Source organism: Caulobacter sp. GW821-FHT09A05 (genome assembly GCF_059418465.1).
The window spans coordinates 54,999-112,669 of the sequence record NZ_JBWKPX010000008.1; the positions used below are offsets into that span (position 1 = coordinate 54,999).

A 57,671-nucleotide genomic window follows, 5' to 3' on the forward strand; every position below is an offset into this window, starting at 1 on the left:
TAGGTCCGGGGCGCGGCAACCCTTGCCGCGCGATGAGCGTTATCTGCCGATGCTGAAGCTGGCCGGAATCCTGCTGGTCCTGATGATCGTGTTCGGCGTGCTGGGCTTTGTCGTCGACGTGGCCGGCGGCCTGGCCAAGATCGCGTTCTTCGTCTGCCTGATCGGCCTGGCCCTCTCGCTGGTCGGCAAGGCGGTCCGACGCGGCTGAGCGTCATTGTTGGTATCAATCCTGTTGACGCTGCCCAGCCGCATCTCTAGCCATGCGCTCCAAGAGATAGCGGTAACATTTCCAGGGAAGAAGCAATGGATCGGCTAAACAAGGGCGCGCGCCGCTGGTCGGCGGGACTGGTCTCCGGCCTGGCCCTGACCCTGGCCGTTGGCGTCGCGGGCAACCTGGCCGCGCCAGTGGCCGCCGCCCAGGCCGCGCCGATGGCGGTGGTCGACCGCAACGGCTCCTACGTCTCGGTCGAGACCTACGCCCCCAACATCGTGCGGGTGACGATCAGCCAGGACAAGGATCTGGCCGCCGCCGCGCCGGGTTACGGTTTCCTGGCTGACAGCGATGTCAAGGGCTGGCGTCACGACCAGAAGGCCGGGGCCGACCTCTTCACCTCGGGCGCCCTGTCGCTGGAGGTGGTCGCCCAGCCCTGGCCGGGCGCGCCCTCGCAGATGGACCGCTATTTCGCGCCGTCCCTGCCGCCGGTCTCGGTCAAGATCCGCAAGGCCGACGGCTCGGACCTGGTGGCGATGAACGGCTGGGAGATGGCCCCGCACGTGGTCAACGGCGAGCGGACCTACCAGGCCGGCGCCAGCTTTTCGACCAGCGCCGACGAGCACTTCTACGGCCTGGGCCAGAACCAGGAGGGGATCCTGGACCTGCGCGGCCGGTCGATTACCTGCAAGCACGACTACGACGCCCCGCACGGCGAGACCGTCTGCGTGCCGTTCCTGGTCTCGAGCAAGGGCTACGGGATCCTCTGGGACAACCCGTCGGAGACCAAGGTCTATCCGGCCGTCAACGGCCGCACCCTGTGGCAGTCCAAGGTCGGCGAGCGGGTGTCGTTCTTCGTGATCACCGGCAGCTATGACGAGATCTACGCCGGCTACCGCAAGCTGACCGGCGTGACCCCGCTGCCGCCCAAGGCCGCGTTCGGCTACATCCAGTCCAAGGCCCGCTATGACAGCCAGGACAAGTTCCTCGGCGTGGCCAAGGGCTACCGCGACCGCGGCTATCCGCTGGATATCATGGTGCTGGACTGGTTCTACTGGACCCGGATGGGCCAGATGGACATCGATCCGGCCCAGTTTCCCGATCCCGTCGCCATGAACAAGGAACTGCACGACAACGGCGTGCACACGATCATCAGCGTCTGGCCGCGCTACGAGAAGGAAGGCCGCTACTTCAACTATCTGGCCGACAAGGGCTGGCTGCTGAAGGACAAGGACGGCAAGGTCGTCGACGGTCTGCCGTTCCGCAGCGACCGCACCGGCGGCCTGATCGACAGCACCAACCCCCAGGCCCGCGAATGGTTCTGGGGCAAGATCCGCGACAACATCGCCTCGCAGGGCTTCGACTGGTTCTGGCTGGACGAGACCGAGCCGGACCTGGTGCCGGAGGGCTATGCCTGGAGCATCGGTTCGGGCGACCGCTACCGCAACGTCTTCCCGCTGGTCCACACCCAGGGCGTGGCCGAGGGCTCGCGCCGCGACCGGCCCGACAAGCGCAACCTGATCCTGGCCCGCGCGGCCTATATCGGCGCCCAGCGCAACGGGGCCCTGTTCTGGTCGTCCGACATCCAGCCCACCTGGGAGGCTCTCAAGCGCCAGGTGCCCACCGGCCTGAACTTCACCGCCTCGGGCCTGGCCTACTGGGGCAACGACATCGGCGGCTGGCAATGGCTGCCCCAGACCACCACGGCGACCAAGCCGCCGCTGCTGGATCCCTCCGACGCCCGCGACGTGGTGGGCCAGAACAACGACTATCCCGAGCTGTTCGCCCGCTGGTTCCAGTACGGGACCTTCACCCCGACCCTGCGCGTGCACGGCATGCGCAAGGACACCGAGGTGTGGTCGTTCGGCAAGGGCGCCGAGGCCGTGGTCGTCAAGTACCTGAAGCTGCGCTACGCCCTGATGCCGTACCTCTATTCGATGGGCCACGCGACCTACCAGACCGGCGCGCCGTTCATGCGCGGCCTGTTCATGGACTTCCCGAACGACCCCAAGGTGGCCAACCTGGGCGACCAGTACATGTTCGGCCCGGCCTTCCTGGTGGCCCCGATCACCGACCAGGGCGTGGAGGATCGCGACGTCTACCTGCCGGCCGGGGCCGACTGGTACGACTACTGGACCGGCAAGAAGTTCGCCGGCGGCCAGACGATCCGCGTCCACGCGCCGATCGACACCATCCCGCTGTTCGTCCGCGCCGGCTCGATCATCCCGATGGGCGCGCCGATCCAGAACACCTCCCAGCCCCAGGCGATCAACGCCGTCAAGGTCTATCCGGGCCGCGACGCCGACTTCACCCTCTATGACGACGACGGGGTGACCAACGCCTACGAGAAGGGTGTCGGCAAGACCGTCAAACTGCACTGGGACGACAAGGCCGGCAAGCTGACGGCGGCGGGCGACAAGGGGCTGAGCGCCCAGGCGCTGGCCGCGGTGCAGATCGTCCGCTGATTTTCGAGCCTCCCGACTTGTGTCGGGCGGAGGAGAAATGACATGCGCGGTCCGGTTCCTCCGGGCCGCGCATTCTTTTGTGGATAAACCCCCTTCCCAACCCCGGCGGGTTGTCCTATATCCGCCGGCTCACGAAGACATTCGGCGGAGCGTGCTTGCGCGTGTCCGCATGATACGCCCCGAGGCGCGGTCAGCCGCCCTCCGACCAGCGCGAAGGGGCGCCCGTCAGGCTTCCGGTCCCGGTTGTCCTGACAGGGGAATTCCAGCGTCCGCAGTTCTCCCCGAGGGGGAACGGCGAGGGTGGACGCTAGGTGCATTCGAATTCACGCGCGGAGTCCGTCCGCGCCCAGGGAAAAAACATGGCGCAATCCTTCACCGGCAAGAAGCGGATCCGGAAATCTTTCGGCCGCATCCCCGAAGCTGTGCAGATGCCGAACCTGATCGAGGTTCAGCGCTCCTCCTACGAGCAGTTCCTTCAGCGCGAGGTCCGTCCGGGCCAGCGCCGCGACGAAGGCATCGAGGCGGTGTTCAAGTCGGTGTTCCCGATCAAGGACTTCAACGAGCGCGCGGTGCTCGAATACGTCTCGTACGAATTCGAAGAGCCCAAGTACGACGTTGAAGAGTGCATCCAGCGCGACATGACCTTCGCGGCGCCGCTGAAGGTCAAGCTGCGCCTGATCGTGTTCGAAACGGAAGAAGAAACCGGCGCCCGGTCCGTCAAGGACATCAAGGAGCAGGACGTCTACATGGGCGACATCCCGCTCATGACCGACAAGGGCACCTTCATCGTCAACGGCACCGAGCGGGTCATCGTCTCGCAGATGCACCGTTCGCCCGGCGTGTTCTTCGACCACGACAAGGGCAAGACCCACGCCTCGGGCAAGCTGCTGTTCGCCGCCCGGGTGATCCCGTACCGCGGTTCGTGGCTGGACTTCGAGTTCGACGCCAAGGACGTGGTCTATGTCCGCATCGACCGTCGCCGCAAGCTGCCGGCCACCACCTTCCTCTATGCCCTGGGCATGGACGGCGAAGAGATCCTGACGACCTTCTATGACGTCGTCCCGTTCGAGAAGCGCACCGCGGCCGGCGCCGAAGGCTGGGCCACCCCGTACAAGCCCGAGCGCTGGCGTGGCGTGAAGCCGGAATTCGCCCTGATCGACGCCGACACCGGCGAGGAAGTGGCCCCGGCCGGCACCAAGATCACCGCCCGCCAGGCCAAGAAGCTGGCCGACAACGGCCTGAAGACCCTGCTGCTGGCCCCCGAGGCCCTGACGGGCCGCTACCTGGCCCGCGACGCGGTCAACTTCGAGAACGGCGAGATCTACGCCGAGGCCGGCGACGAGCTGGACGTCACCTCGATCCAGGCCCTGGCCGACCAGGGCTTCAGCACCATCGACGTGCTGGACATCGACCACGTCACGGTCGGCGCCTACATGCGCAACACCCTGCGCGTGGACAAGAACGCCGTCCGCGAGGACGCGCTGTTCGACATCTACCGCGTGATGCGTCCGGGCGAGCCGCCGACCGTCGAAGCCGCCGAGGCGATGTTCAAGTCGCTGTTCTTCGACGCCGAGCGCTACGACCTGTCGGCCGTCGGCCGCGTGAAGATGAACATGCGCCTGGAGCTGGACGCTTCGGACGAGATGCGCGTGCTGCGCAAGGAAGACGTGCTGGCGGTGCTGAAGCTGCTGGTCGGCCTGCGCGATGGCCGCGGCGAAATCGACGACATCGACAACCTGGGCAACCGCCGGGTGCGTTCGGTGGGCGAGCTGCTGGAAAACCAGTACCGCGTCGGCCTGCTGCGCATGGAACGGGCCATCAAGGAACGCATGTCGTCGGTCGACATCGACACCGTGATGCCGCACGACCTGATCAACGCCAAGCCGGCCGCGGCCTCGGTGCGTGAATTCTTCGGCAGCTCGCAGCTGTCGCAGTTCATGGACCAGACCAACCCGCTGTCGGAGATCACCCACAAGCGCCGCCTGTCGGCGCTCGGCCCGGGCGGCCTGACCCGCGAGCGCGCCGGCTTCGAGGTCCGCGACGTTCACCCGACCCACTACGGCCGGATCTGCCCGATCGAAACGCCGGAAGGCCCGAACATCGGCCTGATCAACTCGCTGGCTACCCACGCCCGCGTGAACAAGTACGGCTTCATCGAGAGCCCCTACCGTCGCGTCGCCGACGGCAAGCCGCTCGACGAGGTCGTCTACATGTCGGCCATGGAAGAGTCCAAGCACGTCATCGCCCAGTCCAACATCAAGGTGTTGAACGGCGAGATCGTCGACGACCTGGTCCCCGGCCGGATCAACGGCGAACCGACCCTGCTCCAGAAGGAACAGGTCGACCTGATGGACGTGTCGCCGCGTCAGGTGGTTTCGGTGGCCGCGGCCCTGATCCCCTTCCTGGAAAACGACGACGCCAACCGCGCCCTGATGGGCTCGAACATGCAGCGTCAGGCCGTGCCGCTGGTGCAGTCCGACGCCCCGCTGGTCGGCACGGGCATGGAAGCCGTGGTCGCCCGTGACTCCGGCGCCGTGGTCATCGCCAAGCGCACCGGCGTGGTCGAACAGATCGACGGCACCCGCATCGTCGTGCGCGCCACGGAAGAGACCGACAGCGCCCGTTCGGGCGTCGACATCTACCGTCTGAGCAAGTTCCAGCGCTCGAACCAGTCGACCTGCATCAACCAGCGCCCGCTGGTGAAGGTGGGCGACCGGATCAGCGCCGGCGACATCATCGCCGACGGCCCGTCGACCGAGCTGGGCGAACTGGCCCTGGGCCGCAACGCGCTCGTCGCGTTCATGCCCTGGAACGGCTACAACTTCGAAGACTCGATCCTGATCTCCGAGCGCATCGTCCGCGACGACGTCTTCACCTCGATCCACATCGAGGAATTCGAAGTCATGGCCCGCGACACCAAGCTGGGTCCGGAAGAAATCACCCGCGACATCCCCAACGTCGGCGAGGAAGCCCTGCGCAACCTCGACGAAGCGGGCATCGTGGCGATCGGCGCCGAGGTCCAGCCGGGCGACATCCTGGTCGGCAAGGTCACGCCGAAGGGCGAAAGCCCGATGACGCCGGAAGAAAAGCTGCTGCGCGCCATCTTCGGCGAAAAGGCCTCGGACGTCCGCGACACCAGCCTGCGCCTGCCTCCGGGCGTCGCCGGCACGATCGTCGACGTGCGCGTGTTCAACCGTCACGGCGTCGACAAGGACGAACGCGCCCTGGCCATCGAGCGCGCCGAGATCGACCGCCTGGGCAAGGACCGCGACGACGAGTTCGCGATCCTGAACCGCAACATCTCGGGCCGCCTGCGCGAACTGCTGATCGGCAATGTCGCCCTGTCGGGTCCCAAGGGCCTGTCGCGAGGTCCGATCACCGCCGAGGGTCTGGCTGAAGTCCAGCCGGGCCTGTGGTGGCAGATCGCCCTCGAGGACGAGAAGGCGATGGGCGAACTGGAAAGCCTGCGCCGCCTGTTCGACGAGAACCGCAAGCGCCTGGACCGTCGCTTCGAGGACAAGGTCGACAAGCTGCAACGCGGCGACGAACTGCCCCCGGGCGTGATGAAGATGGTCAAGGTCTTCGTGGCCGTGAAGCGCAAGCTTCAGCCCGGCGACAAGATGGCCGGCCGCCACGGCAACAAGGGCGTCATCTCGCGCATCCTGCCGATCGAGGACATGCCGTTCCTCGCCGACGGGACGCACGTCGACGTCGTCCTGAACCCGCTGGGCGTGCCCTCGCGCATGAACGTCGGCCAGATCTTCGAAACCCACCTGGGCTGGGCCTGCGCCAACCTCGGCAAGCAGATCACCAACCTGCTGGAAGACTGGCAGGCCGGCGGCCAGAAGGAAGCCCTGGTCCAGCGCCTGGGCGAGATCTACGGCCCGGACGAGGAACTGCCGGAAACCGAGGAGGAGCTGGTCGAACTGGCCCGCAACCTCGGCAAGGGCGTTCCGATCGCCACGCCGGTGTTCGACGGCGCGCGGATCGGCGACATCGAGGAGCACCTGGTCATGGCGGGCGTCAATCCGTCGGGCCAGTCGATCCTGTTCGACGGCCAGACGGGCGACCAGTTCAAGCGTCCGGTCACGGTCGGCTACATCTACATGCTGAAGCTGCACCACCTGGTCGACGACAAGATCCACGCCCGTTCGATCGGTCCGTACTCGCTGGTCACCCAGCAGCCGCTGGGCGGCAAGGCCCAGTTCGGCGGTCAGCGCTTCGGCGAAATGGAAGTGTGGGCTCTGGAAGCCTACGGCGCGGCCTACACCCTGCAGGAAATGCTGACGGTGAAGTCCGACGACGTGGCCGGCCGGACCAAGGTCTACGAGTCGATCGTCCGTGGCGACGACACGTTCGAAGCGGGCATCCCCGAAAGCTTCAACGTGCTGGTCAAGGAAATGCGCTCGCTCGGCCTGAACGTCGAGCTGGAGAACAGCTGATCCGGATCTCCCTCTCCCGCCTGATGGCGGGGGAGGGACCCTGTCAGCCCGCTCTCCGACTTTGAATTTTCGCGGGTAGTCCCGCAGAAGGAACCAAGATGAACCAGGAAGTCCTGAACATCTTCAATCCGGTCCAGGCCGCTCCGACCTTCGACCAGATCCGCATCTCGCTGGCCTCGCCGGAAAAGATCCGCTCGTGGTCGTTCGGCGAGATCAAGAAGCCCGAGACCATCAACTACCGCACGTTCAAGCCCGAGCGTGACGGCCTGTTCTGCGCCCGTATCTTTGGCCCGACCAAGGACTACGAATGCCTGTGCGGCAAGTACAAGCGCATGAAGTACAAGGGCATCATCTGCGAGAAGTGCGGCGTCGAGGTCACCCTGGCCCGCGTCCGTCGCGAGCGCATGGGCCACATCGAGCTGGCCTCGCCGGTCGCCCACATCTGGTTCCTGAAGTCGCTGCCCTCGCGCATCGCCATGATGCTGGACATGCCGCTGAAGGACATCGAGCGCGTCCTGTACTTCGAATACTACATCGTCACCGAGCCGGGCCTGACCCCGCTGAAGCAGCACCAGCTGCTCAGCGAGGACGACTTCATGCGCGCCCAGGACGAATACGGCGACGACAGCTTCACCGCCGAGATCGGCGCCGAGGCCGTCCAGAACCTGCTCAAGGCCATCGACCTTGAGAAGGAAGCCGAGAAGCTGCGCGAAGAGCTGGCGGGCAATCCGTCGGACATGAAGCAGAAGAAGTTCAGCAAGCGCCTGAAGATCCTGGAAGCCTTCCAGGAGTCGGGCAACCGTCCGGAATGGATGGTGCTGACGGTCGTGCCGGTGATCCCGCCGGAACTGCGTCCGCTGGTGCCGCTGGACGGCGGCCGCTTCGCGACCTCGGACCTGAACGACCTGTATCGCCGGGTCATCAACCGGAACAACCGCCTCAAGCGCCTGATCGAGCTGCGCGCCCCCGACATCATCATCCGCAACGAGAAGCGGATGCTGCAGGAGTCGGTCGACGCCCTGTTCGACAACGGCCGTCGCGGCCGCGTCATCACCGGCGCCAACAAGCGGCCCCTGAAATCGCTGGCCGACATGCTGAAGGGCAAGCAAGGCCGCTTCCGCCAGAACCTGCTGGGCAAGCGCGTCGACTATTCGGGCCGTTCGGTCATCGTCGTGGGTCCGGACCTGAAGCTGCACGAGTGCGGCCTGCCCAAGAAGATGGCCCTGGAGCTGTTCAAGCCGTTCATCTATGCGCGCCTGGACGCCAAGGGCCTGTCGGGCACCGTCAAGCAGTCCAAGCGCATGGTCGAGCGCGAACAGCCCCAGGTGTGGGACATCCTCGAAGAGGTGATCCGCGAGCACCCGGTCCTGCTGAACCGCGCCCCGACCCTGCACCGTCTGGGCATCCAGGCGTTCGAGCCCAAGCTGATCGAGGGCAAGGCCATCCAGCTGCACCCGCTGGTCTGCGCCGCCTTCAACGCCGACTTCGACGGCGACCAGATGGCCGTGCACGTCCCGCTGAGCCTCGAGGCCCAGCTGGAAGCGCGCGTCCTGATGATGTCGACCAACAACATCCTGTCGCCCGCCAACGGTCGCCCGATCATCGTGCCGTCGCAGGACATCGTCCTGGGCCTGTACTACCTGTCGGTCGCCCGCGACGGCGAGCCGGGTGAAGGCAAGATCTTCGCCGACCTGGGCGAGATCGAAGCCGCCATGGACGCCGGCGTCGTGTCGCTGCACGCCAAGATCAAGTCGCGCTTCACGGAAGTGGACGCCGATGGCGTGGCGCGTCGCCGCGTGATCGACACCACCCCGGGCCGCATGAAGATCGCCGCCCTGCTGCCGCGCCACCCGGCGATCGGTCACCGGCTGATCGAGAAGGCCCTGACCAAGAAGGAAATCGGCAATCTGATCGACGTGGTCTATCGCCACTGCGGCCAGAAGGCGACGGTGATCTTCGCCGACCAGGTCATGGGCCTGGGCTTCAAGGAAGCGGCCAAGGCCGGCATCTCCTTCGGCAAGGACGACATCATCATCCCCAAGCGGAAGGAGGCGATCGTCGCCGAGACCCGCACCCTGGCCGAAGAGTACGAGCAACAGTACGCCGACGGCCTGATCACCAAGGGCGAGAAGTACAACAAGGTCGTCGACGCCTGGGCCAAGGCCACCGACCGCGTCGCCGACGAGATGATGGCCGAGCTTCAGATGAAGCATAAGGACGAGAACGGCCGCGAGAAGGAAATCAACGCCATCTACATGATGGCCCACTCCGGCGCCCGGGGCTCGCAAGCCCAGATGAAGCAGCTGGGCGGCATGCGCGGCCTGATGGCCAAGCCCTCCGGCGAGATCATCGAGACCCCGATCGTCTCGAACTTCAAGGAAGGCCTGACCGTTCAGGAGTACTTCAACTCGACCCACGGCGCCCGCAAGGGCCTGGCGGACACCGCGCTGAAGACCGCCAACTCCGGCTACCTGACCCGTCGTCTGGTCGACGTCGCGCAGGACTGCATCATCGTCGAGGAAGACTGCGGCACCACCAAGGGCATCACCCTGCGGGCCGTGGTCGAGGGCGGCGACGTGCTGGTCTCGCTGGGCGCCCGCGTCCTGGGCCGCTTCTCGGCCGAGGACATCAAGGACCCGGCGACCGGCGAGATCGTGGTTCCGGCCGACACCTATCTCGACGAGAACATGGCCGACGCCATCGAGGCCGCCGCCGTGCAGTCGGTGAAGGTGCGTTCGGTCCTGACCTGCGAAGCCAAGATCGGCGTCTGCGGCGCCTGCTACGGCCGCGACCTGGCCCGCGGCACGCCGGTGAACATCGGTGAAGCGGTCGGCGTCATCGCCGCCCAGTCCATCGGCGAGCCCGGCACCCAGCTGACGATGCGGACCTTCCACATCGGCGGCACCGCCCAGGTGGCCGAGCAGTCGTTCTTCGAAAGCAGCAACGACGGTACGGTCCGCGTCACCGGCGCCACCGTGACCGGTTCGGACGGCGCCCTGGTCGTCATGAGCCGCAACACGGCCGTGAGCGTCCTGGTCGACGGCAAGGAACGCGAGAACTACAAGCCGCCGTATGGCGCCCGCCTGAAGATCAAGGACGGCGACAAGGTCAAGCGCGGCCAGCGCCTGGCCGATTGGGACCCCTACACCACCCCGATCATCACCGAAGTCGCGGGCCGCATCCGCGCCGAAGACCTGGTGGACGGCTTCTCCGTCCGCGAGGAAACCGACGAAGCCACCGGCATCGCGCAACGCGTGATCGCCGACTGGCGGACCTCGGCCCGCGCCTCGGACCTGCGTCCGGCCATGGGCGTGCTCGGTGAAGACGGCGCTTACGTCCGCCTGGCGAACGGCGGCGAGGCTCGCTACCTGATGTCGGTCGGCGCCATTCTGTCCGTCGCCGACGGGGACATGGTCAAGCCGGGCGAGGTCATCGCGCGGATCCCGACCGAAGGCGCCAAGACCCGGGACATCACCGGCGGTCTGCCGCGCGTCGCCGAACTCTTCGAAGCCCGCCGTCCGAAGGACTGCGCGGTCATCGCGGAAATGGATGGCCGTGTCGAATTCGGCAAGGATTACAAGAACAAGCGCCGGATCAAGATCACGCCGGACATCGACGCCGACGGCAACCAGCCCGAAGCGGTCGAGTTCCTGATCCCGAAGGGCAAGCACATCGCGGTGCATGATGGCGATTACATCACGCGCGGCGAGTACATCATCGACGGCAACCCGGATCCGCACGACATCCTGCGCATCCTGGGCGTCGAGGCCCTGGCCAACTTCCTCGTGGACGAAATCCAGGAGGTCTACCGACTGCAGGGCGTGCCGATCAACGACAAGCACATCGAGACGATCGTTCGTCAGATGCTGCAGAAGGTCGAGATCGTCGAGCCGGGCGATACGGGTCTGATCAAGGGCGATCACCTCGACAAGCCCGAGTTCTACGTCGAGCAGGACAAGGCCGTCGCCCGCGGCGGTCGTCCGGCCACGACGCAGCCCGTGCTGCTCGGCATCACCAAGGCCTCGCTGCAGACCAAGAGCTTCATCTCGGCCGCGTCGTTCCAGGAAACGACCCGCGTCCTGACCGAAGCCTCGGTGCACGGCAAGACCGACACCCTGGAAGGCCTGAAGGAAAACGTCATCGTGGGTCGCCTGATCCCCGCCGGCACGGGTTCCTACCTGCGCAGCCTGCAGCGCGTCGCCGCCAAGCGCGACGAGCAACTGGCCCAGCAGCGCGAAGACGCGATGGAGCCGCTGCCCGCGGTCATCGCCGAAGAGGCGTAAGCTTCCTTCGAGACCTGAAACGGAACGGCCCGGGAGCGATCCCGGGCCGTTTCTTTTTTGATCCTCGCCCTCTGGGGGAGGTGTCGGCGAAGCCGACGGAGGGGGCGTCTTCGGCGCTACCCCTCCCGCAGCACCGCCAGCCGCTCAAGCCTCGGTCCCGCGAAGTCGAGAAACGCCCGCGCCAGCGGCGGCATGAACCGGCCGCCCAAGGTGACCAGTTGCACCGGCAGGGGCGGAGGCTCGAAGTCGGGCAGCAGGCGCACCAGCCGTCCGGCCGCCAGGTCCTGCGCCACCTGGTAGGACAGCGCCCGGCCGATCCCGCGCCCCGCGACCATCGCCGCCAGGGCCGCCTCGACATTGTTGACCCGCAGGCGGGGCTCCAGCCGCACGGCCCGCGCCTTGCCCTGCTTCTCGAACCGCCACTCCGGCGAGGCCGAGACCACGGTGGTCAGGATCACCTCGTGCCCGGCCAGGTCGGCGGGCTCCAGCGGCGTCCCGCGCCGGGCCAGGTAGTCGGGGGCGGCCACCACCAGCCGGCGCACCTGGCCCAGCTTGCGGACCACCAGGCTGGAATCGGCCAACGGCCCGATCCGCAGGGCCACGTGCAGCTCGCCCTCGATCAGGTCGAGGTTGCGGTCGTGCAGGGTCAGGTCGGCCTGGACGCCCGGATGCTGGGCCAGGAAGTCGGCCACGACGGGGGTCAGGTGACGGCCGCCGAACACGGTCGGGCCGGTGATCCGCAGCGTGCCGCGCACCGCGTCGGGGGCGGGGGCCTGGAGGGCGATCTCGTAGTCGGCCAGCAGCCGCCGGGCCCGTTCGGCCAGGTCGCGGCCGGCCTCGGTCGGGGCCAGGCGGCGGGTGGTCCGCTCGATCAGCCGCGCGCCCATCCGCTCTTCCAGCGCCGCCAGGGCCCGGGTCATGGCGGCGGGCGAGCGCCGCTGCCTGCGCCCGGCGGCGGCCAGCGACCCGGTGTCGATGATCGCCACCAGCAGGGCCAGTTCGTCGAGCCGATCCATTCCGACATCCGCAATTATATCTTGCCGATTTGCTCAATTCATTTCGTTCGGCGCAATGGCGAATATGCCACTCCGCACTTAAGGGGAGAGCTTCGATGTCCGACGCCGCCATCGTCCTGCACGGTATGCCCTTGTCAGGCCACACCCACCGGGTGGGCCTGATGCTGAACGCCCTGGGCCTGGCCTGGCGTTTCGCCGAAGCGCCCAAGGACGTCCGCGCCTCGCCCGCCTTCCTGGCGCTCAATCCGCTGGGCCAGATCCCGGTGCTGCAGGACGACGACCTGACCCTGGCCGACAGCAACGCCATCCTGGTCTACCTGGCCCGCCGCTACGCGCCCGACGCCGGATGGCTGCCACAGGAGCCGGTCGCCGCCGCCCGCGTCCAGCGCTGGCTGTCGATCGCCGCCGGCGAGGTCATGCACGGCCCGGCCATCGCCCGGATGATCGCCCTGTTCGACTTCCCCGACGATCCCGCCCGCGCCGCGCGCATCGCCGCCCGGATGCTGGCCTTCATGGACGGCCACATGGTCGGCCGCGCCTATCTCGCCGCCGAGCACGTCACCGTCGCCGACCTGGCCTGCTATTCCTACATCGCTCACGCCCCGGACGGCGGCGTCGACCTTGCGCCCTATCCGGCCGTGCGCGCCTGGCTGGCGCGGGTCGAGGCCCAGCCCTGGTTCCGGCCGATGCCCGACTTCGCGGCGGCGTGAGATGGACGGCCCCTTCCACGCCGGCGAGCTGGCCGCCCAGGCGCTGGCGGGCGTCGGAACGCCCGGAGCGACCGGCATCCGGCCGTTCATGCCCGACCAGCACCGCGACTTCTTCGCCCTGCTGCCCTACCTGTTCATCGCCACCACCGACATCGACGGCTGGCCCGTGGCCACGGTGCTGACCGGACCTCCCGGTTTCGTCAGGAGCCCGGATCCCGCGACCCTGACCGTCGCGGCCCGGCCCCGGACGGGAGAACCGGGCGCCGACCTGTTCGCCGCCGGCCGGCCGTTCGGCGCCCTGGGCCTGGACTTCGCGACCCGTCGTCGCAACCGCGCCAACGGTCGGATCAGCGCGGCGGGCGATGGCGGTCTGACCCTTCAGGTGCTGCAGAGCTTCGGCAACTGCCCGCAATACATCCAGACCCGCGCGGTGGAGACCGGGCCGGCCGCGACCCGGCCGGCCGAGGTGATCGCCTTCCCGACGCCCGAGGCCCTGGCCCAGATCGCCCGGGCGGACACGATGTTCGTGGCCACCAACGCCGGGGGCGACAGTGATGGCGACAACGGCGGCGTCGACATCTCGCACCGGGGCGGCCTGCCGGGATTCGTCAAGGCGGCGGGCGAGGTGCTGGCCATTCCCGATTTCCGGGGCAACCGGTTCTTCAACACCCTGGGCAATCTGGTGCTCGACCCGCGCGCGGCCCTGCTGTTCGTCGATTTCGAGACCGGCGACCTGCTGCACCTGCAGGGCCGGGTGGAGATCGACTGGGCGCCGCCGGCCGGCGGCTGGCCTGAAGGCGTCCAGCGCCAGTGGCGGTTCACGGTCGAGCGCGCCTGGCGCCGCCCCGCCGCCCTGCCGCTGCGCTGGGCGTTCGGCGACTATTCGCCGACGACCCTGGCCACGGCCGCCTGGAACGCCGGGCCGACCCCGGTCGCCTGATCGCTTGGCGGGTGCGGCGCAACGTCGCGGTTTCGTCAGAGCGATCAATCGGCCGCAAGGTTAAGCCTTACTTGAGATGTTGCGGTGCAAACTCGGGATCGGTTTCCCCAGACATTGGCGCCCCATGCGTTCGGACATCTCCACCAAGGTCAGCCTGACCGTCGTCGCGGCCTTCATGACCCTGCTGCTGGCCCTGCTGGCCATCGTCGGCAAGAACTCGCTGGACTTCGCCAAGTCGCAGGCGGTCGCCCAGCAGGAGGCCAGCATGCGCGTGGCCTGGGACGCGGTGGGCGGCCAGGACGCGGTCTTCGCGCGCGAGGGCGACACGCTGACGGTGGGCGGCAAGACGCTGAACGGCGACACGGCCGTGGTCGATCACGTCAAGGACCTGGTCGGCGGCGTGGCCACGGTGTTCATGGGCGACACGCGGGTCACCACCAATGTGCAGAAGGCCGACGGAAGCCGCGCGGTCGGCACGTCCCTGGCCAAGGGCCCGGTCCATGACGCGGTGCTCGGCCGCGGCGAGCCCTATCGGGGCGAGACCAAGATCCTCGGCAAGCCCTATTTCGTCGCCTACGACCCGATCAAGAATGCGTCGGGCGAGGTGATCGGCATCCTGTTCGTCGGCGTGGCCAAGGCCGACTACTTCCAGCCGGTCTACCGCCAGCTGATCTGGCTGGCGATCGCCGGCGTGGTGCTGGCCGGGGCCGGCGTGGCCGTTTCCGTGGCCATGGTCCGCCGCCAGCTGTCGCCCCTGCGCGACCTGCGCGACGCGATGAAGCGAGTGATGGGCGGCGACCTGTCCGTCGCCCTGCCGTTCGCCGGCCGGCGCGACGACATCGGCCTGATGGCCGACGCGGTCCACGCCTTCCGCGACGAGGCCCGCGAGAAGGGCCGCATCGAGGCGCAGGCGCAGGCCCATCGTGAAGCCGCCGAGGCCGAGCGCCGCCTGTCGGCCGACCGCGACAGCCAGCAGGCCGAACAGCAGGCCCAGGTCGTGTCGCGCCTGGCCCACGGCCTGGACCGGCTGTCGGCCGGCGACCTGACCGTCCGCCTGACCGAGGCCTTCGCGCCCGACTACGAGCGCCTGCGCGCCGACTTCAACCAGGCCGTCGAGCGCCTGGAACGGGCGATGGGCGCGGTGATCTCGGCCGTGGGCGGCCTGACCTCGGGCGCCAACGGCATCGCCGGCGCGGCCGGCGACCTGTCGGCCCGCAGCGAACAGCAGGCCGCCAGCCTGGAAGAGGCCGCCGCCGCCCTGACCGAGATCACCAACGCCGTCCGCGTGGCCGCCGACGGCGCCCGTGGCGCTCGTGAGGCGGTGAGCCAGGCCCAGGCCGAGGCCGGCCGTTCGCGCACCGTGGTCGAAGAGACCATCCAGGCGATCGGCGGCATCGAGGCCTCCTCGCACCAGGTGGCCCAGATCATCGGCGTCATTGACGAGATCGCCTTCCAGACCAACCTGCTGGCCCTGAACGCCGGGGTCGAGGCTGCGCGCGCGGGCGACGCCGGCCGCGGCTTCGCGGTCGTCGCGCAAGAAGTGCGGGCCCTGGCCCAGCGCTCGGCCGACGCCGCCAAGGAGATCAAGGTCCACATCGCCGACTCCGCCCGCCAGGTCGAGGCCGGCGTCGTGCTGGTGGGCCGCACGGGCGAGGCCCTGCAGAAGATCGCCGGCCAGGTCGGCGCCATCGACGGCGTCATCGGCCAGATCGCCGCCTCGGCCGCCGAGCAGGCCTCGGGCCTGTCGGAGGTCAATATCGCCGTCAGCCACATGGACCAGGCCACCCAGAAGAACGCCGCCATGGTCAACCGCTCGGCCGCCGACAGCCTGACCCTGGTGCGCGAGGTCGAGGGCCTGGCCGCCCTGGTCGGCCACTTCAGGGTCGGGGCGGTCAGCGCTGATCGTTCTGGCGCTCGGCCCTCTTCCGACGCGCATCGGCCTTCCGCGCATCGTCCAGCCGCCTGAGCGCCTGCTGCTCGGTCGAGAGCGACCGGCCCAGCCCGTCCTGCTCGGCGCCCAGCACCCAGGGGATGTCCTTGCCCTTGCCCGGATTGTCGCGATTGCGGTGATCCACCCCGACGCTCGGGGCGTCGCGATAGGCGCGGTCGGCCTGCTGCTTCAGCGCCTGGGCGTCGAAGCCCCGCCGCTTGGCCGCGTCCATCGGCGCGTCATAGACCGGCGCGTTGCGGACCTTGGCCCCGAACGTCTCGTCGCAATGCTCCTGCTCACGCCGGTTGAGGCCGACGGCCTGCGCGTTGGCGCAGCCGGCGCTGCTGCCGCGCAGGGCGGTGCGCAGGTCGCCCCGCGGCCCTTCGGGCAGGGGCGCGGGATGGACGCCCGTGGCGCGGTTGGCCGGCGCGGGCGGGCCGGGAACGGGGGCGACGCCCAGCGGCTGGATCCAGGAGGGTGCGACCTGGCGCGGCGCGCGCGGCTGGACCGGCGAGGCCGCCGCGGCCCGTTCGGGGCTGGCCCGCGTCTCCGGCGTCGGCCGGCGCGGGACGCGGTCGCGTTGCAGGGTGACGCTGATGGCGTCCTCGTCGTTCGACCGGTCCTGGAACCGTGTCGCCGCCGGCCAGCCCAGGACGGCCAGGACCACGGCGTGCAGCACCAGCGACCCGCAGAGGACGGCGCCGTTTCTCACCCGGGTTTTGCGCGCCGTCGACGGGGACAAGAACAAGCTCGACAGGAACAGGGAGCCGCGAGGCTTGCCACCTCGAGTGGCGAAACCATGGCGGCTGAACGTTAGATGGGATGACCGACCGCCCGCGCCAGTGGGGTTTCGGGACGGCGAAAGCGTGACCGTTAGGGAGCCATTAACCGACGCAAACCCGCGATTTGACTCGGCATTGACGTCGGATGCGTTCGCGAGTAGTTTCCGCGCTCTTTTCGAGGCGGACCCTGTCCGTCCTGATGAGCGCCCGTCCCTTACCCGACGGTCCAGCCCGCCGGAACGCTGCCCGCGTCCCGGCGAGTTTCGTGTTTATCAGGTCCTCACCCGAGGCCGAGACAAGCCGGAATAAAAACGACAAGGACCCTGAAGCGCCTCGGCCGAAAGGCACACGCTTCCATCAGAGCAGAGACTTAATGCCTACCGTCAACCAGCTCATCCGCAAACCGCGCCAGCCTAAGCCGGTCCGGAACAAGGTGCCCGCCCTGAAGGGCTGCCCCCAACGTCGCGGCGTTTGCACGCGCGTCTACACGACGACCCCGAAGAAGCCGAACTCGGCTCTGCGTAAGGTCGCCAAGGTCCGTCTGACCACCGGCATCGAAGCCGTTTGCTACATCCCGGGCGAAGGCCACAACCTGCAGGAGCACTCGGTGGTGCTTATCCGCGGCGGCCGCGTCAAGGATTTGCCCGGCGTCCGCTATCACATCCTGCGCGGCGTCCTCGACACCCAAGGTGTCAAGGATCGTAAGCAGCGTCGTTCGCTCTACGGCGCCAAGCGTCCGAAGTAAGGAAGAAGAAGTATGTCCCGCCGCCGTCGCGCCGAGAAACGTCAAGTCCTGCCGGATCCCAAGTTTGGAGATCTGATCGTCACGAAGTTCATGAACTACGTGATGTACGAGGGCAAAAAAGCCGTCGCCGAAAACATCATCTACGGTGCTTTCGACATCCTGGAAAACAAGCGCAAGGACCAAGGTCCGCTTGAGACCTTCCACTCCGCCCTGGACAACGTCGCCCCGGCGATCGAAGTCCGGTCGCGCCGCGTCGGCGGCGCCACCTACCAGGTGCCGGTGGAAGTCCGTCCGGACCGTCGCCGCGCCCTCGCCATCCGCTGGCTGGTGACCGCCGCCCGCAAGCGTGGCGAAAACACCATGACTGAAAAGCTGGCCGGTGAGCTGCTCGACGCCTCCAACAACCGCGGCACCGCGGTGAAGAAGCGCGAAGACACCCACAAGATGGCTGAAGCCAACCGGGCGTTCTCGCACTACCGCTGGTAAGCTTTCTTACCAGCACTCTTTCAGGCGCGGGCGGTTTGAGATAAACCGCCCGCGCCGCACGTTTAAATGTCCCTGCCCCAGCTTGGGGTCGGGCTGTCACGCAGAGCTAGATCCATGGCCCGCCAGCATAAAATCGAAGACTACCGCAACTTCGGCATCATGGCGCACATCGACGCCGGAAAGACGACGACGACCGAGCGGATCCTGTATTACACGGGTAAGTCGCACAAGATCGGCGAAGTCCACGACGGCGCCGCCACCATGGACTGGATGGACCAGGAACAAGAGCGCGGCATCACCATCACGTCGGCCGCGACGACCGCTTTCTGGAAAGACAAGCGCCTCAACATCATCGACACCCCCGGACACGTCGACTTCACGATCGAAGTCGAGCGCAGCTTGCGCGTCCTCGACGGCGCCGTGACGGTCCTGGACGGCAACGCCGGCGTCGAGCCGCAGACGGAAACCGTCTGGCGCCAGGCCGACAAGTACAAGGTTCCGCGGATCGTCTTCGTCAACAAGATGGACAAGATCGGCGCCGACTTCGACAAGTCGGTCGAGTCGATCCGTGACCGCCTGGGCGCCAAGGCCGTTCCGATCCAGTTCCCGATCGGTTCGGAATCCTCGCTGAGCGGCCTGGTCGACCTGGTCCGCATGAAGGCCGTCATCTGGGACAACGACGCCCTGGGCGCCAACTTCCGCGACGAAGAGATCCCGGCCGACCTGCTGGACAAGGCCAAGGAAGCCCACGCCTACCTGGTGGAAGCGGCCGTCGAACTCGACGACGAAGCCATGGAAGCCTATCTGGGCGGCGAAGAGCCCTCGGAAGCCGTGCTGAAGAAGTGCATCCGCAAGGCCGTGCTGACCGGCGCCTTCTATCCGATCCTCTGCGGCTCGGCCTTCAAGAACAAGGGCGTGCAGACGCTCCTGGACGCCGTCGTCGACTACCTGCCCTCGCCGGTGGACATCCCGCCGACCAAGGGCATCGACTTCAAGACCGAAGAAGAAGTCGTGCGTCACGCTTCGGACGAAGAGCCCCTGTCGGTCCTGGCGTTCAAGATCATGGACGACCCCTTCGTCGGTTCGTTGACCTTCTGCCGCATCTATTCGGGCAAGCTGGAAACCGGCATGAGCCTGCTGAACGCCACGCGCGACAAGCGCGAGCGCGTCGGCCGCATGCTGCTCATGCACTCCAACAACCGCGAAGACATCAAGGAAGCCTATGCCGGCGACATCGTCGCCCTGGCCGGCCTCAAGGAAACCCGCACCGGCGACACCCTGTGTGATCCGCTGAAGTCGCCGGTGATCCTGGAGCGCATGGAATTCCCGGCGCCCGTCATCGAGATCGCCGTCGAGCCCAAGTCCAAGGCCGACCAGGAAAAGCTGGGCGTCGCCCTGGCCAAGCTGGCCGCCGAGGATCCGTCCTTCACCGTCTCGACCGACTTCGAGAGCGGCCAGACGATCCTGAAGGGCATGGGCGAACTGCACCTGGACATCAAGATCGACATCCTGAAGCGGACCTACAAGGTCGAAGCCAACATCGGCGCGCCGCAGGTGGCCTATCGCGAGTCCCTCGGCAAGCGCGCCGAGATCGACTACACCCACAAGAAGCAGACCGGTGGTACGGGCCAGTTCGCCCGCGTCATGATCACCTTCGAACCGGGCGAGCCGGGTTCGGGCTTCGTGTTCGAAAACTCGATCGTCGGCGGCGCGGTGCCGAAGGAATACATCCCCGGCGTCCAGAAGGGCCTGGAGTCCGTCAAGGACAACGGCCTGCTGGCCGGCTTCCCGCTGATCGACTTCAAGGCGACCCTGACGGACGGCAAGTACCACGACGTCGACTCCAGCGTGCTGGCGTTCGAAATCGCGTCGCGCGCCGCCTTCAAGGAACTGCGTGAAAAGGGCGCGCCCAAGCTGCTCGAGCCGATCATGGCCGTCGAGGTCGTGACCCCGGAAGAGTACCTGGGTTCGGTCATCGGCGACCTGAATGCTCGCCGTGGCATGATCCAGGGCCAGGACATGCGCGGCAACGCCACGGTGGTGAACGCCTTCGTGCCGCTGGCCAACATGTTCGGCTACGTGAACACCCTGCGCGGCATGAGCCAAGGCCGCGCCCAGTTCACCATGCAGTACGACCACTACGAGCCGGTGCCGCAACACGTCGCCGACGAAGTGATCAAGAAGTACGCGTAAGCTTTTTCCTCGGAAAAAGCGTACACGAAGACTGGAGGGGGCTCCGCCAGGAGCCCTCTCGCCTAACCCCAGAAATCCCTTTTAATTGCAGGCCCCTCTGGGGTCCGGAGCTAGAGAAAAATGGCCAAGGAAAAGTTCGAACGTAACAAGCCGCACTGCAACATCGGCACCATCGGTCACGTTGACCATGGCAAGACGACGTTGACGGCCGCGATCACCATCATTCTGGCCAAGACCGGTGGTGCGACCGCGAAGAACTACGCCGACATCGACGCCGCGCCGGAAGAAAAGGCCCGCGGCATCACCATCAACACCGCGCACGTGGAATATGAGACGGCCAACCGTCACTACGCCCACGTCGACTGCCCCGGCCACGCCGACTATGTGAAGAACATGATCACCGGCGCGGCCCAGATGGACGGCGCGATCCTGGTGGTGTCGGCCGCCGACGGTCCGATGCCGCAGACCCGCGAGCACATCCTGCTGGCCCGTCAGGTCGGCGTGCCGGCCCTGGTCGTCTACATGAACAAGGTCGACCTGGTCGACGACGCCGAGCTGCTGGAACTGGTCGAGATGGAAGTGCGCGAGCTGCTTTCGTCGTACGACTTCCCGGGCGACGACATCCCGATCACCAAGGGCTCGGCCAAGGTGGCCATCGACGGCGGCGACCCGGTGATCGGCGAGCAGTCGATCCTGGAACTGATGACCACGGTCGACACCTACATCCCGCAGCCGGACCGTCCGGTCGACCTGCCGTTCCTGATGCCGGTCGAAGACGTGTTCTCGATCTCGGGCCGCGGCACGGTGGTGACCGGCCGCGTCGAGCGCGGCATCGTCAAGGTCGGCGAGGAAGTCGAGATCGTCGGCATCCGTCCGGTCCAGAAGACGACCTGCACGGGCGTGGAAATGTTCCGCAAGCTGCTGGACCAGGGCCAGGCGGGCGACAACGTCGGCGTGCTGCTGCGCGGCACCAAGCGCGAAGACGTCGAGCGCGGCCAGGTGCTGTGCAAGCCGGGTTCGATCACCCCGCACACCAAGTTCGTGGCCGAGGCCTACATCCTGACCAAGGAAGAAGGCGGCCGTCACACCCCGTTCTTCACCAACTACCGCCCGCAGTTCTACTTCCGTACGACGGACGTCACGGGGATCATCAAGCTGCGCGAAGGCGTGGAAATGATCATGCCGGGCGACAACGCCGAGCTGGACGTCGAGCTGATCACCCCGATCGCCATGGAAGAGAAGCTGCGCTTCGCCATCCGTGAAGGCGGCCGCACCGTCGGCGCCGGCGTCGTCGCGAAAATCGTCGAGTAGTTCTCGACCTTCTAGCTTCGGCTAAGACTGCGAAGGCCCCGGAGGAAACTCCGGGGCCTTTTGCTTTGGAGGCGGTGAAGGCCCCCTCAGTCGGCTTCGCCGACAGCTCCCCCAGAGGGGGAGCAGCTCGCACGGCGCAAGATCCTCTCCCTCTGGGGGAGGTGGCCCGAAGGGCCGGAGGGGGAGCGCCGCCGCATTACCAGACCTTAAGATGACCCGCGGTCCGCCGCGTCCTAGCCTGGTCAGGGTCTCGGCAGGAGGCTCTCGGCCGGGGGCCTTCATGCTGCATCGACGCGATCTCCTGCTGGCCGGCGCCGGCCTGGCCCTGGCGCCCGGCGCGGCTTTCGCCGCCAGGCCGCTGGGCGCCGACAACCCCGTCGTCGACGCCTTCGTCAAGGCCCAGGGCTTCAACGGCGTGGTCATGCTGGGCAAGGCCGGCAAGCCGACCTACGCCCGCGCCTTCGGCCTGGCCGACATCGAGGCGGGCAGGCCGGCGACCATCGACACGCTCTATGGTATCGCCTCGATCTCCAAATGGCTGACCACCGTGACGGTGCTCAAGCTGATCGAAGCCGGCAAGCTGTCGCTGGACGCGCCGATCACCGCCTGGCTGCCCGACTACCGCGCCGACACCGGCGCCAAGATCACCCTGCGGCGGCTGATGTCCAACGCCAGCGGCGTGCCCAACCTGTTCAACCCGGCGGCCAAGCTCGACCCGACCCTCACCAAGACGCCGCTCAGCACCGCCCAGGCCCTGAAACGGTTCTGCCAGGGCGACCTGAGCTTCGAGCCCGGCGCGCGGTTCGACTACGCCTTCACCAACTGGGTCATCGTGCTGGCCGTCGTCGAGGCGGTGACCGGCCAGCCTTTCCAGGCGGCGATGCGACGGATCACGCTCGCCCCGCTGGGCCTGGCCCAGACCGACGCCAGCGACCAGATCGCGACCGGCCTCCGGACCGCCGCGGGCTACACCGCCGCCTCGCCGCCCGTGCGCCGCCCCAATGACCGCCAGCCCTACATGGTCGCCGCCGGCGGCTATTTCAGCACGGCGTCGGATCTGCTGAAGGCCGCGCACCGGATCTTCGACACCGACTTCCTGTCGGCCGCCTCCCAACGCCAGCTGCGGACCATCGAGGTGGCCAGCGACAGCTACGCCCTGGGCGGTCGGGTCCGCACCCTGATGATCGACGGCAAGCCCTATCCCGCCGGCTGGGAGACGGGCAACACCGCCGGCTACCGCTCGGTGCTGGGCCACCGCCTCGACACCCGGACCAGCGTGGTGATCCTCAACAACACCAGCCTGTCGCAGAAGGCCCTGGACCTGTTCGCCGACCAGCTGTTCGGCGCGGTGACGCCGGCCTAGGGCGGTTCCCGGCCCTGTGAGAACACGTTATTCTGCCGGCGAAACCGGGGGTGATCCGTTGATCCGCGCCAAGCTTGTCATCCTGTCCCTGGCGGCCGCCGGCCTGGCGGCGTGCCAGCGGACGCCGGACCCGCCGCCCTCGGTGCCGCCGCCGCCGGGACTGGGTGATCGCGTGCGGGTGCTGAGCGCCGACGCCATGGTGATCGACGGCAAGCACGTGCGCCTGGCCAACGCCTACGCGCCGCAGGGCATACCCGACGCCCGCTGCTGGGCCGAGGCCACGGCCGCCCAGACCACCCTGGCCTGGGTGCGGGCCAAGGTCAAAGACGCCCGCGACATCGTCGTCGAGCCGGCGACGGGGTTCGACGAGTTCCATCGCCAGCTGGCGGTCGTCAAGCTGGACGGCGTCGACCTGGGCCAGGAGATGTACGAGACCGGCCTGGCCGCGCGGCGCACCGACGGCCTGAACGGCCGCTTCGCCTGGTGCGAGCCGATCAGCGGCAAGGCGGACGGCGCGCCGTCGGTCAATTCCCTGCTGGACTAGAGACCGCGTCCTCTATCGGATCGCCGAGGGGTCAAGGAAATCAAAGTCCTATCGTGCTGTCATCCCGGACAAGCGCGTAGCGCGCCGATCCGGGACCGACGCCTGAGCTCGGCGCTTTCGGCGGTCCCGGATCTGCGCCCGGCTCGCGCCGGGCTTGTCCGGGATGACAACCCTTCTGGGCTCCTGGTTGTGTCCAGCCCCTACAACCGATCCACCGGCGACAGCGTCGCCCCGTTCGCCTCGCGCGGGGTGGTCATGCGCGACAGCTTGGGGGTCAGCCAGCGCTCGATGTCGTCGACGATCTCGTAGACCACCGGCACCAGCACCAGGGACAGAACGGTCGAGGTGATCAGCCCGCCGATCACCGCCACGGCCATCGGCTGGCGGAATTCCGAGCCGGTGCCGATGCCCAGGGCGGTGGGCAGCATGCCGGCCATCATCGCCAGGGTGGTCATGATGATCGGCCGGGCCCGCTCGTGACAGGCGTCGAGGATGGCGTCGCGCTGGCTCATGCCGGCCCGCTCCTGCTCGATGGCGTACTCGACCAGCAGGATCGAGTTCTTGGCCGCCAGGCCCATCAGCATCAGGAAGCCGATCAGCGACGGCATCGACAGCGACTGGCCGGTGACCAGCAGGGCGAAGAACGCCCCGCCGATCGCCAGGGGCAGGGCCGACAGGATGGTGATCGGCTTGAAGAAGCTGCGGAACAGCAGCACCAGCACGCCGAACACCAGGCCGACCGCCGAGAGCAGGGCGATGGCGAAGCCGGTGAACAGCTCGACGAACGCCTCCTGGTCGCCGGCCGTGGCCGGGCCGACGCTGGGAGGCAGGTTCTTCATGGTCGGCAGCTTGCCCACGTCGGCCATGGCCTGGCCCAGCTGGGCGCCGTTGGCCAGGTCGGCCTCGATGGTCACCTGGCGCTTGCGGGCGAAGCGGTCGATCTTGGCCGGGCCGGCCTGGAACGACAGGTCGGCCACGGTGTCGAGCCGGGTCGTGCCGCCGCTGGCCGTGGGGATGCGCAGGGCGCCCAGGGCGTCGAGGTCGGCGCGGGTCTCGGCCGGCAGGCGCACGCGGATCGGGATCCGCCGCTCGCCCTGGGTCATCTTGGCGACATTGGCGTCGATGTCGCCGACCGTGGCCACCCGGGCGATGGCGGCGATGTCGGCGGCATTGACGCCCAGGCGCGCGGCCTCGTCGGGCTTGGGCCGGATGACGATCTCCGGACCGCTGGGCGGCGAGGACGGCCGCGGATCGGCCACCGTCGAGAGCTTCTGCATCTCGCGTTCGATCCGGGCGGCGGTGCGCTCCAGCAGCGGGCCGTCGTCGGAGATCAGGATGGTCTGGACCTCGGATGTGCCCCAGTCGCCCAGCAGGTTGACGCGGGCGTCGGGGATGTCGTGCAGGCCGTTGCGCACCGCCTGCTTGATCTGCGTCACCGTCAGGTCGCGCTTGCCGTTCAGCACGATGGTGATGGTGGCGTCGCGCAGGTCGGCGCCGCTCTGGCCGCCCCAGCCGCTGCCGATGTTCGACCCGACCTGGGCGAAGACGTGGGCGGTCTCGGGGCGCTTGCGGAACATGGCGGTCACCGACTGGACGGTGCGCTCCATGTCGGCCGTGGTCGCGCCCGGCGGCCCCTGGACCTTCAGGTAATAGTAGTTGGCGTTGCCGGCCGGCTGGAAGGCCGTGGGAATGAAGGCGGCCAGGGCGAACGAGCCGATTAGGATCAGGGTGCCGATGACGATGCTGAGGAAGCGGTGGTCCAGCGACCAGTCCAGCACGCCGCGATAGAAGCCCTCGAACTCGCGCCGCGGGTGCGGGTCCTTGGACGGCTTGAGGAAATAGGCGGCCAGCAGGGGCGTCAGCAGGCGGGCGACGACCAGCGAGAACAGCACGGCCACGGCGACGGTCAGGCCGAATTCCTTGAAGAACTGGCCGGGCGTGCCGGGCATGTAGGACACCGGCACGAACACCGCCACGATGGTGAAGGTGGTGGCCACCACCGCCAGGCCGATGGAGTCCGCGCCTTCCATGGCCGCCTGGAACGGCCTCTGTCCCCGTGAGACGCGTTTCTCGATATTCTCGATCTCGACCACGGCGTCGTCGACCAGGATGCCGATGACCAGGGTCAGGGCCAGCAGGGTCACGACATTCAGCGAGAAGCCCATGATCGCCATGAAGGCGAAGGTGGGGATCAGCGACACCGGCATGGCGATGGCGGTGATCAGGGTGGCGCGCCACTCGCGCAGGAACAGGAACACCACCAGCGAGGCCAGCAGCATGCCTTCCAGCAGGGTGTGCTCGGTGGCCGCGAAGCTGGCGCGGGTCTCGTCGACGGTCGAGAAGATCTTCACGAACGTCACGCCCGGCTGCTTGGCCTGCAGGACCTCGACCGCCTTCTTGACGTTGTCCTCGACGGCGACGTCGCTGGAGTCGCGGGTCTTCATCACCTGGAAGGCGACGACGGGCTTGCCGTCGAGCCGGGCGAAGCCGCGCTCTTCCTCGGCGCCCTGGCCGACCTGGGCCACGTCGGTCAGCTTGACGTAGCGGCCGCCGGACACCGGGATGGTGATGGCGCGCAGTTGCTCGACCGTGGTGGCCGCGCCCAGGACGCGCAGGGTCTGCTCGCGGCCGCCGATCTTGGCGCGGCCGCCGGGGGCGTCGACGCTGAAGCTGGCCAGGGCCTGGTTCAGCTGCGGGGCGGTAACGCCGAAGCTGGCCATGCGGTCGGGGTCGATGATGACGTTGATCTCGCGATCGACGCCGCCGACCCGGGCCACCTGGGCCACGCCCTTTTCGCCCTGCAGGGCGCGGGTGACGCTGTCGTCGATGAACCACGACAGCTCGGTGGCGCTCATGTTCGGGGCCGAGACGGCGTAGGTGATGATCGGGGCGCTGGTGATCTCCAGGCGCTGGACGATCGGCTCGTCCACCTCCCGGGGCAGGACGGCGCGGGTCTGGTCGACCTTGGAGCGCACCTCGTCGGTGACCTTCTGCAGGTCCTCGCCGAGGTTGAACTCGATGGTGGTGGTCGAGGCGCCCTGGACCACCGACGAGCGGATGGTCTTGACGTTGGAGATGCTGGCCACCGCGTCCTCGATGGGGCGGGTGACCTGGGTCTCCATCTCGCCGGGCGCGGCGCCGCTCTGGGTGACCGTCACGGTCACGGCGGGGAACTCGACATTGGGGAACTGCTTGATGGGCAGGCCCAGGTAGCAGCCGATCCCGGCGATGATCAGGGCGATGAACAGGACCGCGACGGGAATCGGGTTCTTGATCGCCCAGGCGGAAATGCGGAGTTCGCCCGTCTTGTGTTCGCCAGTCTTGTGTTCGGTAGCCATCAGCGGGCCGCCTGCTGGGTGGCGGAGGGGCGGATCACGTCGCCGTCGGTGACGAACGAGGCGCCGCCGAGCACGATGCGGGTTCCGGCCGGCGGGCCCTGGACGATCTGGGCCCAGCCGCCGCCCTTCTGGCCGATCTTCACCGGTGTCTGGTGGGCGCGGTTGGCGCCGTCGACGGTCATCACATAGAGGCCGTCGGCCTCGTAGCGGATCGCGGCCTCCGGAATGGCGGTGACCGGTGCGCCCGAGGCGCCGAAGGTGGCGCGACCGAAGCCGCCGGGGCGCAGGTCGGGGCGGACGGGCAGGCGCACCCGCACCTTGCCCAGGCGGCTGTTGCTGTCGACCCGCGGGCTGACCAGGCGCACGACGGCCGGCGCCGACTGGCCGCCGGGCAGGCTGACCTGGACCGGCTGGCCGGGGCGGATGCCGGCGAGGTCGGCCTCGTTGACCTCGGCGTCCAGCTCGACCAGGCCGTCGCGGGCGATGGTGAACCACGGCGTGGTCCCGCCGCCGGCGATCTGGCCCGGCTGGACGCCGCGCTGCAGGACCCGGCCGCTGACCGGGGCGGTGATGGTCATCCGCGAGACCCGGGTGCGCAGCTCGTTCAGCGCCGCCTCCTGGGCCTTGGCGGTATAGCGGCGGGTCTCGATCTGCTCCTGGCTGAGCACGCCCTGGCCGTCGAGGCCAGCCACGCGCTTGGCCTCGGCCTGGGCCTGGGCGGTCAGGGCCGCCTGCTGGTCGACCTGGGCGCGCAGCAGGGTGGCGTCCAGCTGGGCCAGGGGCTGGCCGGCCCGGACCCAGTCGCCCTCGTCGGCATAGAGACGGGCCACGCGGTAGCCGCTGAGCTCGGAGCCGACGGCGGCTTCCTCGCGCGAGACCAGTTGGCCCGAGGCCTCGACCCCGCCGCCCAGCGGCCGGGTCTCGACGGAGCCGACGCTGACGGTGCGGGCCTGGGCGGCGGCCGGCTGGGAGGCGGGTTTGTCCTTCTTGTCGCCGCAGGCGGTCAGGCCTGTCGCGGTGATCAGGATCATGGCGGCGAGCGCGGTGCGGGTCGTCATGGGAGAGGGTCTCATTTCGAGGAAACTTGGGTGGCGGCCGGCGACCAGCCGCCGCCCAGCGCCTTGTAGGTCTGGACGGCGTGCAGCAGGGCGTCGGTGCGCGCGCCGGTCAGGGCCGAGCGCGAGGCGCGCCAGGACTGTTCGGCCTGCAGGGTGGTGGTCAGGTCGATCAGGCCCAGGCCATAGCCCTTGCGGTTGGCCTCGTAGGCCCGCTGGGCGCGGGCCTCGCCGGCGGTCAGCAGGTCGACCCGGCGCTGGTCGGCCGCCAGTTGCAGCATGGCGTTTTCGGCCTCGCCATAGGCGGTCTGCACGGCCTTCTCGAAGGCGATGGCGGCCTGGCGGGTGCGGGCGTCCTGGGCGTCGATGTCGGCCAGCAAGGCCGGGATGTTCAGCACCGGGATCGAGACATCGGCCCCGATGGTCCAGGCCGCGCTGGTGGTCGAGGTCTTGCCGCCGCCGCCGCCGGCGAACGGGAACGACGGCTGGACGCTCTTGGTCAGGCCGACGCCGGGGGTGATGTTGAAGGTCGGCAGCAGGGCCAGCTCGTTGACCTTCAGCGTCCCGGAGGCCGAGGCCAGGCGGGCCTGGGCCTCGCGCACGTCCGGACGCCGGCCCAGCAGGTCGCCGGGGATGGCGGCGGGCACGGGCGGGGCCAGGTCCAGCCTGGCGTCGACCGGCAGGCTGGCCAGCGGGTCGATCCCGCGCCCGACCAGGATCAGCAGGCTGCGGCGCGCCGCGCCCAGCTGGGCCTCCAGGTTGGCGGCGCGGGCCTGGGTGTCGGCCAGGTCGGCCTCGGCGCGGTCGGCTTCCGAGGTGGCGATCAGGCCGGCCTTGGCCTTCTTGACCGCGAAGTCGCGCAGCGAGGTGTTGATGCGCTCGGTCTGGCGGGCGTCGTCCAGTTGCACCGCCAGGCCGCGGGCCTCGAAATAGGACTGGGCGACATTGGCGGCCAGCGAGGCGCGGGCGCCCTCGTAGGCGAAGCGGGCGGCGGCGAAGTCGTTGTTGACCACGCCCAGGCCCGCGCGCTTGCGGCCGAACAGGTCCAGCTCCCACGACACGTCGAAATTGGCGGCGTAGCTCTCGCTGTTTCCGCCCTGGGTGAAGCCGGCGGCGCCGCTGTTGTCGAGGATGTCGGTGTGGGTCTTGCTGGCGCTGCCGGTCAGGGGCGTGCCGGGGATCCAGATCTGGCGCACCTGGCCCTTGCGGACGGCGCGGGCCTCGTCCAGCACCGCGGCGGCGGTTCGGGCGTCGGGGGCCTTCTCCAGCGCCGTCTCGATCAGGCTGGTCAGCTGCGGATCGTTGAAGCTGGTCCACCAGTGGTCCAGGTCCGCCTGGGCCGCGCCGGCGGGCGCCTCGTAGGCGGCCGGCAGGCGGGTGTCGGGCGTCGGGCGCGGGGTGTTCACGCAGCCGGCCACGGCCAGGCTCGCCAGGCCCAGGCCCAGGCCCAGGCCCAGGGCCAGGAGGGAGGCCCCGGATCGGGATGGCCGTGGGCGCTGGCGCTCTCCGGTCATGACTTCACTCATCAACATTCACCTGCAGGCGTGGCCGAAGGGAAGGCGGCCGAATCTATTTCAATGGGGAGGCGGGACGACCGGCGACGGTCGCGTAGATGTCGACGACCTGGTCCAGGAAGCGCTCTATGACCTGGCGCTCGGCCGGCGACAGGCCGGCGATGACCCCGTCCAGCCCGTCGATCATCGGCGCCAGCCGTTCGAAGGCCCGATCCAGGGAGGCCGGCACGGGCATGACGCAGATCTTGCGCCGGTCGGTGGTCCGCCGCTCGCGGGCGACGTGGCCGGCTCGCTCCAGGCGATCGACGATCTGGGTGGCGGCGGCCGTGGTCACCTTCAGGTGCGCGGCCAGCTGGCCGGGGGTCATCGCGCCGTTGTTCAGCAGATGCTCCAGGGCGGCCATGTCGGTGACGTTGACGCCCAGGCTCTCGCCGATCTTGCGACCGATCTGGCGCGTCAGCATCGAGATGGTCTTCAGGCGCTGGGCGATCGGGTCGCTGGGCGTGGGCGGCCCGCGCCACGCTCCGGGTCCGCAAGGGGGATCGCTTCCTGACATGGCGGTGATCCATATTGTTAAGTGATTTAATAGTCAAATCGCTTAGCGATATGGCCAAGGCCCTCGAAGCGCCCGCCGTGCGCTCGACCACCAGAAGGCTCATGGCCGATCCCCAAAGACCAACGGCCGCCCGACCCCGGTGACCGATCAACGTTCGTTCAATTGGGTATGGAGGCGCCGAGATGAAAGGGCAGGGCGTCATCGCAATTTTCCCACCGGCGGTTGATGGCGGGTCCTTGCGAACGTCCGCGCTTTGGCCTGCCTGGGAATGACGAACCAGAGGCGCGCCTTGCGACATGGCGCGACGATTATTTTTGGCGAGCCGTTAGAGCCTTTTTAGAGCGTGGCACGCGCCGAAACCGCTCACACTTTCGGCTGCCACGCTCTACCGCGAAAACAGGCCCGTCAGCAGCGGCCGGGCGAACAGCCTGGCGGCTTCGTCGCGCTCCAGGCCAGGGACCCAGACCCCCAAGGAGGCGGCGGCGTTGAGCATCGAGTTGATCATGTGGGCCGCGATCATCGGATCGACCGCCCGGATCGAGCCCTCGGCCACGCCGTCGGAGATGATCGCCGCGAAACGCTCGGAGCCGCGGTTGTAGCCCTGGGCCATCTCGTGGCGGATCTCGATCGGCAGGGCCCCCATCGACGAGGCGCGCAGCAGCGGGCCGTGGTCCGACAGCTGGTAGGCGACCAGCGCCGCCGTCGCCGACGACAGCTGCTCCCAGCTGTCCCCGGCCAGGGCGCGGGCGTCGGCCTGGGCCTTGCGGGTGACGGCGAAGGTGCGCTCGAAGCACTCGACCACCAGGGCGTCCTTGTCCTCGTGGTGGTGGTAGAACGAGCCCTTGGTGACGTTCAGCTGGGCCGAGATGTCCTCGACCGAGGCCCCGCGATAGCCGCGCTGGTTGATCAGCCGGGTGGCGGCGACCAGGAAGGTCTCGCGCCATTCCTGGCCGTCGGGCGACCGCGGCGTCGGGTCGGGCAGGGCCAGCGGGGCCCAGGACGCGCCGGCGTCGGCGCCCTTCGGGGCCAGGCCATGGACCAGGATGTCGTACATCTTGTCGCGCACGCGGCCATAGTCCTCGACGTCGTAGCGGCGCAGCCACGAGCCCGACCAGAACACCTGCTCCAGCAGCAGGTGCGTGCGGGCGTTGCGGTCGCGCTTGTCGAGGTGGTCGAACTCCGGGCCCTCGAAGAAGCCGCGCACCCGGCGGAACAGGTCGTTGAACGCGCCCTGCACCGAACCGCGCAGCGGCTCCTTCAGGGCCCGCATCTCGGTGAAGCTGGTCAGGGGCGCGGCCTCGCCCAGGCGCACCTGGCGGTTCAGGTCGAGATACAGGTCCAGGAAGGCCAGCAGGCGGCTGGGCGCGTCCGGCGCCTTGGCGGCCTCGCCGACCAGGGCGTCGAAGCGCTCCAGGCCGCGCATGAAGCAGGCGGCCGCCAGATCGTCCTTCTTGCGGTAGTAATAGGTGACGCTGGTGGTGATCAGCCCGACCTTGGCGGCGACGTCGGCCAGGGTCATGCCCTTGACGCCCTGCCGGTTCAGGATCGCCGTGGCCGCGGCGAGGATCGCCTCTTTCTTCTTGGCGTACCGCTCGGTGGCGGGGCTTGCGATCCGGCCGTCGTCCATCTGTCGCCCCCTTGTCCGCGGTCTCGCGCAGCGCCCTTGGACCCGCGAGTCCAGATTTAGGAAGCCCGGTCTTCGCGACAAGGCGCGCGACCCGCTTCGGCGCCGCTTTCGTGCGCCCGGAATCTTGCAGCTGTGTTGCGGGATTGAGGCGGCGACGTGGTTCGAAGGCCTAGAACGCCCGGGCCGCCGGCTCGGAACCCGTATCCGCCGACGGGCCCAGCACGGCGGCGATCGCCTGGACCAGGGCGGCGGGCGACAGGGGCTTGGCCACCGCGCCGTTCATGCCGGCGGCGACATAGGACGCCCGCTGGTGCGCCAGAGCGTTGGCGGTCATGGCGATGATCGGGGTCGCGCCCGCCTCGCCGCCCAGGCCGCGGATGCGTCGGGCGGCCTCGACGCCGTCCATGCCCGGCATCTGGATGTCCATGAAGATCAGGTCGAAGCCGGGCGCGGCGCGCTCGACGGCCTCGACGCCCTGGGCGCCGTCGTCGGCGGTCTCGACCCGCGCGCCCATCGCCTGCAGCAGCCGGCCGGCGATCAGGCGATTGGTGGGGTTGTCCTCGACGATCAGCACGCGCACGCCGGCCAGCAGCGCGGTGTCGGCCTCTTCGGCGGGCGCGGCCGCCTCCGAGGCGGGCGGGGCCGCGATCTCCAGCCAGAACAGCGAACCGCCCTCCGGCGGGCTGGAAAAGCCGATGTCGCCGCCCATCAGGATCGCCAGGCGCCGGGTGATGGCCAGCCCCAGGCCGGCCCCGCCGAAGCGGCGCGTGGTCGAGCCGTCGGCCTGGCTGAAGCGCTGGAACAGGCCGTCGGCCGTGGCCTGGTCGATGCCGACGCCGGTGTCCTGGATCTCGAAGCGCAGGCGCCGCTCGCCCGGCCGGTCCGCGCGGGTCAGGCGCGCCTGGACGCCGCCTTCCAGGGTGAACTTCACGGCGTTGCCCAGCAGGTTGAACAGTCCCTGGCGCAGCCGCAGAGGGTCCGCGCCGACCCAGCCGATCCCGGGATCGACCGAGACCGTCAGGGTCAGGCCCTTCTGCGTGGCCTGGGGCCGCAGCAGGTCGGCGACGCTGCGCAGCACGGCGGCCGGATCGATCGGCTCGGCATGCATCTCCAGCTTGCCGGCCTCGATCTTCGAGAAGTCGACGATGTCGTTGAGCAGTTCCGACAGCATGGCCCCGCAGGCCAGCGCCTCGGTCAGCAGCTGGCGGCCGTCGGCCGAGAGCGTCTCGCGCTTGAGCAGGTGCATGACCCCCAGCACCCCGTTCATCGGGGTGCGGATCTCGTGGCTCATATTGGCCAGGAACTGGGACTTGGCCTCGGCCGCCTCGAGCGCGGCGTCGCGGGTGGCGACCAGTTCGGTGACGTCCTGGCTGATGCCGATCACGTCCCAGGCCCTGGCGTTGGCCCCTCGCACCCCACGCCAGGCGGAGCGCATCCACACCCAGGTCCGGTTGGCCGGGTCGAAATAGCGATAGGTCAGCAGGTGATGGTCGCCGGTGGCCAGGGTCTGGCTGAACGCCTCCCACACCATCTGCCGGTCGTCGACATGGACCGAGGCGGTCATCTCGCCCATGGTCATGGTCCGCACGCCGCCCTGGGGCGAGGACAGGGTGGGGACGTCCTGCTCGAAGACATAGACCCCCTTGCGCGGGTCGAACCGCCAGACATAGACGCCGGCGGCGTTGCGCAGCAGCTCGTTGGCGCGCTCGGACTGCTGGCGCTCGATCCGTCGGGCGCGGTCCTCGGTGAAGTCCTGGAACACGATGACCAGGGCGTCGCGTCCGAACGCCTCGGGCAGCAGCTTGGATTGCGAGCGGACCCACAGCCAGCCCCCGCCCTTGCGGGCCAGGCGATGCTCGGAGCGGGCCTCGCCCTGCTCGCGCAGGGTCGCGCCGACGCCGCGAAGGGTGTCGGTGTCGTGCAGGTGGAAGAAGTCGCGGATGGGCCGGCCCAGGGTGTCCTCGGGCGCCCAGCCGGTCAGCCGGGTCCAGGCCGGATTGACGCGGAGGATCGCGTCGTCCTCCAGCACCACGAACATGTCGAGGCTGCTTTCGAAGAACCAGTCGGCGGCCGCCTGTTCTATGCTGGACGCCATGGGGTCCCCGAACGGCTTGTCGCGCAAGTGCTTGCCCATCGCCGTTCCCTAGTTTTCAATCGATATGCGCATGATCAGGTAAAGGACGCGTTGCAACGTACCGCCTCTTCGATCCGCGCCAAGAACACGACGCCGACTCCTCCCGAGCGGCCGCAGGAGGACTAACCTTGAGCACGCCCGAAGCCGTGGGTCTGTCGTCGGACAGACTGAAGCGCATCGACGCCTTCATCCAGGAGCGCTATGTCGCACCCGGAAAACTGCCCTGCGCCCTGGTCCAGGTGTGGCGTCGCGGCCAATTGGCCCACACGACGATCCTGGGCGCGGCGGACAGGGAGCGCGGGCTGCCGCTGAAGGCCGACAGCCTGTTCCGCATCTATTCGATGACCAAGCCGATCACCTCGATCGCCTTCATGATGCTGGTCGAGGAGGGCAAGGTCGCGCTGGACGATCCGGTGCACCGGTTCATCCCGTCGTGGAAGACGCTGGGCGTGTTCCAGGCCGGCGTGGCGGGCGCCTTTCTGACCCGGCCGGTCGACCAGCCGATGCGGGTCCTGGACCTGCTGCGCCACACCGCCGGCCTGACCTACGGCTTCCAGCAGCGTTCCAACGTCGACGCGGCCTATCGCAAGCTGAAGCTGGACGGGGTCGACAGCGAAGGCGGGCTGGAGGCCTTCGTCGAAGCCTTGGGAACCGTGCCGCTGGAGTTCTCGCCGGGCGAGGCCTGGAACTATTCGGTGGCCACCGACGTGCTCGGCTACCTGGTCCAGGTGATCTCCGGCCAGCCGTTCGACCAGTTCCTGAAGGAGCGCGTCTTCGACCCGTTGAAGATGGTCGACACCGGCTTCTTCGTGCCCGACGACCAGCGCCATCGCTTCACGGCCTGCTATACGCTCAATCCGAAGGGCCAGGTGGTGCTGCAGGACGACCCGGTCACCAGTCGCTACCTGTCCGACCCGCCGGTGAAGTCCGGCGGCGGCGGGCTGGTCTCGACCGCCGACGACTATATGCGCTTCTGCCGCATGCTGCTGAACGGCGGCGAGCTGGACGGGGCGCGGATCGTCAGCCCCAAGACCCTCAGGCTGATGACCATGAATCACCTGCCGGGCGGGCGGGAGCTGACGGAGATGTCCAGGTCGCTGTTCAGCGAAACGGTGTTCGAGGGCCTGGGCTTCGGCCTGGGCTTCGCCGTGACGGTGGACCAGGCGCGGACCCGGAACCTGGGTTCACTGGGCGAATATTCCTGGGGCGGCATGGCCTCGACCGCCTTCTGGATCGACCCCGTCGAGGACCTGGCGGTGGTGTTCATGACCCAGCTGATCCCGTCCAGCACCTATCCGATCCGGCGCGAGTTGCGGACGCTGGTCTATGCGGCTCTGACGGAGAGCAACGCCTAGGATCTGTGGACAGTTGACGGTCTTGGGCCGAATTCCTCGTCCTTCGACAAGCTCAGGATGAGGAATTCTACTCAACCGCCTTACCAGTAGCCCTCATCCTGAGCCTGTCGAAGGACGAGGGCGCGGCCGCGACGCCTAACGCCTAATGGTCCACAGAACCTAGAGCATTCGCGCGTCTTTCGAGGCTCGCCATGCTGGCGCTTCGAAGCCGCTTGGCGAGGCCGCGGCCACGCCCAGATGTCCGGCGACGCGACGGACCCCTGGACTTCGGCGACGGGTCGTGCAGGGTTGCTTCAAACAACCGTTCAAACTCAAGAACGCCAATCTCAGGGGTGAAGCAAGCCATGGCCGCGATCAACAACGTCACGGATCTGACCGTCGAAGGCGACATCGGGGTCGTCACGCTCAACTCGCCCCCGGTCAACGCCCTGTCGGCGGCTGTGCGCGAAGGGCTGAAGGGCGCGTTCGAGCAGGCGATCGCCGATCCGGCGGTCAAGGCGATCGTGCTGATCTGCGAGGGCAAGACCTTCATCGCCGGCGCCGACATCACCGAGTTCGGCAAGGCCATGACCGGTCCCTCGCTGCAGGAGGTGCAGGAGGTCATCGAGAACGCGCCCAAGCCCGTCGTCGCCGCGATCCACGGCACGGTGCTGGGCGGCGGGCTGGAGGTGGCGCTGGTGGCGCACTACCGCGTCGCCGTCCCGTCGGCCAAGGCGGGCCTGCCGGAGGTGAACATCGGCCTCCTGCCCGGGGCCGGCGGCACCCAGCGCCTGCCGCGCGTCGTCGGCGTCGAGAAGGCGCTGGAGATGGTGACCACCGGCCAGCACGTGCCGGCCAAGGCCGCCCTGGCCATGGGCCTGTTCGACAGCCTGGTCGAGGAGGGCGCGCTGCGCGACGGGGCCATCGCCTTCGCCCGCATGGTGCTGGCCGAGGACAAGCCCCTGACCCGCATCCGCGACCAGAACGCCAAGGTCGAGGCGGCGCGCGGCCAGCCCGAGATCTTCAGTGAATTCCGCAAGGCCAACGCCCGCAAGTTCCGTGGCTTCAAGGCCCCCGAGTACAACATCCAGTGCATCGAAGCGGCGGTGAACCTGCCGTTCGACGAGGGGCTGAAGGAAGAGCGGCGGCTGTTCATGGAGCTGATGACCGGCAGCCAGTCGGCCGCCCAGCGCCATGTGTTCTTCGCCGAACGCCAGGCCGCCAAGATTCCCGACGTGCCGGACGACACCCCGATCCTCCCGGTCAGGAAGGTGGGCGTCATCGGGGCCGGCACCATGGGCGGCGGCATCTCGATGAACTTCCTCAACGCCGGCGTCCCGGTGACGATCATCGAGGCCAAGGCGGAGAACCTGGATCGCGGGGTCGGGGTGATTCGCAAGAACTACGAGAACACCGCCAAGAAGGGCCGGCTGACCCAGGACGACGTCGAAAAGCGCATGGCGCTGCTGACCCCCTCGATGAACCTCGAGGACCTGGCCGACTGCGACCTGATCATCGAGGCGGTCTTCGAGCTGATGGAGATCAAGCAGGAGGTGTTCGGCAAGCTGGACAAGATCGCCAAGCCCGGCGCGATCCTGGCCTCCAACACCTCCTACCTCGACATCGACGTGATCGCGGCCGCGACCTCCCGGCCCGAAAGCGTGATCGGGCTGCACTTCTTCTCGCCGGCCAACGTCATGCGGCTGCTGGAGATCGTGCGCGGCGAGAAGACCGGCAAGTCGGTGATCGCCACGTCGATGCAGATCGGCAAGAAGATCGGCAAGGTCGCGGTGCTGGTCGGCAGCTGCCACGGCTTCGTGGGCAACCGCATGCTGGCCCAGCGCCAGCGCGAGGCCACCAGCCTGATCCTGGAAGGGGCCATGCCCTGGGACGTTGACCGCGTGCTCTACGACTTCGGCCTGCCGATGGGGCCATTCGCGATGAGCGACCTGGCCGGCCTCGACATCGGCTGGGACCCGGCCAAGACCAGTTCGTCCACCGTCCGCGAGGTGCTGTGCGAGATGGATCGCCGCGGCCAGAAGAACGGCAAGGGCTTCTACGACTACGACGAGAACCGCGTCGCCAAGCCCTCGCCGGTGGTCGAGCAGGTGATCCTGGACTTCGCCGAGAAGCATCAGATCCAGCGGCGCGAGATCAGCGACCAGGAGATCCTGGAGCGGTGCCTCTATCCGATGGTCAACGAGGGCGCCAGGATCCTGGAGGAGGGCAAGGCCATCCGGGCCTCCGACATCGATACGGTCTGGATCAACGGCTACGGCTGGCCGGTCTATACCGGCGGCCCGATGTTCTGGGGCGAGCTGGTGGGCCTGGACAAGGTGCTGGCCGGAATGAAGGCGTTCCAGGAAAAGCACGGCGACGACTTCAAGCCGTCGGCCCTGCTGGAACGGCTGGTCGCCGAGGGCAAGGGGTTCAGGGACGCTTGAGGCGGCGCCCCCTCAGTCGCTCCGCGACAGCTCCCCCAGAGGGGGAGCATCTGCTCGGCGCGGGCCTGGACCCTCCCCCTCTGGGGGAGGTGGCCCGGAGGGCCGGAGGGGGCCTGCCGCACTTCAGTTGCTTTGGGGTGAGACGACCATGACCACCATCGCCGACATGATGACCGCCGACTATGGCGTGATGGGCGACATCCTGCGGCGGCGGACGATGGAGGCTCCCGATCATCCGGCCGTGATCCTGGAAACCGGCGAGGCGGTGACCTACGCCCAGTTCGACGCTCTGGCCGACCGCGTCGCCGCCGCCCTGCAGCGCGACGGGGTCAGGCAAGGCGAGGCCGTCGCCGTCTGCGCCCTGTCGTCGATCCCCTACGCGGCCCTGTTCCTGGGCGCCCTGCGGGCCGGCGTCGCGGTCGCGCCCCTGGCCCCGTCCTCGACGCCCGAGGCCATCGCCGGCATGGTCGCCGACTGCGGCGCGCGGCTGGTCTTCCTGGACGCCGGCGTGGCGGAGGCGCAAGGGCCCGCGCCGATCGCGGCCCGCCACGTCGCCCTGGACGGCGCCGACTTCGCCGAGGCCTTCGACGCCTGGCTGGCCCCGGCCGGCGCCGTCCCGGCCCCCGTGACGATCGAGCCCGACGACCCGTTCAACATCATCTATTCCAGCGGCACAACCGGCGCGCCCAAGGGCATCGTCCAGTCGCACGGCATGCGCTGGAAGCACGTGTTCCGCGGCGACGCGGTGGGCTATGGGCCCGAGGCGGTGACCCTGCTGTCGACGCCGCTCTATTCCAACACCACCCTGGTCTGCTTCTTCCCCACCCTGGCGGGCGGCGGGACGGTGGTGCTGATGAAGAAGTTCGACGCCGGCCGCTATCTCGAACTGGCCCAGCGACATCGCATGACCCACACCATGCTGGTGCCGGTGCAGTACCGCCGGCTGATGGACCGGCCCGACTTCGGCGACTTCGACCTGTCGTCGACGGAGCTGAAGTTCTGCACCAGCGCCCCGTTCGCGGCCGAGCTGAAGGCGCAGGTCCTGGCCCGCTGGCCGGGCGGCCTGGTCGAATACTTCGGCATGACCGAGGGCGGGGGAACCTGCATCCTGATGGCCCACGAGCATCCGGACAAGCTGCACACGGTGGGCCGCCCCGCGCCCGGCCACGACATCCGGCTGATCGACGAGGACGGCGTCGAGGTGGGGCCGGGCGTGGTCGGCGAGATCGTCGGCCGCTCGGCGGGCATGATGAACGGCTATCACGGCCAGCCCGGCAAGACCGCCGAGGCGACCTGGATCTCGCCCGAGGGGCTGAGCTTCATCCGCACCGGCGATGTCGGCCGGTTCGACGAGGACGGCTTCCTCACCCTGATGGATCGCAAGAAGGACATGATCATCAGCGGCGGCTTCAACATCTATCCCAGCGACATCGAGGCGCAGATCGTCCAGCACCCCGAGGTGATCGAGGCGGCGGTGGTCGGCGTGCCGTCCGACGCCTGGGGCGAATCGCCGGTGGCCTTCGTGGCGCTCAAGCCCGATGCGCGAATTGACGCGGACGGGTTGAGGTCATGGGTCAATGCTCGCCTGGGTAAGACCCAGCGGCTGGTCGACCTGAAACTGGTGGAATCCCTGCCCCGCAGCCATATCGGCAAGGTCCTGAAGCGCGACCTGCGCGATGGATGGACGGCTTCTGCCTAGGTCGAAGATTCCCGCCACATTTTTGCCGCGACGGCGCGCCGCATCCGGGGGCGGCGAGTCACTCGATACGTTCTCTTAACCATAACGGCGCCGTGGTGTGACGGAGCCGGATTGTTCGGAAGCGACGTGTGATGCAAGCTCTCCCCAAGGTGTCGACGGAAGCCCGCAAGCAGGCCAAGGCCGAGGCGGCCCTCGCCGCCGCTGGCGTCCCGCTGGACTTCGCGGCCGTGGAGAAGGTGCTTCGACAGGGCCTGACGCAAGGCCTCGACGCTCGGCTGGCCGACCGCTTCGACCGTCCCACCGCCGTCCGCGCCGTCTCCACCCGGGTCGCCGCCCTGATCGCCGCCCTGGTCGCCTCGGGCGTGCGGCGCGGCGGCGTCTGCATCGTTCCGGCCCTGGCCTCGGCCGCCACCCTGGAGGCCATCGCCGGCGCCGGCCTGCGGCCCTGGCTGGTCGACGTGGATCCCTGCAGCTGGATGTTCGATCCGGCCCACCTGCGCGAGCGCCTGGGCGAGGCCCCGCCGCCGATCGAGGCCATCGTCCCCACCTGCGCCTTCGGCCGCGCCCCGGACATGACCGCCTGGGCCGCCTTCCAGCGCGAGACCGGCTTGCCGATCGTGGTCGACGCCACCGACGGCTTCGACGTGGTCATGGACGCCCCGGTCCCCGTCATCGTCGGCCTGCCCGGCGGGCGGGGCGTGTTCGTGGCCAGCCAGGACGCCGACTTCATCGCCAGGCTCGACGCCCCGGCCTTCGTCGGCGACGCCGGGCTCGAGGGTTGGTCGGGCCAGCGCCTGCGCCTGGCCACCGCCGCCCAGCGCCTGCGCATGCTGCTGCTGGGCGCCCGGGTTGGTTTCCAGCCGGGCTGGGGGATGAGCTGGGTGTCGGACGCCTGGGTCGTCAGCCTGGCGGAAGGAACCGCCCCGATCGTGGCCGCCAGGCTGGCGGAAATGGGCTACGCCACCAATCCCGTCGGTCCGGGCGTCGCCATCCGCGACCAGACCCCCGTCGCCGACCGCCTGGCCAAGTCGGTGCTGAGCCTGCCGTTCCACGCCGACCTGGGCATCGCCGAGCTGGACGAGCTGGCCGAAGCGGTAAGGAAGGCGCTTTAGTCCCTACATGGCTCCGCTCATCCCGGCGAATGCCGGGACCCAGATCCCATAGCGGTGTGGCGGGTCGGAAAGGCTCAGCGCGATTGGCGTCAGCCTCAAAGCCATTTCATCTGGGTCCCGGCATTCGCCGGGATGAGCGGATTTTAGTTAGGCCGCGGCCGCCACATAGGCGTCGACCGCCGCCACCCGTTCGGCCTTCTCGGCCTCGCCCAGGAACGACCCCGTGAAGCTGTTCCGGGCCAGGGTCGCCAACTCGTCCCGCGTCAAGCCCACCGCTTCCGCCGTCTGGAGGTAGTTCTCCAGCAGGTAGCCGCCGAAATAGGCCGGGTCGTCGGAATTGACCGTGGCCTTCAGGCCCAGCTTCAGCATGCGCTTGAGCGGATGGTCCTTCAGGTCGGACACGCCGCAAAGCTTCAGGTTCGACAGCGGGCACACGGTCAGGGTCGTGCCGTCCTGCACCAGGCGGGCGGTCAGGCAGTCGTCCTCCAGGGCGCGGTTGCCATGGTCGATGCGGTCGACATCGAGGATGTCCACCGCCTCCCAGACATAGGCCGGGGGGCCTTCCTCGCCGGCATGGGCCACGACCTTCAGCCCCAGGTCACGGGCCGCCTGCATCACGCGGGCGAACTTGGCGGGGGGGTGGCCGACCTCGGAGGAATCCAGCCCGACCCCGGCGATCTTGTCGAGATAGGGCTTGGCCTGCTCCAGGGTGGCGAAGGCGGCGGCCTCGTCCAGGTGGCGCAGGAAGCAGAGGATCAGCTTGGAGGTGACGCCCAGCGTGGCCCGCGCCTCCTCCATGCCCGCCGTCAGGCCGGCGATCACCGTGCCGAACGCCACGCCGCGGTCGGTGTGGGTCTGGGGGTCGAAGAAGATCTCGGCGTGGGTCCCGCCGTCGGCCTTCAGACGGCGGAAATAGGCCAGGGCCAGGTCCTTGAAGTCGGCCTCCGTCAGCAGCACGCCCGCGCCCTGGTAATAGATGTCCAGGAAGTCCTGCAGGTTGGAGAAGGCGTAGGCGGCGCGGATCTCGTCCACGGACTTGTAGGGCAGGGTCACCCCGTTGCGCGCGGCCAGGGCGAACATCAGCTCGGGCTCGAGGCTGCCCTCGATGTGCATGTGCAGCTCGGCCTTGGGCAGGCCGCGGACGAAGGTTTCGAGGGCGGTGTCGGTCATGACCACGTTATGAGCGCTTGGGGCGGGGGTGTTCAAGTAGATGCTCCCCTCTGAGACGCTGTCGCGAAGCGACTGAGGGGGAGCGGTACGCATGCCGAGGCACCCTTCCGGCCTTTTCGGGCCCCCAGAGGAGGAGATCTTTCACCCCGGCCCAATGTGCTAGAAGCCCCGCGTGACCACCGACCAACGTCCCGCCCCCATCGAAGACCTCGGCCCCGACATCGGGTTCGCCGAGGCCCAGGCCGCCGCCCTGTACGGCCGCGACTATCGCAAGGCCCTGGCCAGCGACGACGGCTTCCAGCGGCTGGACGCGGTGGAGCGGCTGGCGCGGGCCCGCGCGGCGCTGTCGACCCAGGAGGTGGCGGTGATGGACATGGCCGCCGGGCGCGGTCACGCCCTGGCTGAGATCGTCCGCCTGACCGGCCGCGAGGCGGCGTTCGTCGAGACCCTGTTCCTGGGCGCCTGCGCCAAGCTGGTGATCCACTACCAGGCCGTGGGTGAGGCCGATGACGAGGTCGGGCCGGGACCGCTCAGGCTGCCGGGGCCGTTCCTCTAGGCCTCACGACATCGGCGGGGGCGGGGGCGGCGGCTCGGGCAGGGGGGGGAATTCCTGGTCGTCCAGGTCGGGCAGCTTCATGCGCTGGGCCTTCCAGTCGGCCTTGGCCTGCTCGATCCGCTCCTTGGACGAGTGGACGAAGTTCCACTCGATGAAGCGCGGCCCGACCGGCTCGCCGCCCAGCAGCATGACGGTGGAGGGCTCCAGGGCCTCGAAGGTGATCGTCTCGCCGGGCTTGAACACCGCCATCTGGCCCGCGTGCAGCACCTGGCCGGCGGCTTCGACCTTGCCGATCGCGACATAGGCGGCGCGCTCGGGATATTCGGCCGGCAGGCCGGCCTTGGCGCCGGCGGCCAGTTCCCAGTGCACGTAGAACAGCGGCGAGAACACCGGCACCTTGGCCTCGGCGCCGAACGCCTTGCCCGCCACCAGGGCGGCCTTCAGGCCGTTGGCCTCGTAGACCGGCATCTCGTCGCGCGGATGGTGCGAGAAGGCCGGGGCGACCTCCTCCTGGCCGTCGGGCAGGGCCACCCAGGCCTGGATGCCGTGCATGGCGCCGCCATGCTCGCGCAGGTGCTCGAAGCGCTCGGAGTGGGTGATGCCGCTGCCGGCGGTCATCCAGTTGACCTCGCCCGGCCGGATGTCGACCTGCGAGCCGACGCTGTCGCGGTGGGTGATCTCGCCCTCGAACAGGTAGGTCAGGGTCGACAGGCCGATATGCGGGTGCGGGCGCACGTCGACGCTGCGCGGGAAGCCGGGCTGGAAGGCCACCGGGCCCATATGGTCGAAGAAGGTGAAGGGGCCCACCATCCGCCGGCTGTGGAACGGCAGCACCCGCCCCACCTCGAAGCCGCCGAGATCCTTGCGGCGCTGGTCGATGACGAGGTCGATCATGGGGGGGCTCCGGGACGCTGGAGCCTTGAGTGTGAAGGGCGCGGGGAGGGGATTCTAGAAGAAATCGATGGTCGCGGTCCTTCTCCCCTTGCGGGAGAAGGTGTCAGCCGAAGGCTGACGGATGAGGGGTCTCTCAAACGAAAGACGCCGCGACCGGCCTTTCGGCTTGTCGCGGCGTTGGATGTTTATCGACCCCTCATCCGACCGCTTCGCGGCCACCTTCTCCCGCAAGGGGAGAAGGAAGAAGGCCTACCCCAGCGGGCTCACATACGGGCTGACCAGCCCCAGCGGCACGGCTGTTGAGTTCTTGACCCCGCGGATGACGATCCGGCTCTCGATATTGCTGACCAGGCCCAGCGACAGCAGCTTGTCGCGCAGGAACTCGTCGAAGGCGCGCATGTCGCGGGTGACGATTCGCAGCTCGTAGTCGGCCGCGCCGGTCACCGTGGCGCATTGCACCACCTCGGCCCACTTGGCCACCGCCTGTTCGAAGACCTCGAGGTTTTCCTTGGTCGGCAGCGACAGCTTGGCCGTGCAATAGACCTCGAAGCCCAGACCCAGCTTCTCGCGATCCAGGATGGTCACGCGGCGCTGGATGACCCCCGCGTCCTCCAGCCGCTTGATCCGCCGCCAGCACGGGCTGGACGACAGGCCGACTCGCTCGGCGATCTCGGCGACGGACAGTCCGGCGTCGTGTTGGATGAGATCCAGGATCTTGGCATCCACGGCGTCGAGTTGTTCGGACAAGAATTCCTCCCCCCAGAGGGTGATTGGCGCGTTGATCTTGCGCAAAGCGGCCTTGGGACGGGCACACCTTGGGCAAACAATTTCCCCGTTTCTATAAGATATTGCTGAGCGGGCGAGAAGACCCGGGAGGAATTTTTTTGCTATGCGGCACTCGGAAGTCACGCTCGACGACAAATATCTGCTCGAAGATGGTCGCGCGTTCATCACCGGCGTGCAGGCGCTGATCCGAGTCCTCCTCGACCGAAAGCGCCTGGACACCCGGGCCGGGCTCAATACGGCGGGCTTCCTTTCCGGCTATCGCGGCTCGCCCCTGGGCGGGCTGGACCAGCAGGCGGCCCGCATGTCCAAGCTGCTCACCGCCCATGACGTGGTCTTCAAGGAAGGCCTGAACGAGGACCTGGCCGCCACCGCCGTCTGGGGCAGCCAGCAGGCCAACCTGTTCCCGGGCGCGACTCACGACGGCGTCTTCGGCATGTGGTACGGCAAGGCGCCGGGCGTGGATCGCACTGGCGATGTCTTCAAGCACGCCAATTTCGCCGGCAGCTTCCCGACCGGCGGCGTGCTGGCCGTGGCCGGCGACGACCACGCCTGCAAGAGCTCGACCCTGCCGTCGCAGTCGGAATTCGCTTTCCAGGACTTCGAAATGCCGGTGCTGTCGCCGGCCGACGTGCAGGAGGTGCTCGACTACGGCCTGCTGGGCATCTCGATGTCGCGGTTCAGCGGCCTGTGGACCGGCATGATCGCCCTGGCCGACACCATGGATTCGGGCGTGACCATCGACGTCTCGCTGGACCGCCACGGGCTGGTGATCCCCGAGTTTCCGATGCCGCCCGGCGGGCTGGGCATCCGGCTGAAGGATCAGCCGATGGAGAAGGAGCGGCGCCTGCGCCTGCACAAGATCCCCGCCGCCCTGGCCTTCGCCCGCGCCAACCATATCGACCGCGTGGTGCTGGGCGCCTCGCACGTGCGGGTGGGCAAGGCGCGCCTGGGCATCGTCTGCCAGGGCCAGGCCTACAAGGACGTGCTGGAGGCCTTCACCGCCATGGGCATGAGCCTGGAGGAGGCCGCCGATCTGGGCGTGTCGATCTACAAGGTCGGCATGCCCTGGCCGCTGGAGCCCCTGGGCCTCCGCGGCTTCGCGGCCGGCCTCGAGACCCTGATGGTGATCGAGCACAAGCGCGGCCTGATCGAGCCGCAGGCGCGAGCCGCGCTCTACGACCTGCCGGCCCATGCCCGCCCTCGGATCATCGGCAAGCTGGACGAGCACGGCCATCCGCTGCTGTCGGAGCTGGGCTCGCTGTCGGTGGCCGAGATCGCCCTGGCCATCTATGACCGCCTGCCGCCGGGCCCGCACATGGACCGGGCCCAGGCCTATCTGAACCGCGTCTCGGCCGCCGGCGTCGCCGCCGTCAGCCTGGCCGCCGACCAGGCCCGCAAGCCGTTCTTCTGCTCGGGCTGCCCGCACAACACCTCGACCAAGCTGCCCGAGGGCAGCCGCGCCCTGGCCGGCATCGGCTGCCACTACATGGCCGGCTTCAACGATCCGATGACCGACCTGAACACCCACATGGGCGGCGAAGGCCTGACCTGGGTGGGCGCCGCGCCGTTCACCACCGAAAAGCACGTGTTCCAGAACCTGGGCGACGGCACCTACAACCACTCCGGCTCGCTGGCGATCCGGGCCGCCATCGCGGCGGGCGCCAACATCACCTACAAGCTGCTGTTCAACGACGCCGTGGCCATGACGGGGGGGCAACGCGCGGAAAGCGGCTTCACCCCCGCCCAGATCACCCGCCAGCTGGCCAGCGAAGGCGTGGCCCGCACGGTGATCGTGGTCGACGAACTGGAACGCTACCAGGGCGTCACCGATCTCGCCCCCGGCGTCGACGTCTTCCCGCGGTCAGAGCTGATGAGCGTGCAGAAGATGCTGCGCGACACCCCCGGTACGACGGTGCTGCTCTACGACCAGACCTGCGCCACCGAAAAGCGCCGCCGCCGCAAGCGCGGGACCCTGGCCAAGGCCACCAAGCGCGTGTTCATCAACCCGCTGGTCTGCGAGGGCTGCGGCGACTGTTCGATCAAGTCCAACTGCGTGTCGGTGGAGCCGCTGAACACCGAGTTCGGCCGCAAGCGCAAGATCAACCAATCGACCTGCAACCAGGACTACAGCTGCGTCGACGGCTTCTGCCCCTCGTTCATCACCCTGGAGGGGGCCGAGGGCGCCAAGGCCAAGAAGGCCCCGGCCCTGACCGCCGACTCCACGCCCCTGCCGGCGTTCGACGACTTCCATGGCGTGCGCAGGATCATCTTCACCGGAGTTGGCGGCACCGGGGTGACCACCGTGGCCTCGATCCTGGCCATGGCCGCCCATGTCGACGGACGGGCCGGCAGCGTGGTCGACATGACCGGCCTGGCCCAGAAGGGCGGGGCGGTGTTCAGCCACGTCAAGATCGGCGAGACCGAGGAGACCGTGGTCGGTGGCCGCGTGCCGGCCGCCAGCGCCGACGTGCTGATCGCCTGCGACATGCTGGTGGCCGCCTCGCCCGAGGGCCTGTCGCTGTACGCCAAGGACCGCACCGCCGCCTTCGGCAACAGCGACTTCGCCCCGACCGCCGACTTCGTCACCAGCCGCGACATCCGCTTCGACAGCGGGGCCATGGCCCGGCGGATCAAGGGCGCGGTGAAGAGCTTCGACTCCTGCCCGGCCCAGCACCTGGCCGAGACCCAGTTTGGCGACGCCATCTTCGCCAACATGATCATGGTCGGTTTCGCCTGGCAGCGCGGGGTGATCCCGCTGTCCAGCCGCGCGGTCTACCGCGCCATCAAGCTGAACGGCGTCGATTATGAGTCCAACTTGGCCGCGTTCGAGCTGGGCCGTCGCGTGGCGCACGATCCGGCCGCGATGGGCCCCTCAAGCAAGCAGGGGGGCGACGCTGACGTGCCGACGCCGGAGACGATGCCGCTGGACGACCTGATCGCCCGGCGCGCCGCCGACCTGGTCGCCTACCAGAACCAGGCCTATGCCGACCGCTACGCCGCCAAGGTGGCCAAGGTCCGTGCGGCGGAGGTCGCGGCCGGCGGCGAGGAGAAGGGCCTGCCCCTGACCCGGGCCGCGGCGGTGAACCTCTACAAGCTGATGGCCTACAAGGACGAGTACGAGGTCGCCCGGCTCTATACCGACGGCCGTTTCGCGGCCGAGCTGGCCGGGACCTTCAAGGGCGGCAAGGCCAAGGTCTGGCTGGCCCCGCCGATCCTCGCCCCCAAGGACAAGGACGGCCGGCCGCGCAAGATGGCCTTCGGCGGCTGGATGCTCGACGTCGCCTTCCCGATGATGGCGAGGATGAAGGGCCTGCGCGGTGGTCCGCTGGACGTGTTCGGCAGGACCGAGGAGCGCCGCATGGAGCGCGGTCTGATCGCCGACTACGAGACCACCCTGGACCGCCTGGCCGGCGGCCTGACGCCCGAGCGCCTGCCCCTGGCCGCCCGCATCGCCTCGGTCCCGCAGGACATCCGCGGCTACGGCCACGTCAAGGACGCGTCGGTGGCCAAGGCCAGGGCCGAGGCGGCGACCTTGTGGAGCCAGTGGGCGGGGTAGCGTCCTTTCCTACCGCTGCGCCGTCCCGTCAGAGCGATCCGGCTTGACGCCCGTGGCCCGGATGTTGGTCACCGACTGCAGGATGCCGAACCAGAACGGCGAGCCCAGCGACACCGCCAGGCCGGTGATCGCCAGGCCCAGCAGGGTCAGGAAGATCTTCGCCGTCGCGCTCCAGCCGCTGCGGTAGGGCGTCTTGCAGGCGGAGGACGGCCGCTTGCTGGGCGGCTGGGACGACAGCGGTTCATGAACCAGGGCGCAGAGGCCCTCCTGGCTCCAGCCGATCGGCAGGGGCAGGTCCTGGGCGAGATCCGCCGCGCTCTGGCCGCCGTCGCAGGCGCAGTCCGGCGCTGCGGCCTCGTCGCCCTCGGCCGGGGCCGCCGCCGGCGCGGGCGGGGGCGCGGGCGCGGCCAGGTTGGCCTCGACGTCGCGCGCCTCGCTGGCGCCTTGAGCCGACTGCGAGGCCTGAGCGACCAGGCCGGCCCGCGCCACCGGGTCGCGCCACAGGTTGTCGATCAGCTGCAGGGAATTGACGTTGAAGGCCACGGCCACGGCGAAGCCGGCCCAGAAGGTCAGCCGATGGATCCAGCGCTTGTAGGTGCCGCTGGTGCGGTCCATCGCCCGGTCGAACCAGGTGGCGACGTTCTGCTGGAACACGTCGAGCTTGCCCTCGGCGTCGTCGAGCATCGGCAGCAGGGCGGCCTTCAGGGGCTCGTTGTTCTCGATGCCGGCGACGGCGGCCTTCAGCTGGGCGAAGCTGAGATGGGTCGTTTCGGACGGTTTCAGCGTCTCGGTCAGGGCGACGGCGAAGGTCTTGCCCGGGATGTACGAGGGGGCGTTCTTCAGCAGCGCCCCGCGCTTGGTGCCGTGGTCCTCGGCCAGGTTGTGCGACTTCAGGGCGTTGATCAGCGGGTGGTTCCAGACCGCGCACATCTGCGGCGACCAGTCGCCGGACTTGGCCTCCGCCCCGTCGCCGCCCAGCAGGCTCTGCACCCGCCTCAGCAGGAATTCGCTGCGCTTGTTGAGGAAGCTGGAGATGTATTCGTTCAGCGCGGTGACGAACAGGCTGACCAGCAGGTAGACGAAGATCAGCCCGATCGCGACATCGAGCGCGGCGCCGAAGTTCATGATGCCCTTCCCTGAGACGCCGGCCCCGGGACCCTGTCCTGACGGCCGCCGCGCCCTCAACCTTGTCGGGTAAGGTTTCACAGCTCTCGAAAAAGGGCAACGAAGCTTGGTGGCGGGGTCGACGGCGGGCGTGGTAGGCTGGAGGCATGAACAAGCCGGTTCAGCCCAAGCCCGTGACGGTGACGCTCAGGCCCGAGGACGCCTTCGACCTCGGCGAGCGCGTGGCGCGGGGCGAGTTCTCGTCGATCGACGAAGCGCTGGCGGCCGAGCTGGCCGAACTGAATTATCGCCGAGCCGCCGAACTCATGGGCGGCGGCGACAGGCTGGAGCGCTTTCTCAACGAGCTCGAGGCCGAGACGGTCGATCCCAAGGATTATCTGGACGTCAACGTGGTCTTCGAGGACCTGCTGGCGGATCTCGAGGCGCGCGCCGAGGCCGCGGGAGAGTGAGCCGCAGGCTTGTGGTGACGCCGCGCGCGTTGCGCGACCTGAAGCAGATCGGCGACTATATCGCGGCTGACAGCCCCCGCGCGGCCGTGCGGCTCGTTTCGGCGCTGCGAGCGGACTTGGGCAAGCTGGCTTCCTTTCCTTTCATGGCCCAGGCGGTTGGTGGTCACTCTCGCTTTCGCCGGCTTCCCCATGGAGCCTATGTCGTCTTCTACGAAGTGACGGACGACGCGGTTCTGGTCCGCTCCATCGTGCATTCGGCGACCCTAAAATGACTCAAGAGTTCGATTTCGACGCCGTCGTAGTGGGCGCCGGCGCCGTCGGTTTGGCCTGCGGCTACGCCCTGTCCCAGCGGGGCCTGGCGGTGGCCGTGCTGGAGCGCGAGGGCCACATCGGCCAGGGCGTGTCGTCGCGCAATTCCGAGGTGATCCACGGAGGGCTCTACTATCCGACCGGCTCGCTGAAGGCGCGGTTCTGCGTCCAGGGCCGGCGGCGGCTCTATGCGTTCCTCGACCAGCATCACGTCGACTACAAGAAATGCGGCAAGCTGGTCGTGGCCACAAGCGAGGGCGAGATCCCGCGGCTGGAAGCGATCTACGACCAGGCCCTGGCCAACGAGGTCGAGGGCATGGAGCGCCTGACCGGCGCCCAGGCCCGCGCCCTGGAACCAGGGCTGAACGCCCACGCGGCCCTGCTGTCGCCGGAAAGCGGGGTGTTCGCCAGCCACGACTACATGCTGGCCCTGCAGGGCGAGATCGAGGCGGCCGGCGGGGCGGTGGTGGTCAACACGCCGTTCGAGGGGGCGACGCCCCTGGGGGGCGGCGGCTTCACCGTGCGGATTGGCGGGGCCGAGCCCGCCAGCCTCGCGTGCCGCCTGCTGGTCACCGCGCCCGGCCTGTCCGCCCAGGCCGTGGCCGCGACCATCGAGGGCTTCCCCGCCGACCAGATCCCCGCGGGCCACTACGGCAAGGGCGTCTATTTCCGGCTGGCCGCCAAGGCGCCGTTCCAGCGGCTGATCTATCCGCCGCCGATCCACGGGGCGCTGGGCACCCACTACCGCAACGACCTGGGCGGCCAGGCGGTGTTCGGGCCCGACCTGGAATATGTCGCGGTCCCCGACTATTCGGTCGATCCGGCCAAGGCCGCGGCCTTCGCCGACTATATCCGCAAGTTCTGGCCGGACCTGCCGGCCGACCGGCTGGTTCCCGACTATGCCGGGGTGCGGCCCAAGATCCACGGACCGGACGAGCCGCAGCCCGACTTCCAGCTGCGCGGCGCCGACAGCCACGGCCTGCCGGGTCTGATGGCGCTGTTTGGCGTCGAGAGCCCGGGCCTGACCAGCTCGCTGGCGATCGGCGAGGAGGTCGCGCGGCGGCTGGCGGGGTAGCGGGACGCACGGCGTCTGCCACCAACTCCCGCTTCGCGCGTTGCAATTTCGGGTTTTCAGGAGGGCGCGATGCTCGATGACTTCATCGACAGGCTGATTTCGCGGTTGATGGCCGGAGCGGGGCTGATCATGGCCGCCGCGATCGCCGCCGTGGCCGGGGCGATGGCGGTGTTTGCCTTTCTCAGCCAGTGGGTGGGCCCCGCCTGGGCCTACGCCATCGTCGCCATGCTGGCGGCCGTGGTGGTCGCGGTCTGGGCGCTGTTGCAGCAGCAGGAGAAGGCGCGCAAGCGCCAGCCGCCGCTGGACCAGCGGGTGCTGGGCCTGATGCAGGCCCATCCCACCGCCTCGTTCCTGGCCGGCATGGCCGCGGCGACCTTGCTGAAAGGCAAGCCGTCCCTGGCGGCCAGCCTGTGGGAGGCGCGCAAGGGCAAGCCGAGATAGGCGCCTTGCTCACTCTTTGCCGCCGAGCATGCTCTTGAGGTCGTTGGCGGTCCTGGCCAGCATGGCGTCCGCCTGGGCCGCCGCTTCGAGGAACATCGCCTGGGAGGCTGGCGCGTAGTTGCAGCCGGCGAACAGGGCGGCGGCCGGCGCGCGCGGCGCCGTGCTGGGCGGGGCGAACAGGGCGGCCAGGGCGTCCCTGTTCAGTTCGAACACGGACAGCATCGGCCCGCTCTCGGCGTCGATGAAGCGGTAATACTGTTCGGCCGAGCGGATCGGCGCACGGGTCAGGGACTCGCGGCCGACCAGGGCCAGGGCCTGGTCGCGCGGCAGCTCGATCAGCACCCATTCCTGGAGGAAGCCGACGCGCCTGACCTGCATTCCCAGGGCGGTGATCGGCTGGGCCAGTTCAAACTCGTGGTAGCCGAGCGGGGCGTGCTTGCGCTCGACCGCCTTCAGCCAGGCCGGCGGCTTGGCGTTCAGGAACAGGTCCTCGCCGATGGCCCGATAGGCGCCGGCGTCGCGGCATTCCAGGGCGGCGGCGAGGTCGGCGGGCGTACGCGGCGCGTCCTGCGCCTGGGCGGATGAGGCGAGGGCGGATGCAGACAGGGCGAGCGCGGCCAGGGCGGTCGTCAGGGAACGGATCATGCAGGCTCCAGGTCGAGGTAGATCGGGCGCGATCAGCGCTTGGGCGAGATCCGCAGCACCCGGCCGTCGTCCTCGTCGGTGACCACATAGACCGCCCCGTCCGGCCCGACCCGCACGTCGCGGATGCGGAAGTTCAGCTCCGACAGCAGGCGCTCCTCGCCGACCACCTGGTGGTCCTTGACCGTCAGCCGCACCAGGTAGCCCTTCAGCCCGCCGACCAGCAGGCTGCCCTTCCAGGCCGGGAACAGGCTTCCGTCGTAGAAGGCCAGGCCCGAGGGGGCGATCACCGGATCCCAGTAGTAGATCGGCTGCTCCATGCCCGCGTGCTGGGTGATCCCCTCGCCGATCGGCTTGCCCGAATAGTCCTCGCCATAGGTGATGGTCGGCCAGCCGTAGTCCTTGCCGGCCTTGGGCGTGTTGATCTCGTCGCCGCCCTTGGCCCCGTGCTCGACGGTCCACAGCTCGCCGGTCCACGGGTTGATCGTCGCCCCCTGGACGTTGCGGTGGCCCTTGGACCAGATTTCCGGCTTGGCCTGCGGATTGCCGACATAGGGATTGTCGGCCGGGATCGAACCGTCTGGTCGTATACGGATGAGTTTGCCCAGGGCCGCGTCCAGGTTCTGGGCCTGCATCCGGCCGGGCGGGATCGCGCGCTCGCCGGTGGTGACGAACAGCGACCCGTCGCGGGCGAAGGCCAGGCGGCCGCCGAAGTGCAGGGCCGAGTCCATCGTCGGCGTCTGCCGCCAGATCACCTGGACGTTTTCCAGCCGGGGCGCGGCGCCCAGCACCAGCTTGCCGCGCGCCGCCGTCGTGCCGTTGCCGCCGTCGCGCGGCTCGGCATAGGTCCAGTAGACCAGGCCGTTCTTGGCGTAGTCGGGGTCCAGGGCCACGTCCAGCAGGCCGCCCTGGCCCTCGGCATAGACCGCCGGCAGGCCGGCGACGGCGGGCGACAGCTTGCCGTCGGCGCCAAGGATCCGCAGGCGGCCGGCCCGCTCGGTGACCAGCTTTCCGCCGTCCGGCAGGAAGGCCAGGCTCCAGGGGTGCTCCAGGCCGGTCGCCAGGGTCTCGACCTGGTAGGCCACGCCCAGCGTCTCCTCCGGCGCGCGGGTCTGCTGGGGGAAGGCCGGCTTCTGGTCGGGGGCGTTGGGCGGGCCGGTCTCGACCGGCGGATGGGGCAGGGCCTGCACCGTGTTGGCGGGGCCGCACGCCGACAGGGCCAGCGCGGCGAGGGCGAGGTGGCGAAGACGCATGGGAACTGTCCGGTTGGGGAGGGGCGGCGCCGACGTTGTCATTCCAGGGCCGGGTTGTCATCCCGGACAAGCGCGCGCCGTCCCGTTGACTTCGACCCGGCCCCCCACCAAGGTCCGGCCTCGCCAGAGACGGAGCCCGCCTTGACCGCCATCCTGCACGCCATGCTGGGCAAGGGCCTGGGCGGCCTGGAGCAGGTGTTCCTCGACTACCAGCCGATCCTGGAAGCCTATGCCGCCGCGCACGGCGGCGCGGCCACGGGGGTGGTGCGGGCCGGCGGCAGGGTGGCCGTCCAGCAGGCCGGCCGCGTCCCGCCGCTGGCGACCATGCCGGCCCATACCGACTGGGACCCGCTGACCCTGGGCGCGGCCCGCCGGATCGTCCGGGCCTCGGCGCCCGACCTGATCCTCAGCCACGGCCAGCGGCCCGCCCGGCTGATGGCCCGGGTCGCTCCGCCCGAGGCGATGCTGGCGATCTGCGTGCACAAGCCGGCCTTCGACGTCGAGACGTCCAGCCCTCACTTCGGCCGCACCCACTATGTCTGCGTCGGCCGGCACCTGGCCGAGCTGGCGATCGAACGCGGCGTCCCGGCCCAGCGCGTGCATTTCGTGCCCAACGCGGTGACGCCGCCGACCGTCCAGGCGACGCCGTTCGAGCAGGCCGGCCGCCCGCCGCGCATCGTCGCCGCGGGCCGCCTGCATCCCAAGAAGGGCTTCGACGTCCTGGTCGCCGCCCTGGCCCTGCTGCGTGACCAGGATCTGGCCTTCGACTGCGAGATCGCCGGCGAGGGCGACGAGCGCGCCCGGCTGGAGGGGCTGATCGCCCAGCACGGCCTGGGCGACCGCGTGCGCCTGGTCGGCTGGCGCGCCGACGTCCCGGCCTTCCTGGCGACCGGCGACGTCTTCGCGTTCCCGTCCTACCAGGAGGGCTTTCCGCTGGTGCTGCTGGAGGCCATGGCCGTCGGCCTGCCGGCCGTGGCCAGCGCGATCCCTGGGCCGGTGGAGATGATCGCGGACGGCGTCGACGGCGTCCTGGTCCCGCCCGGCGACCCCGCCGCCCTGGCCCGGGCCCTGGCCGGCCTGGTCGCGACGCCGGAAAGGGCCGCCGCCCTGGGCCTCGCCGCCCGCGCCAAGGTGCTGGAAGATTACGGCCCGGCCAGCCTGAAGCGGCGTCTGGACGCGGTGCTCGATCTGATGCTCGGACGGGCTTGAAGCCGCCCCCGCTTTGCGCTTATAAGCCCGCCTCCGCTTCGTGCGGCTGGGTAGCTCAGATGGTTAGAGCGGTGGATTCATAACCCACAGGTCGGCGGTTCGATCCCGCCCCCAGCCACCACGGGGTTTTTCCGGACAAGTCATCGACAAGGTCGCTTCCTGCGAAAGTGACCGGGGAATCGTGGCCGAACGAGCATCACGGCGTGGCCGGCTCGCGCCAAGCCGAAGCTCGCCGATTTTTCCGCCACCCTGTCGGATCACCCCGCCCCCGATCGTCCTCGGTACGATCAAGGCGCCCATCCCATGCTCTACGCCATTCTCTGCTACAATTCCGAGGACGTGGTCGGCGCCTGGACGCCGGCGGAGGACGCCCTGGTCATGGCGCGGCTGGGGACGGTCGAGGCCGGCCTGGACGCCGCCGAGCGGCTGGGGGCGACGGCGCGGCTGCTGCCGACCACGGCGGCCGTCACGCTCCGAAAGGGCCGCGAGCCCCTGGTGATCGACGGGCCGTTCGCCGAGACCAAGGAGCAGCTGCTGGGCTTCTATGTCGTCGATTGCGCCGACCTGGAGGCGGCCATCGCCGTGGCCCGCGACCTGGCGGCGGCCAATCCCGACCGGGGGGCCTATGAAATCCGGCCGCTGGCCGTCTATCGTCCCGGCCGCCTGGCCGAGCCGCGCGCCAGGCGGGCCGACAGGAGAGGGGTGGGGGCATGACCATCGCCAATATCGACGCGGCCTGGATCGACGCCGCCCTGACCGCGGCGCGGCCCCAGGCGGTGGCGGCCCTGCTGCGCTATTTCCGCGACCTGGACACCGCCGAGGAGGCGTTCCAGGACGCCTGCCTGCGGGCCCTGAAGGCCTGGCCGAAGAACGGCCCGCCGCGCGACCCGACCGCCTGGCTGATCCTGGTCGGCCGCAACGCCGCCCTGGACGGGGTGCGCAAGTCCAGCAAGTCGACGCCCCTGCCGCCGGAGGCGCTGATCTCCGACCTGGAGGACGCCGAGGCCAGCCTGGTCGACCGGCTGGACGGCGAGCACTATCGCGACGACGTGCTGCGGCTGCTGTTCATCTGCTGCCATCCGGACCTGCCGGCCACCCAGCAGGTGGCCGTGGCCCTGCGCATCGTCTCGGGCCTGTCGGTCCGGCAGATCGCCCGGGCCTTCCTGGTCGGCGAGTCGGCGATGGAGCAGAGGATCACCCGCGCCAAGGCCCGGATCGGCGCCGCCGACGTGCCGTTCGGCGCGCCCGGCGTGGAGGAGCGGGCCCAGCGGCTGAACGCGGTGGCGGCCATGGTCTACCTGGTGTTCAACGAGGGCTATTCGGCCGGCGGCAAGGAACTGCTGACCCGCGGCGCGCTGTGCGACGAGGCCATCCGCCTGGCGCGCCTGCTGTTGCGGCTGTTCCCGGGCGAGCCGGAGATCATGGGCCTGACCGCCCTGCTGCTGCTGCAGCACGCCCGCGCCTCGGCCCGGTTCGACGCCGAGGGGGCGGTGGTGCTGCTGGAGGACCAGGACCGCGGTCTGTGGAACGGCCGGATGATCGCCGAGGGCCTGGCCCTGATCGACAAGGCCGTGCGCCACCGCCGGCCCGGGCCCTATCTGGTCCAGGCCGCCATCGCCGCCGAGCACGACCGCGCCGAGCGTCCGGAAGACACCAACTGGGCGCGGATCGACCTGCTGTACGGCGACCTGGAGCAACTGGCGCCGTCGCCCGTCGTGACCCTGAACCGCGCCGTGGCGGTGTCTAAGGTGGCGGGACCGGAGGCGGCCCTGGCGATGATCGAGCCCCTGGCCCCCAAGCTGTCGGGCTATTTCCACTTCTTCGGCCTGAGGGGCGGGCTGCTGCTGCAGCTGGGGCGGAAGGACGAGGCGCGCGTCGCCTTCGACCAGGCCATCGCCCTGGCCAGCACCGCCGCCGAGGCCGCCCATATCCGCCTGCACCTGGACCGGCTGATGAAGGAAGGCGCGGGCGGCTAGGGTCCGTGAAAAAGTTCGCGGCCGATGTCGGGAAGGCGACGCGACGTCCGTCCTCTGGGCCGAAGAGGAGAGAACGACCATGACCGACGCCCAACCCCAGACGCCCCCGCTGCCCGCCGTGTCCGGCGGCATCGTGCCCTACCTGTCGCCCAGCAACGCGACCGAGGCGGCCGACTTCTACATCAAGGCCTTCGGCGCCCAGGACCTCTACCGCATCCCGCCCGACGAGCAGGGCCGGACCATGCACATTCACCTGCTGATCAACGGCAATTCGCTGATGCTCAGCGACTTCTATCCCGAGCACGGCTATCCGCCGGAAAAGCCCGGGGCCTTCACCCTGCACCTGCAGGTCGACGACGTGGACCAATGGTTCGAGCGGGCCGTGGCGGCCGGCTGCGCGGTGGTGTTGCCGGTGCAGCTGATGTTCTGGGGCGACCGCTACGGCCAGGTCCGCGACCCGTACGGCTTCCTGTGGTCGATCGCCACCACGCCCAAGGCCTGAGGCCCGCTGGCGGGGCCGGCCCGGCCGGCCCCGTCGTCACCGGAGGAGGGGACAACCATGCTCAAGATCATCGCCGTCATCGCCATCGTCGTCGGCGTCGCGATCGTCGCCCTGCTGGGCTACGCCGCGACCCGGCCGGACCATTTCCGCGTCGCGCGCTCCACCGTGATCAAGGCGCCGCCGGAAAGGATCTACGCCCTGCTCGACGACTTCCGCAAATGGGGCGCCTGGTCGCCCTACGAGAAGCTGGACCCGGCCATGAGCCGCACCTATGGCGGCCCGGCCAGCGGCCTGGGCTCGACCTACGCCTGGTCGGGAAACGGCAAGGCCGGGGCCGGGCGCATGGAGATCGTCGAGGCCGCCGTCCCGTCGAAGCTGCTGATCAATCTGGACTTCACCAAGCCGTTCCAGTCCCGCAACAAGGCGATCTTCACCCTGGTTCCCGAAGGCGAGGCCACGCGCGTCACCTGGGCCATGGAAGGACCCTCGCCCTTGCTGTTCAGGGTGATGGACGTGATCTTCAACATGGACAAGATGGCCGGCAAGGACTTCGAGGCGGGCCTGGCCAGCCTGAAGGCGCAGTCCGAGAAATAGGCGGGCCTGGCGGGGGCTCAGGCTTCGGCCAGGACCAGCACGATCACCATCACCCCGTCGGCGGTCCCGTCGTGCAGGATGGGAGCCATGGACAGCTCGACCGGGCGTTCGTCGCCGGCCCGGACCAGCAGGGCCGTCTCGACGCGGGCGGCCGGGCCGCCTTGCAGCACCTTCTCCAGCGCCTGGGCCAGGGCGCGGCGGTCGGACGGGCGGACGATGTCGGTCAGCCGGCAGTCCAGCAGTTCGGCGCTGGAGAACCCCGCCAGGCGCAGAAAGTCCTCGTCCATTTCCGCCAGCACCCCGCGGATGTTCAGCCGCGCCACCGCCAGGCGGGGCAGGGCGCTCGTCGCCGCCTGCATGGCCCGGGCGTGGCGCAGGCGTCCGCGCAGGCTGTGCTCCTCGGTGCGGTTGGCGAACAGCGCCGCGACGCCGCCCGGATAGGGGAAGACGCGGACCCCGTAGCAGCGGCCCGGCTGGACGGTGGAATCGGCCTCGAACTCGACGGCCTCGCCCGTGCGCAGCACGCGCCGCATCTGCTCGGCGATCACCGCCTGGGTGGGCAGGGGGAACAGGTCGCTCCAACTGGCGCCGACCAGCTGGCCCGCGCTGCGCCCCGCCAGGGCCTCGAACACCGGATTGACCTTGGTGACCCGCAGCGTCGGGTCCAGGGCGATGAAGCCCTCGACCATCTGCTCGAGCAGGGCTTCGCGGCTGGTCTCGGCGACGTGGGCGTCCGTGTTGACGCCGGCGGCGGGAAGGTTGTTCCAGCTGGCGTAGCGATCGGCCGACAGAAGCACCACGCGGGGGCGGCCGTGATGGGTGATGATCACGGGTCCGGTCAGGGCGACGTCCTGCCACTGGCCGAAATTCCGGCTGACTTCACCGGCCGTGGCGTGCGTG

The 57,671-nt window shown here is 69.0% G+C and carries 44 protein-coding genes and 1 tRNA gene (2 of these 45 cut by a window edge); 30 read left to right on the plus strand and 15 right to left on the minus strand.

The window, feature by feature from the left end:
* From AC07NX_RS09910 to rpoC, 5 genes are all read left to right on the plus strand, one after another.
* Positions 1-3, plus strand: the 3' end of a protein-coding gene (locus AC07NX_RS09910) for a hypothetical protein (protein WP_494641379.1). It extends 375 nt beyond the left edge of the window; only the last 3 of its 378 coding nucleotides appear in the window; the start codon falls outside the window, past its left edge; the stop codon is at positions 1-3.
* Positions 4-49: 46 nt separating this feature from the next.
* Positions 50-208, plus strand: a complete 159-nt coding sequence (locus tag AC07NX_RS09915) for a hypothetical protein (protein WP_494641381.1) — start codon at positions 50-52, stop codon at positions 206-208.
* A gap of 95 nt (positions 209-303) precedes the next feature.
* Positions 304-2,676: a glycoside hydrolase family 31 protein gene (locus AC07NX_RS09920; protein ID WP_494641383.1), complete on the plus strand. Its 2,373-nt coding sequence runs from the start codon at positions 304-306 to the stop codon at positions 2,674-2,676.
* Between the two features lie 359 nt (positions 2,677-3,035).
* The gene (gene rpoB / locus AC07NX_RS09925; protein ID WP_494641385.1) at positions 3,036-7,118 is read left to right on the plus strand and encodes a DNA-directed RNA polymerase subunit beta; all 4,083 of its coding nucleotides are present in this window, start codon (positions 3,036-3,038) and stop codon (positions 7,116-7,118) included.
* Between the two features lie 98 nt (positions 7,119-7,216).
* On the plus strand, positions 7,217-11,401 hold the full coding sequence (gene rpoC / locus AC07NX_RS09930) for a DNA-directed RNA polymerase subunit beta' (RefSeq protein ID WP_494641387.1): 4,185 nt from the start codon (positions 7,217-7,219) through the stop codon (positions 11,399-11,401).
* Between the two features lie 116 nt (positions 11,402-11,517).
* On the opposite strand, the gene AC07NX_RS09935 is transcribed toward rpoC, so the two are convergent.
* Entirely contained in the window at positions 11,518-12,417 is a 900-nt protein-coding gene (locus tag AC07NX_RS09935) for a LysR family transcriptional regulator (protein ID WP_494641389.1), read from the minus strand.
* A gap of 95 nt (positions 12,418-12,512) precedes the next feature.
* Between AC07NX_RS09935 and AC07NX_RS09940 the strand changes: the two genes are divergently transcribed.
* The 3 genes from AC07NX_RS09940 (at position 12,513) to AC07NX_RS09950 (ending at position 16,033) form a co-directional block, all read left to right on the plus strand.
* Positions 12,513-13,127 (plus strand): glutathione S-transferase family protein, encoded by a 615-nt coding sequence (locus AC07NX_RS09940; RefSeq protein WP_494641391.1) that lies wholly within the window; start codon positions 12,513-12,515, stop codon positions 13,125-13,127.
* A 1-nt stretch (position 13,128) separates the two neighbouring features.
* Positions 13,129-14,067: a pyridoxamine 5'-phosphate oxidase family protein gene (locus AC07NX_RS09945; RefSeq protein WP_494641393.1), complete on the plus strand. Its 939-nt coding sequence runs from the start codon at positions 13,129-13,131 to the stop codon at positions 14,065-14,067.
* Positions 14,068-14,191: 124 nt separating this feature from the next.
* Positions 14,192-16,033, plus strand: coding sequence for a methyl-accepting chemotaxis protein (locus AC07NX_RS09950; RefSeq protein WP_494641395.1), 1,842 nt, complete (start codon positions 14,192-14,194; stop codon positions 16,031-16,033).
* On the opposite strand, the gene AC07NX_RS09955 is transcribed toward AC07NX_RS09950, so the two are convergent.
* Positions 15,960-16,709 (minus strand): hypothetical protein, encoded by a 750-nt coding sequence (locus tag AC07NX_RS09955; RefSeq protein ID WP_494641396.1) that lies wholly within the window; start codon positions 16,707-16,709, stop codon positions 15,960-15,962. The two genes, AC07NX_RS09950 and AC07NX_RS09955, sit on opposite strands and share 74 nt — an antisense overlap.
* A gap of 443 nt (positions 16,710-17,152) precedes the next feature.
* On the opposite strand from AC07NX_RS09955, the gene rpsL reads away from it, so the two are divergent.
* The 6 genes from rpsL (at position 17,153) to AC07NX_RS09985 (ending at position 23,421) form a co-directional block, all read left to right on the plus strand.
* On the plus strand, positions 17,153-17,524 hold the full coding sequence (rpsL, locus tag AC07NX_RS09960) for a 30S ribosomal protein S12 (protein WP_007661566.1): 372 nt from the start codon (positions 17,153-17,155) through the stop codon (positions 17,522-17,524).
* 12 nt (positions 17,525-17,536) lie between these two features.
* Positions 17,537-18,010: a 30S ribosomal protein S7 gene (gene rpsG / locus AC07NX_RS09965; protein ID WP_007661568.1), complete on the plus strand. Its 474-nt coding sequence runs from the start codon at positions 17,537-17,539 to the stop codon at positions 18,008-18,010.
* Between the two features lie 114 nt (positions 18,011-18,124).
* Positions 18,125-20,203: an elongation factor G gene (gene fusA, locus AC07NX_RS09970; RefSeq protein ID WP_035080498.1), complete on the plus strand. Its 2,079-nt coding sequence runs from the start codon at positions 18,125-18,127 to the stop codon at positions 20,201-20,203.
* Positions 20,204-20,323: 120 nt separating this feature from the next.
* Complete coding sequence (tuf, locus tag AC07NX_RS09975; protein ID WP_035072114.1) at positions 20,324-21,514, plus strand: elongation factor Tu; 1,191 nt, start codon at positions 20,324-20,326, stop codon at positions 21,512-21,514.
* A 280-nt stretch (positions 21,515-21,794) separates the two neighbouring features.
* Positions 21,795-22,877: a serine hydrolase domain-containing protein gene (locus AC07NX_RS09980; protein WP_494641400.1), complete on the plus strand. Its 1,083-nt coding sequence runs from the start codon at positions 21,795-21,797 to the stop codon at positions 22,875-22,877.
* A gap of 58 nt (positions 22,878-22,935) precedes the next feature.
* On the plus strand, positions 22,936-23,421 hold the full coding sequence (locus tag AC07NX_RS09985; RefSeq protein WP_494641402.1) for a thermonuclease family protein: 486 nt from the start codon (positions 22,936-22,938) through the stop codon (positions 23,419-23,421).
* A 200-nt stretch (positions 23,422-23,621) separates the two neighbouring features.
* Here the strand turns inward: AC07NX_RS09985 and AC07NX_RS09990 are convergent, their stop codons facing one another.
* The 6 genes from AC07NX_RS09990 to AC07NX_RS10015 form a co-directional block, all read right to left on the minus strand.
* Entirely contained in the window at positions 23,622-26,759 is a 3,138-nt protein-coding gene (locus AC07NX_RS09990; protein WP_494641404.1) for an efflux RND transporter permease subunit, read from the minus strand.
* Positions 26,759-27,832, minus strand: a complete 1,074-nt coding sequence (locus AC07NX_RS09995; protein ID WP_494641406.1) for an efflux RND transporter periplasmic adaptor subunit — start codon at positions 27,830-27,832, stop codon at positions 26,759-26,761. Before AC07NX_RS09995 ends, AC07NX_RS09990 begins: the two co-directional genes overlap by 1 nt.
* Positions 27,829-29,328: an efflux transporter outer membrane subunit gene (locus tag AC07NX_RS10000; protein WP_494641408.1), complete on the minus strand. Its 1,500-nt coding sequence runs from the start codon at positions 29,326-29,328 to the stop codon at positions 27,829-27,831. Before AC07NX_RS10000 ends, AC07NX_RS09995 begins: the two co-directional genes overlap by 4 nt.
* Before the next feature lie 55 nt (positions 29,329-29,383).
* The gene (locus AC07NX_RS10005) at positions 29,384-29,884 is read right to left on the minus strand and encodes a MarR family winged helix-turn-helix transcriptional regulator (RefSeq protein ID WP_494641410.1); all 501 of its coding nucleotides are present in this window, start codon (positions 29,882-29,884) and stop codon (positions 29,384-29,386) included.
* Between the two features lie 385 nt (positions 29,885-30,269).
* A complete protein-coding gene (locus AC07NX_RS10010) occupies positions 30,270-31,511 on the minus strand; it encodes a TetR/AcrR family transcriptional regulator (RefSeq protein WP_494641412.1) in 1,242 nt (413 codons plus the stop codon).
* Between the two features lie 169 nt (positions 31,512-31,680).
* Positions 31,681-33,645: a response regulator gene (locus AC07NX_RS10015; RefSeq protein WP_494641414.1), complete on the minus strand. Its 1,965-nt coding sequence runs from the start codon at positions 33,643-33,645 to the stop codon at positions 31,681-31,683.
* Between the two features lie 128 nt (positions 33,646-33,773).
* Here AC07NX_RS10015 and AC07NX_RS10020 point away from each other — a divergent pair, with 128 nt between their 5' ends.
* From AC07NX_RS10020 to AC07NX_RS10035, 4 genes are all read left to right on the plus strand, one after another.
* A complete protein-coding gene (locus AC07NX_RS10020; protein ID WP_494641416.1) occupies positions 33,774-35,000 on the plus strand; it encodes a serine hydrolase domain-containing protein in 1,227 nt (408 codons plus the stop codon).
* Positions 35,001-35,332: 332 nt separating this feature from the next.
* Complete coding sequence (locus tag AC07NX_RS10025; protein ID WP_494641418.1) at positions 35,333-37,423, plus strand: 3-hydroxyacyl-CoA dehydrogenase NAD-binding domain-containing protein; 2,091 nt, start codon at positions 35,333-35,335, stop codon at positions 37,421-37,423.
* 148 nt (positions 37,424-37,571) lie between these two features.
* Complete coding sequence (locus AC07NX_RS10030; RefSeq protein WP_494641420.1) at positions 37,572-39,122, plus strand: class I adenylate-forming enzyme family protein; 1,551 nt, start codon at positions 37,572-37,574, stop codon at positions 39,120-39,122.
* A 131-nt stretch (positions 39,123-39,253) separates the two neighbouring features.
* Entirely contained in the window at positions 39,254-40,234 is a 981-nt protein-coding gene (locus AC07NX_RS10035; RefSeq protein WP_494641422.1) for a DegT/DnrJ/EryC1/StrS family aminotransferase, read from the plus strand.
* Between the two features lie 147 nt (positions 40,235-40,381).
* Here AC07NX_RS10035 and AC07NX_RS10040 read toward each other — a convergent pair whose 3' ends face one another.
* Positions 40,382-41,404 (minus strand): adenosine deaminase, encoded by a 1,023-nt coding sequence (locus tag AC07NX_RS10040; protein WP_494641424.1) that lies wholly within the window; start codon positions 41,402-41,404, stop codon positions 40,382-40,384.
* Between the two features lie 172 nt (positions 41,405-41,576).
* Here AC07NX_RS10040 and AC07NX_RS10045 point away from each other — a divergent pair, with 172 nt between their 5' ends.
* Entirely contained in the window at positions 41,577-41,960 is a 384-nt protein-coding gene (locus AC07NX_RS10045) for a hypothetical protein (RefSeq protein WP_494641426.1), read from the plus strand.
* Between the two features lie 3 nt (positions 41,961-41,963).
* On the opposite strand, the gene AC07NX_RS10050 is transcribed toward AC07NX_RS10045, so the two are convergent.
* A complete protein-coding gene (locus AC07NX_RS10050; protein WP_494641428.1) occupies positions 41,964-42,854 on the minus strand; it encodes a pirin family protein in 891 nt (296 codons plus the stop codon).
* Between the two features lie 249 nt (positions 42,855-43,103).
* Positions 43,104-43,601, minus strand: a complete 498-nt coding sequence (locus AC07NX_RS10055) for an Lrp/AsnC family transcriptional regulator (RefSeq protein WP_029589380.1) — start codon at positions 43,599-43,601, stop codon at positions 43,104-43,106.
* Between the two features lie 142 nt (positions 43,602-43,743).
* On the opposite strand from AC07NX_RS10055, the gene AC07NX_RS10060 reads away from it, so the two are divergent.
* Positions 43,744-47,196 carry an indolepyruvate ferredoxin oxidoreductase family protein gene (locus AC07NX_RS10060; RefSeq protein ID WP_494641431.1) on the plus strand — a complete coding sequence of 1,151 codons (3,453 nt, stop codon included), beginning with the start codon at positions 43,744-43,746 and terminating at the stop codon, positions 47,194-47,196.
* Positions 47,197-47,205: 9 nt separating this feature from the next.
* Here AC07NX_RS10060 and AC07NX_RS10065 read toward each other — a convergent pair whose 3' ends face one another.
* Positions 47,206-48,321, minus strand: coding sequence for a hypothetical protein (locus AC07NX_RS10065; protein ID WP_494641433.1), 1,116 nt, complete (start codon positions 48,319-48,321; stop codon positions 47,206-47,208).
* A gap of 146 nt (positions 48,322-48,467) precedes the next feature.
* Here AC07NX_RS10065 and AC07NX_RS10070 point away from each other — a divergent pair, with 146 nt between their 5' ends.
* The 4 genes from AC07NX_RS10070 (at position 48,468) to AC07NX_RS10085 (ending at position 50,595) form a co-directional block, all read left to right on the plus strand.
* A complete protein-coding gene (locus AC07NX_RS10070; protein ID WP_494641435.1) occupies positions 48,468-48,770 on the plus strand; it encodes a hypothetical protein in 303 nt (100 codons plus the stop codon).
* Complete coding sequence (locus AC07NX_RS10075) at positions 48,767-49,042, plus strand: type II toxin-antitoxin system RelE/ParE family toxin (RefSeq protein ID WP_494641436.1); 276 nt, start codon at positions 48,767-48,769, stop codon at positions 49,040-49,042. The genes AC07NX_RS10070 and AC07NX_RS10075 overlap by 4 nt, the downstream gene beginning before the upstream one ends.
* The gene (locus tag AC07NX_RS10080) at positions 49,039-50,154 is read left to right on the plus strand and encodes an NAD(P)/FAD-dependent oxidoreductase (protein WP_494641438.1); all 1,116 of its coding nucleotides are present in this window, start codon (positions 49,039-49,041) and stop codon (positions 50,152-50,154) included. The genes AC07NX_RS10075 and AC07NX_RS10080 overlap by 4 nt, the downstream gene beginning before the upstream one ends.
* A 69-nt stretch (positions 50,155-50,223) precedes the next feature.
* Positions 50,224-50,595, plus strand: coding sequence for a hypothetical protein (locus AC07NX_RS10085; RefSeq protein WP_494641440.1), 372 nt, complete (start codon positions 50,224-50,226; stop codon positions 50,593-50,595).
* Between the two features lie 9 nt (positions 50,596-50,604).
* Here the strand turns inward: AC07NX_RS10085 and AC07NX_RS10090 are convergent, their stop codons facing one another.
* On the minus strand, positions 50,605-51,240 hold the full coding sequence (locus AC07NX_RS10090) for a hypothetical protein (RefSeq protein WP_494641442.1): 636 nt from the start codon (positions 51,238-51,240) through the stop codon (positions 50,605-50,607).
* Between the two features lie 32 nt (positions 51,241-51,272).
* Entirely contained in the window at positions 51,273-52,490 is a 1,218-nt protein-coding gene (locus tag AC07NX_RS10095; protein ID WP_494641444.1) for a PQQ-dependent sugar dehydrogenase, read from the minus strand.
* A 141-nt stretch (positions 52,491-52,631) separates the two neighbouring features.
* On the opposite strand from AC07NX_RS10095, the gene AC07NX_RS10100 reads away from it, so the two are divergent.
* The 6 genes from AC07NX_RS10100 to AC07NX_RS10125 all read left to right on the plus strand — a co-directional run bounded on the left by AC07NX_RS10100 (position 52,632) and on the right by AC07NX_RS10125 (position 56,771).
* Positions 52,632-53,699, plus strand: coding sequence for a glycosyltransferase (locus tag AC07NX_RS10100; protein ID WP_494641446.1), 1,068 nt, complete (start codon positions 52,632-52,634; stop codon positions 53,697-53,699).
* A gap of 44 nt (positions 53,700-53,743) precedes the next feature.
* Positions 53,744-53,820, plus strand: a tRNA-Met gene (locus AC07NX_RS10105).
* 182 nt (positions 53,821-54,002) lie between these two features.
* Positions 54,003-54,413, plus strand: a complete 411-nt coding sequence (locus tag AC07NX_RS10110) for a YciI family protein (protein WP_494641448.1) — start codon at positions 54,003-54,005, stop codon at positions 54,411-54,413.
* Positions 54,410-55,675, plus strand: coding sequence for an RNA polymerase sigma factor (locus AC07NX_RS10115; RefSeq protein ID WP_494641450.1), 1,266 nt, complete (start codon positions 54,410-54,412; stop codon positions 55,673-55,675). Before AC07NX_RS10110 ends, AC07NX_RS10115 begins: the two co-directional genes overlap by 4 nt.
* A gap of 79 nt (positions 55,676-55,754) precedes the next feature.
* On the plus strand, positions 55,755-56,177 hold the full coding sequence (locus tag AC07NX_RS10120) for a VOC family protein (RefSeq protein ID WP_494641452.1): 423 nt from the start codon (positions 55,755-55,757) through the stop codon (positions 56,175-56,177).
* A gap of 57 nt (positions 56,178-56,234) precedes the next feature.
* Positions 56,235-56,771 (plus strand): SRPBCC family protein, encoded by a 537-nt coding sequence (locus AC07NX_RS10125; RefSeq protein WP_494641454.1) that lies wholly within the window; start codon positions 56,235-56,237, stop codon positions 56,769-56,771.
* A gap of 17 nt (positions 56,772-56,788) precedes the next feature.
* Here the strand turns inward: AC07NX_RS10125 and AC07NX_RS10130 are convergent, their stop codons facing one another.
* On the minus strand, positions 56,789-57,671 hold the 3' portion of the coding sequence (locus AC07NX_RS10130) for a type II toxin-antitoxin system prevent-host-death family antitoxin (RefSeq protein WP_494641456.1). 20 nt of this gene lie beyond the right edge of the window; only the last 883 of its 903 coding nucleotides appear in the window; its start codon lies beyond the right edge, outside the window — the gene reads right to left on this strand; its stop codon occupies positions 56,789-56,791.

Excerpts from the sequence above, each read along its gene's own strand:
- AC07NX_RS09915 (WP_494641381.1), top strand. The coding sequence starts at position 50 with ATGCTGAAGCTGGCCGGAATCCTGCTGGTCCTGATGATCGTGTTCGGC.
- AC07NX_RS09920 (WP_494641383.1), top strand. The coding sequence starts at position 304 with ATGGATCGGCTAAACAAGGGCGCGCGCCGCTGGTCGGCGGGACTGGTC.
- rpoB (WP_494641385.1), top strand. The coding sequence starts at position 3,036 with ATGGCGCAATCCTTCACCGGCAAGAAGCGGATCCGGAAATCTTTCGGC.
- rpoC (WP_494641387.1), top strand. The coding sequence starts at position 7,217 with ATGAACCAGGAAGTCCTGAACATCTTCAATCCGGTCCAGGCCGCTCCG.
- AC07NX_RS09935 (WP_494641389.1), bottom strand. The coding sequence starts at position 12,417 with ATGGATCGGCTCGACGAACTGGCCCTGCTGGTGGCGATCATCGACACC.
- AC07NX_RS09940 (WP_494641391.1), top strand. The coding sequence starts at position 12,513 with ATGTCCGACGCCGCCATCGTCCTGCACGGTATGCCCTTGTCAGGCCAC.
- AC07NX_RS09945 (WP_494641393.1), top strand. The coding sequence starts at position 13,129 with ATGGACGGCCCCTTCCACGCCGGCGAGCTGGCCGCCCAGGCGCTGGCG.
- AC07NX_RS09950 (WP_494641395.1), top strand. The coding sequence starts at position 14,192 with ATGCGTTCGGACATCTCCACCAAGGTCAGCCTGACCGTCGTCGCGGCC.
- rpsL (WP_007661566.1), top strand. The coding sequence starts at position 17,153 with ATGCCTACCGTCAACCAGCTCATCCGCAAACCGCGCCAGCCTAAGCCG.
- rpsG (WP_007661568.1), top strand. The coding sequence starts at position 17,537 with ATGTCCCGCCGCCGTCGCGCCGAGAAACGTCAAGTCCTGCCGGATCCC.
- fusA (WP_035080498.1), top strand. The coding sequence starts at position 18,125 with ATGGCCCGCCAGCATAAAATCGAAGACTACCGCAACTTCGGCATCATG.
- tuf (WP_035072114.1), top strand. The coding sequence starts at position 20,324 with ATGGCCAAGGAAAAGTTCGAACGTAACAAGCCGCACTGCAACATCGGC.
- AC07NX_RS09980 (WP_494641400.1), top strand. The coding sequence starts at position 21,795 with ATGCTGCATCGACGCGATCTCCTGCTGGCCGGCGCCGGCCTGGCCCTG.
- AC07NX_RS09990 (WP_494641404.1), bottom strand. The coding sequence starts at position 26,759 with ATGGCTACCGAACACAAGACTGGCGAACACAAGACGGGCGAACTCCGC.
- AC07NX_RS09995 (WP_494641406.1), bottom strand. The coding sequence starts at position 27,832 with ATGAGACCCTCTCCCATGACGACCCGCACCGCGCTCGCCGCCATGATC.
- AC07NX_RS10000 (WP_494641408.1), bottom strand. The coding sequence starts at position 29,328 with ATGACCGGAGAGCGCCAGCGCCCACGGCCATCCCGATCCGGGGCCTCC.
- AC07NX_RS10005 (WP_494641410.1), bottom strand. The coding sequence starts at position 29,884 with ATGTCAGGAAGCGATCCCCCTTGCGGACCCGGAGCGTGGCGCGGGCCG.
- AC07NX_RS10010 (WP_494641412.1), bottom strand. The coding sequence starts at position 31,511 with ATGGACGACGGCCGGATCGCAAGCCCCGCCACCGAGCGGTACGCCAAG.
- AC07NX_RS10015 (WP_494641414.1), bottom strand. The coding sequence starts at position 33,645 with ATGGGCAAGCACTTGCGCGACAAGCCGTTCGGGGACCCCATGGCGTCC.
- AC07NX_RS10030 (WP_494641420.1), top strand. The coding sequence starts at position 37,572 with ATGACCACCATCGCCGACATGATGACCGCCGACTATGGCGTGATGGGC.
- AC07NX_RS10035 (WP_494641422.1), top strand. The coding sequence starts at position 39,254 with ATGCAAGCTCTCCCCAAGGTGTCGACGGAAGCCCGCAAGCAGGCCAAG.
- AC07NX_RS10040 (WP_494641424.1), bottom strand. The coding sequence starts at position 41,404 with ATGACCGACACCGCCCTCGAAACCTTCGTCCGCGGCCTGCCCAAGGCC.
- AC07NX_RS10050 (WP_494641428.1), bottom strand. The coding sequence starts at position 42,854 with ATGATCGACCTCGTCATCGACCAGCGCCGCAAGGATCTCGGCGGCTTC.
- AC07NX_RS10060 (WP_494641431.1), top strand. The coding sequence starts at position 43,744 with ATGCGGCACTCGGAAGTCACGCTCGACGACAAATATCTGCTCGAAGAT.
- AC07NX_RS10065 (WP_494641433.1), bottom strand. The coding sequence starts at position 48,321 with ATGAACTTCGGCGCCGCGCTCGATGTCGCGATCGGGCTGATCTTCGTC.
- AC07NX_RS10070 (WP_494641435.1), top strand. The coding sequence starts at position 48,468 with ATGAACAAGCCGGTTCAGCCCAAGCCCGTGACGGTGACGCTCAGGCCC.
- AC07NX_RS10080 (WP_494641438.1), top strand. The coding sequence starts at position 49,039 with ATGACTCAAGAGTTCGATTTCGACGCCGTCGTAGTGGGCGCCGGCGCC.
- AC07NX_RS10085 (WP_494641440.1), top strand. The coding sequence starts at position 50,224 with ATGCTCGATGACTTCATCGACAGGCTGATTTCGCGGTTGATGGCCGGA.
- AC07NX_RS10090 (WP_494641442.1), bottom strand. The coding sequence starts at position 51,240 with ATGATCCGTTCCCTGACGACCGCCCTGGCCGCGCTCGCCCTGTCTGCA.
- AC07NX_RS10095 (WP_494641444.1), bottom strand. The coding sequence starts at position 52,490 with ATGCGTCTTCGCCACCTCGCCCTCGCCGCGCTGGCCCTGTCGGCGTGC.
- AC07NX_RS10110 (WP_494641448.1), top strand. The coding sequence starts at position 54,003 with ATGCTCTACGCCATTCTCTGCTACAATTCCGAGGACGTGGTCGGCGCC.
- AC07NX_RS10115 (WP_494641450.1), top strand. The coding sequence starts at position 54,410 with ATGACCATCGCCAATATCGACGCGGCCTGGATCGACGCCGCCCTGACC.
- AC07NX_RS10120 (WP_494641452.1), top strand. The coding sequence starts at position 55,755 with ATGACCGACGCCCAACCCCAGACGCCCCCGCTGCCCGCCGTGTCCGGC.
- AC07NX_RS10125 (WP_494641454.1), top strand. The coding sequence starts at position 56,235 with ATGCTCAAGATCATCGCCGTCATCGCCATCGTCGTCGGCGTCGCGATC.